This window comes from Thiomonas sp. 13-64-67 (assembly GCF_002282795.1).
GTDB lineage: Bacteria > Pseudomonadota > Gammaproteobacteria > Burkholderiales > Burkholderiaceae_C > Thiomonas > Thiomonas arsenitoxydans.
Genome location: NZ_NCKP01000001.1, coordinates 1 through 55,894 on the forward strand (window position 1 = coordinate 1; position 55,894 = coordinate 55,894).

A 55,894-nucleotide genomic window follows, 5' to 3' on the forward strand; every position below is an offset into this window, starting at 1 on the left:
GATTGGTGCAGATCACTTCTGATATTGGACTGTCAGGAGCTGGCCGCACAACAGCCGCCACACCTAATTAACTGGTGCATTCGTCTTCTGAAAATGACAGCGCCGGTTGCCTTGGCGGGCTTGTCACAAACCTACGTTTTCAAGAAGAAGGAAACCGCATGCCCCGCCGTTCGATCCTCTCCGCCGCCGAGCGCGAAAGCCTGCTGGCGTTGCCGGACACCAAGGATGAGTTGATCCGTCACTACACGTTCAGCGAAAGCGACCTCTCCATCATCCGGCAGCGGCGCGGCCCGGCCAATCGGCTGGGCTTCGCGGTGCAGCTCTGCTACCTGCGCTTTCCCGGCGTCATCCTTGGCGCTGATGAGCCACCGTTCCCGCCATTGCTGAGACTGGTCGCCAACCAGCTCAAGGTCGGCATCGAAAGCTGGGACGAGTACGGGCAGCGTGAGCAGACCCGACGCGAGCACCTGGTCGAGCTGCAAACGGTGTTCGGCTTCCAGCCGTTCACGATTGGCCACTACCGGCAGGCTGTCCAGTTGCTGACCGAGCTGGCCATGCAAACCGACAAGGGCATCGTGCTGGCCAGAGCCTTGATCGAGCACCTGCGGCGGCAGTCGGTCATTGTGCCCGCCCTCAACGCCGTCGAGCGGGCGAGCGCCGAAGCGATTACCCGCGCCAACCGGCGTCTCTACGACGCCTTGGCTGAGCCGCTGACGGACGTGCATCGCCGTCGCCTCGACGATCTGCTCAAGCGCCGCGACAACGGCAAGACGACGTGGCTGGCCTGGCTGCGGCAATCCCCGGTCAAACCGAACTCGCGGCACATGCTGGAACACATCGAACGCCTCAAGGCGTGGCAGGCGCTCGACCTGCCCTCCGGCATCGAGCGGCTGGTTCACCAGAACCGGCTGCTCAAGATCGCCCGCGAGGGCGGCCAGATGACGCCCGCCGACCTGGCGAAGTTCGAGCCGCAGCGGCGTTACGCGACCCTGGTGGCGCTCGCCATCGAGGGCATGGCCACCGTCACCGACGAAATCATCGACCTGCATGACCGCATCCTGGGCAAGCTGTTCAATGCCGCCAAGAACAAGCATCAGCAGCAGTTCCAGGCATCCGGCAAGGCGATCAATGCCAAGGTGCGGCTGTTCGGGCGCATCGGCCAGGCGCTGATCGAGGCCAAGCAAGCGGGCCGCGATCCGTTCGCCGCCATCGAGGCCGTCATGTCCTGGGATGCTTTCGCCGAGAGCGTCACCGAAGCGCAGCGGCTCGCGCAACCCGAGGACTTCGATTTCCTGCACCGCATCGGCGAGAGCTACGCCACGCTGCGCCGCTACGCGCCGGAATTTCTCGACGTGCTCAAGTTGCGGGCCGCGCCCGCCGCCAAGGACGTACTCGACGCCATCGAGGTGCTGCGCAGCATGAACAGCGACAACGCCCGCAAGGTGCCCACCGACGCGCCGACCGAGTTCATCAAGCCGCGCTGGCAGAAGCTGGTGATGACCGACACCGGCATCGACCGGCGCTACTACGAACTGTGCGCGCTGTCGGAGCTGAAGAACGCGCTGCGCTCCGGCGACATCTGGGTGCAAGGCTCGCGCCAGTTCAAGGACTTCGAGGACTACCTGGTGCCGCCCGCGAAATTCGCCAGCCTCAAGCAGGCCAGCGAATTGCCGCTGGCCGTGGCCACCGATTGCGACCAGTACCTGCATGACCGGCTGACGCTGCTGGAAACGCAGCTCGCCACCGTCAACCGCATGGCGCTGGCCAACGAGCTGCCGGACGCCATCATCACGGAGTCGGGCCTGAAGATCACGCCGCTCGATGCGGCGGTGCCCGATACCGCACAGGCCCTGATCGACCAGACGGCGATGATCCTACCGCACGTCAAGATCACCGAATTGCTGCTGGAGGTAGACGAATGGACGGGCTTCACCCGGCACTTCGCCCACCTGAAGTCAGGCGACCTGGCCAAGGACAAAAACCTGTTGCTGACCACGATCCTCGCCGACGCGATCAACCTGGGCCTGACCAAGATGGCGGAATCGTGCCCCGGCACGACCTACGCCAAGCTGGCCTGGCTGCAAGCCTGGCACATCCGCGACGAAACCTACGGGGCGGCACTGGCCGAGCTGGTCAACGCGCAGTTCCGACATCCCTTCGCCGAGCATTGGGGCGACGGCACCACGTCATCGTCGGACGGCCAGAACTTCCGCACCGGCAGCAAGGCCGAGAGCACCGGCCACATCAATCCGAAATACGGCAGCAGCCCAGGGCGGACGTTCTACACCCATATCTCCGACCAGTACGCGCCGTTCCACACCAAGGTCGTGAACGTCGGCGTGCGCGACTCGACCTACGTGCTCGACGGCCTGCTGTATCACGAATCCGACCTGCGGATCGAGGAGCACTACACCGACACGGCAGGGTTCACGGACCACGTCTTCGCGTTGATGCACCTGCTGGGCTTCCGCTTCGCCCCGCGCATTCGTGACCTGGGCGACACCAAGCTCTACATCCCGAAGGGCGATGCCACCTACGAGGCGTTGAAACCGATGATCGGCGGCACGCTCAACATCAAGCACGTCCGCGCCCATTGGGATGAAATCCTGCGGATGGCCACCTCGATCAAGCAGGGCACGGCGACGGCCTCGCTGATGCTCAGGAAGCTTGGCAGCTACCCGCGCCAGAACGGCCTGGCCGTCGCCCTGCGTGAGCTGGGACGCATCGAGCGCACACTGTTCATCCTGGACTGGCTGCAAAGCGTCGAGCTGCGCCGCCGCGTGCATGCCGGGCTGAACAAAGGCGAGGCGCGCAACGCGCTGGCCCGCGCCGTGTTCTTCAACCGCCTGGGGGAAATCCGCGACCGCAGCTTCGAGCAGCAGCGCTACCGGGCCAGCGGCCTCAACCTGGTGACGGCGGCCATCGTGCTATGGAACACGGTCTATCTGGAGCGGGCCGCGAACGCCTTGCGTGGCCACGGTCAAGCCGTCGATGACGGCCTGTTGCAGTACCTGTCGCCGCTCGGCTGGGAGCACATCAACCTGACCGGCGATTACCTCTGGCGCAGCAGCGCCAAGATCGGCGCGGGCAAGTTCAGGCCGCTACGGCCGCTGCAACCGGCTTAGCGTGCTTTATTTTCCGTTTTCTGAGACGACCCCATGAAGATCAACATTCGTCACAGCAACTGGCATCGCCTGCGCTGGCCTGCCGTGGCGGGCATGATTGCGGCGTCCGCGATCGGCACAGCCTGGGCGACCGGCTGGCGGTTCAACACCACACCCAGCGAGCCGCTGGGCCTGTATCGCCTGACGCCCGTTACGGCGCAGACCGTGATTCATCGCGGCGACCTGATCTCCTTTTGCCCCCCGGTGACGCTCTATCCGTTCATGGTTCATGGCGCGTGCCCCAACGGCGGTGCGCCGTTTCTGAAAACCGTTGTCGGCGTGCCGGGCGATGTGGTGGACGTGTCCACAGCGGGGGTCTCTGTCAACGGACGTCTGTTGCCGCAGAGCAAGGTGATCGCGCGACCGAAGGCGTGGCCAGGGCTGACGCTGCCCGCTGATTTCGGTGTACACCGGCTTGCGGATGGCGAGTATTGGACGTTTGGTTCTGGCGATCCGAAGGTGTCGTTCGACAGCCGGAATTGGGGGGTGGTGCAGCGGGATCGGGTGATTGCACGGTCGGCGGGCTGAGTTCGCTACGCTTGCGGTTGCACGATTGATTCGACACCGCCCATGCCTAGCCCTTCCGCCCTCGACATCCGCCGCCGCCTCACCGCCTTCGCCAAGGAATGGGCCAACGCCCAGCGAGAGGCTGCCGATGCCAAGACTTTCTGGCTACGCTTCTACGAGTGTTTTGGCATTCGCGCCGAGTCGGCCACCATCTACGAAAAGGCCGTGGACAAGCTCGGCGGCGCGCGCGGCTTCATCGACAGCTTCATCCCCGGCAAACTCATCGTCGAACACAAAAGCCGGGGCAAAGATCTCGACAAAGCCTTCGATCAGGCCGCCGATTACTTCATCGCCCTGCCCGAGGCCGAGCGCCCGCGCTACATCATCACCTCCGACTTCGCCCGCATCCGCACTGGTTCAGCTTTTTGCTCGAAGACGAAGCCCCGCAGATCGTCGAAGAATCGCCCATCAACCGCAATGCCGCCTACGCCATCAGCAAGCTGCACGAAGGCTTGCTCGACATCGGCTTCAAAGGCCGCGACCTCGAAATCTTCCTCACCCGGCTGCTGTTCTGCCTGTTCGCCGACGACACCGGCATCTTTGGCGACAACGGTATGTTCCGCCGCCTGGTGGAGCGTACCCGCGCCGACGGCAAAGACCTGGGGGCCACGCTCTCCGAACTGTTCGACGTGCTCGACACCGCCGAAGACCAGCGCCAGACCACGCTCGACGACGACCTGCGCGCCTTCGCCTATGTCAACGGCAGCCTGTTTGCCGAGCGCACCCGCATCCCCGCCTTCAACGCCGAATTGCGCGCCGTGCTCATGCGCTGCATCGACCTCGACTGGTCGGGCATTTCCCCGGCCATTTTCGGCGCCATGTTCCAAGGCGTGCTCGAAGCGCATTCCCCTGACGAGCGCCGCCAGGCCAGCCGCCGCGAACTCGGCGCGCACTACACCAGCGAACGCAACATCCTGCGCGTACTCGGCCCCCTGTGCATGGACGACCTGCGCGACGAATTCGCCGCCGCCCGCCACAGCAAACCCCGGCTGCAAGCCCTGTACGACAAGCTCCCCACGCTGACCTTTTTCGATCCCGCCTGCGGCTGCGGCAACTTTCTGGTCATCGCCTACCGCGAACTGCGCCGCCTGGAAAACGAAGTCATTGAACTGCTGTTCAGCAAGGGCGGGCAGACGCGCGGCCTGCTCGACGTATCCACCTTGTCGCGCCTGCGCGTGAGCCAGTTCTATGGCATCGAGATTGACCAATCCGCCGCGCACATCGCCCGCGTGGCGCTGTGGATCACCGACCACCAGATGAACCTGGAAACCGCCGAGCGCTTCGGCACCACTCGGCCTACCGTGCCCTTGGTCGATAGCCCGCACATCCACCACGCCAACGCCCTGCGCACCGACTGGGCCGAAGTGCTGCCGCCCGAGCAGTGCAGCTATGTGCTGGGCAACCCGCCGTTCGTGGGCCACCAGTGGCGCAACGCGGAGCAAATGGTTGATATGGCATCAGTGTGGGGTCATGAGGGCCGATTCGGTCGCCTTGATTATGTGACCTGCTGGCATCGCCGAGCAGTCGAATACTGCGCACCGAATCGTGCCATTGCGGTTGCGTTCGTATCCACCAACAGCATCTGCCAGGGTGAGCAGGTGGGCACCATGTGGCCTTGGATGCTCTCCAAGGGCGTTCAAATCCGTTTCGCTCACCGCACGTTCAAGTGGAGTAACGAGGGCAAGGGCAAGGCCGCCGTGCATTGCGTCATCATCGGGTTCGCATTACATGCCCCGAGGCATTGCACCATATTCGACTATGGCGACGACCCCAAGGGCGAGGGGGTGAGAGTCGAGGCCAATCGGATCAATCCATACTTGGTTGACGCGCCGGACGTAATTCTGCCGTCGAGGACCGATCCGCCACCTGGCATGCCACAACTGCTCAAAGGGAGTCAGCCGACAGACGGCGGGCACTTGATCCTGACTGACCAGCAAAAAGCCGAGCTTCTCGCGATCGAGCCCCGTGCGGAGCAATGGCTTCGCCCTTACGTTGGTGGCGAAGATTTTCTCAACGGCACGTGGCGATGGTGTCTTTGGCTAAAGGGGGTTTCACCATCGGAGTTGCGCTCGGCACCCGCCGTCATGCAACGGGTCCGCGCAGTCGCTGAGACAAGGCTCAAAAGTCCGACCAAGAGCGTGCAGGAGTTCGCGGCCCAGGCGACACTGTTCACGCAAGATCGTCAGCCTGAAACCGACTATCTGGCGCTGCCTGAAGTGTCATCGGAAAACCGACACTTTATTCCGATGGGCTTCTTGCCCAGCAGCGTGATTGCGAGCAACAAGCTGCAAATCATCCCAGGGGCGACGCGCTTCCACTTTGGTGTCATGATGAGCACGATGCACAACGCATGGATGCGTGCGGTGTGCGGTAGGCTGGAAAGTCGTTATAGCTACGCGCCAGCCGTATACAACAATTTTCCTTGGCCGCAGCCAACCGACGCGCAGCAGGAGGCCATCGAGCACAACGCGCAGGGCGTCCTTGATGCACGGGCGCTGTATCCCGGCGCCACCCTGGCCGATCTCTACGACCCGCTGACCATGCCTGCCGAACTGCGCAAAGCCCACCAGGCCAACGACCGGGCCGTGGACGCAGCCTACGGCTACAAGGGCGACAAGGCCGACGCCCCGCGCGTGGCCTTCCTGTTCGGCCTGTATCAGCGGCTTACGAGCTTGCTTCCAGCCCAGAAAACGCGGAGTCGGCGCGAGGTGTCGGCATGATCCGCTCTGAACTGATAGACGGCTTGGCGGCAAGCCACCCGCACCTTTCGCGCAAGGATGCCGAAGACACCGTTGAGGTCATCCTAAACGCCATCGTGCAGGCGGTGGCCGACGGCAAACGGGTGGAGATTCGCAATTTCGGCGTGTTCAGTGCTTCGCTGCGCAAAGCCCATCTGGCGCGCAATCCGAGGACGGGCGAGCCTATGCAGAAGGCAGCGACCCGGTTTCCAAAATTCAAACCGGGCAAGCCATTGCAGGGGCTGGAGCCGTCCGCGTCGTCGGACAAGTAAAAAAAGAGCGGCCTCAGCCGCCCTTCCCTGCGATGCTCTGCTCTCAACTCCCCGAGTACGGCGGCAGAATCATCGTCCGGTTGACCAGCACATTGAACGTGTAGCCAGGCCGGATGTTGAGCGTCGGCTGAATGTTCAGGTTCTTGTTGAGCAGGTTCGTCCCGACGGTATCGATCTGCTGCGACAAGGCTCCTGCAGCCTGCTGGCTGGCACTTGGCGTGGTGAGTGCGCTGCCGGTCTGCGGTTGGCTCAACTGCGCCCCCACCCCCAGCATGCTCATCAGAATGGCGCTGCCGAAGATGCGCGCGTAGTGGTTGTCCACCTGATCGGACAAGCCGCTTTCGCCCTGCCCGTCCGCGCCGATCATGCCCTTGAGGTCGATCATCGATCCGTTGGGGAAAATCAGCCGGTTCCAGGCCACCAGCACGCGGCTCTGGCCATAGGCCACGTCGCTGCTATACGAGCCGATAACTTTGGTGCCTTGCGGAATCAGGACAACGCTCGGGTTCAGGCTGTCGTACACGGTCTGCCGCACCATGCCGGTGATCGTCCCCGGCAAGTCGCTATCAATGCCGGTTTGCAACACGGCAGGAATGACCGAGCCGGCAAATAGTTCATGGTTGGACGCCTTGGGCTGCACAGCGGCTTGCAGATAGCCGTTGCCGTCCTTGTTCTGCTGCACGTCCAGGAAACCTTGATTGCTGGACTGCGCACCAGCGCCGCCCATCCCGCTCGCCCCATTCATCCCACTCAGCGCAGCCATCAATTTGCGCACATTGGGATCGTTCGCGGCCTGCGGGTTTTGCGCCATGGCTTGCGACAGTTGATGCTGCAACGCCAGCAAGTCTTGCGGACTGGCCTGGTTCGTCCCGGCAGTCTGCATCAAGCCCTTTCCGCCGACGCCGGTCTCCGCCAGGTTGGCGCTTTGGTCCGCCAGCACAAGCCCTTCCAGGCGCTTGTAATGCTGGTCAACCAGCCACTGGTGATATTTCTGCGCGGGCGTCAAAGCCGTCGGTTGACCCGGTTGCAGCGTGGCGCCCTGCGGATGTGCCAGTGCAGCCCCTGCACCGCTGGCTGTAGGCGCGGGAGCGGATGCGGCGGTCGCCTGTGTGACAGCGCCGCGCACGGTGAACGCGCTCGTTTGCGCCGCGCTCGGTGCGGGCGGCGTACTCATGCCGACCTGATCCGTGCTGCTGGCTGACAAGGCTTCGGAAGGAGCGGACTTGTTGCCCGATGTGGCGATGCCGATCAGGATCAACGCGCTGAGCACGGTCAACCCACCGAACATCAGCGTCTTGCTTTTCTTGGACAGGCGCTTGCCTTGCTTCGGGTCGGCCTTGAGCTTCATGCCCTTGCCCTTTCCGTCGCCTTTGCCCCCATCTTTTCCGCCCTTGGTCTTTCCCGGCCCGATCACGTCAGCGATCGGGGGAAGTTCTGCGGCGGGCGCGGTGGGGACGGGCAGCGCTGCCCCTTCAATTGCGCCTGCGGGTTGGTTGTCGTCATTCATGTTTCTTGCCTCTGTGTTGGGGGCTCGCTGCCGCAGATGGATCAGCGCGCCCAGCCGAAGAAGCCGGCGCTGCTTTGCCCGCCGTGCTGGCACACCACGGTGTGCGCGTTCTTTCCGACACCCAGCGTCAGGTTGAATTTGCTCGGCAGGCCGTCAAGAACGTAGTAGCCATGCACCAGGCGACTGTTCATCAGTTCGGTGTTGCCATTGCTGGTGTTGAACACAGCGGGCGCATCGGTGAATTTCATCGACTGCGGCATCTGCAGGTAGGTGTGGCCGCCACCGGCAAACACGCGCACCGGCAGCATGTTCGTATCGTCATTGCCGTTATCCGCGGTGCAGGTGAAATCAAAGTCCAGCTTGGCCGGGTCGATGTTGCCCAGCGGGGCAACCACGGCCTGCTTCTTGGCTTCGGCTTTGGCTTGTTCGGCGGCGCGTGCTTGTGCGGCCTGCTGCTGCATGTTGATGACCAGTTGCTGCGGGTCGTAGTAGCCGACCAGTGGCACATAGTCGTGCGCATCACTTTTCAGGGTCATGTAGTAGACCCGTCCGGCATCGGTGGTCACGACCAGATTGGTGACCAGCCCGGCTTGCGTCGGCTTGACGATCACAATGGGTCGCTCCCCGGCATTCGTGGGTTGCACCAGCCAGCGCACCGAGTCGCCGATGCTCAGGCTGGTGATGTGCTCGCCGGTCAGCAGGTTGATGACGCAGACATGCAGCGGGGCGCAGGTGATGGTGGGGCGACTTTGGCCGTAGGCGTACATCACTTGCCCGTTCGTACCGATGATGTCATTGGCGACGCCGGTTTGCAGCCATTGCTGTGCGGCGGCGTCGGTCGCCCGGTACGACAGCGGCACGGGCGGGGTCTGGTTCACCAGTTCATGACTGGTGCGCCCGTTGTCGGGCGTGCCGACCGGGATCGCCCGGTGGACGACGCGAAAACGCTGGAGTTCATGGCTGACGCGCCCGTTGTCAGGCGCCGACCCGCCAGCAAAGGCAGGGGCAAAGAAAGAGGCCGACAGGGCGACGGCAAGAAGAGTGCGTTTCATGGGGGTTTCTCCGGGGGATGGAATCGGGGTGGATCAGGACACGCTCTGCGTCCAGTTCAGGGACTGAATGAAAATGCCCAGCGGGTTGTCGAGCATGACTTGCGGCTTGTCGGCCAGCTTGGCGTCCACGCCGACGGTGATCTGCGCTTTCCAGTGCGTCGTCGTGCTGTTCTGCCCGGGGATGGCTTTGACTTCCGTCCAGTTCACCTGGTAGGTGTTGGCGCCCGTCGGCAACACGCTGTTGACCTGCGGGTTGACGGTGTAGGCCGCACCGAACGGGCTGTTGGCCTTGAACCAGTCGCTGACCGTGCTGGCGGCATTGCTGGACAGCATGGCGTAGCTGCGGTTGAGCAGCGTTTGCTGCGCGGTCTGGTCGGGCAACACCATGCGGGTGTTGACGATCCAGTTGGCAAGTTGCGCTTCGATGATGCGCTGAGTCACGCCAGAGCCGTTGCTGGGTTGGGCCACTGCAATCGGGCTGCCCATCTTGTCGATGGCAACGACAAAGGGCTTGATCTTGCTCTGCGCGCCGATGTAGGCCACACCCGCTACGGCGACGGACGCCACGGCAAGTGCGGCAATGGCGGCGATGCGCCAGGACTTGGCGCGGGCGATCTGGTCGCCGTAGCGCTCGTCCCACTCGCGGCGGGCATTGAGGTAAGGGTTGGCTTGAGCCATGTCGGGTTCTCCTTCAAGGATGGGAACTGCTTGAGTGGATATACGCAGGGGCGGCACGGCGTGAGGACGCGGGGCGGATTCCCCAGGCGCGCTGCAGATCGAGGCCGACAGTCCAGCCGAGTTCTGATGAGCGGCGAAGGCTGCGCACAAAGTGATGCACGGCCTTGTTTTGTGGCGGCGGCACTTTCGTGCGCGCGGTGATGGGCGGGCTGCTGCTGGACATTTCGGCATCTCCGAATGTGTTGGGATGCTGGGATATACGCAGGGGCGGCAGATCGGTGATCAGAACGTCAGCGCGTAGCCGATGCGGTACTCGGCAGTCCGGATGTGCAGACCACTGTCCTGGCTGATCGGCAAATTCATCAGTCGCGCGCCGACGGTCAGCGCGCCAGGGCCAAAGCGCAGGGAGGCGCCGATGTCGGCTGCGGTGTAGAGCCCGCCGATGGTCGGGCGCTGCGTGTATTGGGTCGCGAAGTTGCGGCCAAACTCGAACGCAGCATGTAGCGAGACATCCGAGGTCGGCGCGTACAGATAGCCGATGCGCGCGCCGGCGTAGCCGCTCGCCATGCGCCAGCCGGGGCCGTCATGGAAGTAACTGCCGCTGTAGTCAATGCGGGTGTAACCCGTCACCAGGCCGGGCTGAATGGTTCCGATTGCCAGTGGCAAATTTCCGTTGATGGCAACGTGGGCGTCCGTGTCGCTCGCCGCTTCGCGTTTGCCGTGGGTGACGCTGGCGGTGACGTCGTACCCGTCAGGTAGCTCTGCTTGAGCGGCCAGGTGCAGCGCGGGCACGCTCGACGACAAACCGTTTCCGGTGTTCAGGCTGACGTTGGCGTAGCCCACGGTCAGTGTGGCGGCGTGGGCGGTGGCGAGACTGGCCGCGAGCAGGGTTGCGGCAGCGTAGATTGCGGTGGGTGTGCGCATGACGGCATGTCCAGGAATGGGAGATACCGGGATATGCGCGGGGGCGGCACTTTGCTTTCTTGCCCCCTGGTCTTATCTCGCACGCAACGCGGGTACGTTTGCCGATTGATTTGGCGTTCAAGGCGCAGCCGAGAACGCTGCCTTTCGGGTCTCGGGCGGAGCCTGAGCAGGTGGGGACGGGGCACAAACGCAGAAACCGACAAGCGAAGCGCGGGCGGTTTCGAGGATTGTGGCCACGGCCCCCTACCCTGCACTTGTTTGTTGTCCACTGGCTTGAATTGTTACGCCTGTCAGATCGTTTTTGTTCGCTGTCGATACGCCTGTCAGAACGATTTGCGCCGCTGTCAAATCGCTTTTGAATCCTGTCGATACGCCTGTCGGATTGCTTTTGAATCCTGTCGAGACGATTTGCGCACCTGTCGATGGAATTGTTACGCCTATCAGATCGCTTTTGAAACATGTCAGTACGCCTGTCAAATCGCTTTTGAATCCTGTCGGCGTGTTTTTGAATTCCTGTCGCGCCGGCTGTCAGATCGAATCTGCCGCCTGTCGCCATAACCATGCATCAGCCCACAGCGAATGCTGAGTACGATATGGATACTGCGAACACGGAAGATTTCATTGAAGACCCTGTTGAACGCATCCGCCAGCGAGCGGACGCTACATTGACGCGGCGACTGCAAGACCCGCAACGCCTGTCGCCGAGCTCGCTGGTGCGTGTCCTTTTCCCCGTCATTGAGAAGCACCTGGCAGCTGGACTGACGCTGGAAGACATCGCAGCAGCCTTGCGGGATGACGGCTTCGCCATCAAAAGAACCCATCTGGTTCGGCATCTGGGCATCATTCGCGCTGAAAATGGGCTGCCGCCGCTGCAACGGGGTGTGAAAGCCGCACCCCAACCCCAAGGGGCAAAGAAAAAAGCCGACGGCCCGCACCCCGAGGTGCAGCCTTCCGCGCTCGCACCCGCTCTAGCCCAGCCACAGACCCGACCCGACCCACCCGCATCACCCCGACACAACCCGCCCTCACCCGCCCCGTTCCCGGAAATTCCACACGGTGAGTTGACCCACACGGAACGCTCGGAGCTTGCCAAGAAGTGGATTGCCGAACAATTCGGCGACCGGCATCCGACGCAGGTCAAACCCGATGAGTTGACCCCCGCCGCGCAGGAATGGCTGGAAAAGCTGTGGGACAAGCCCGCGCCAGTCAACCCGAAGACCGACCAGCCGTATGCGTTCAAGCGGTTCACCCCGGACGGGCGGATCACCTACGATGAACCGTGGTGGCCACCGGAAGCGATGCCGATGGAAAACAGCAAAAACGGGTATCACCCGGTACACGACGCGGCAACGCGGGAGACCCTCAAGAAGTATGGGCTGCGCCTCATTGCCACCAGTGAGCGGCTGATGGAAATCAGGGACAAAAACGGCAAGTATTGCGTCGGCGGGTTCGGGCAAGATGACGCGGCTTGCCTGATCAGATCGGTGCGCGAGACGGCGCAAGACATCGAGGAAGAGCGCAGGAACGGCATCCCCTACTGATTTGATTTGCCGCCCCTTCGCATATCTGGTTGTGTACCTACCAACTGGAGATCGTGATGATCAAAACCTATTTCGTTGACGGCGACAAGGGCGGCGTCGGCAAGAGCTTCACCGCGCGTGCCCTCGCCGACATGCTGATGCAGTCCGCGCGTTTCAAATTGCCGCGTCCGGTCAAGCGCCTGTTTGTCGTTGACGCGGATGCGTCGAATCAGGACGTGTGCGGCAAAGGCGGGTTCAGCCCGGAGCGCGTCGGCGATTGTGATGTTTCCATTCTGATGCGCGGCATCGAAACGCCCGAGCAGTGGGTGTCCGTCGGGAATGAAGTCTTCGACCTGATTCAGGACTGGCCCGAAGACGAGGAAAACCGCATCGTGTTTTCCCTGCCTGCAGGGGCGGGCCTGGCGATTGCTCAGGCGGGTGAAGTTACCGAGGTCATGAAGGCGCTGAACGCCGTGCATGTCTGGGTGATCGGAACCGATTATGAGTCGGTGCGGCAGTTGCAGGATCGTTTCAACCAGTTCCCCAAGTTTTATGAACGCGGGTTCGTCGTCCTGAACATGCGTCACGGCACGCGCGACAAGTTTGCGCACTGGGACAAGAGTGGGACGCGCACGCAGGCCCTTGCGAGTGGCTGGCGCGAAATCGAAATGCCGGTGCTCACCCCGTTTGTGTCCGCCGAACTGTCGCGCACGCCACTGCACCATGCCGTCCTGAATGGGGCGGTCAACGGCGGCAAGAAGCTGGGTCTGGGGTCGCTTATCGCGGTCAAGACCTTTCGCGGCGCTGCGGGCGCGCGCCTGGCCGAGATGGAGCGGGAAACCGCCGGCGAGGAAAGCCTGGATGATGAAGCCATGGATGATGAAGTCCCTTCGTCCGGCAGCTTTACCGTCCGCCCCGATACGGCAGACATTTAAGGAGCGCGCCCATGAGCATTTATTCCGATCTGATCGAGCGCTTTGCGCCGGACGGACTGTCCTCGCAGCAGCAGGCCGAAATCGACTCCATCCGTCTGGCGACCCAGTTCGACGACAACGACAGCCAATGGGGCGTGATCCTGCCAATGTATTTCTTGTCCAACCGCAGGGAGCAGGCCCGCGTCGATCATGAGGCCCTGCTGCGGGCCGTCCAGAACGTCACCACGGGCGGCATTGACGCGGAGAAGCTGGGCAAGCTCATTGGCCCGCACATCGACGCCAGCGAGATCAATGTCCCTGTGCCGGAGATCAACGCCAACAAGATTGCGCAGGCCATCGCAAAGGCCGCGATGCCGGCCTTTGAGTCGGCCCTGGCTGACCGGGTGGTCAAGATGGACGCAAAGGAAGCCCATGAGGCGATCCGCGGCGCGGTGTCCGACACCCTGTTTTCCTGGCAGGTGGGCGTAGCGGTCGCCGCTGCATTGCTGGTCGCGATCGCTGGGTACTGGTGGGGCGGCAAGCAAGTGGAGTGGAGGGATCAGCCGGTCATGATCCAGATGCAAAGCCAGATTCATCAGTTGCGGGCCGAGTTGGTTGGCCAGCGGCACTGAGTTTGCCGCCATTTTGTGCCGCCCTTTTGTATATCCCATTGCAACGAACGCCCAGCGGCAGGTGGCAGTTGCTGGGGCGAAAACACCCCCAAAACCTCCGCAGGCGGTGTGAGTTCGCCATCTCGCTCATGAACCGCCCGGACGCCGGAGTCCGTGACTCAATCTCGCCGTGGCCGCGCCCACGGCGTTTTCATTTCATCGCGCGGCGCAGGTCATTCCAGTCTGTGCGCACGCGCAGCAGCCCGCCGCTGAGTCTGGCGCGAAGCATGTGAAAGAGGCTTCCGAAAATAGGCCGCGCCATGCCCCACAACTCGGGAAAGAGAATCACCCACAATCGCCATTGCTTGCGAAACAGCAGCAGCACGGCTCCCGCACCCATGATGCCCATCCAGATGTCGCCGGAACCGTTACCCAGCCCCATCGCCAGATGGAACACCCAGGCGGCGAGGAAGAACGGAAGCAGCAGGATCAGCGTACCCAGCGTGTTGCGAAAGTAGCCCCAATACAGCTTGATGGTTTGCCACATCATGGTTCTCCAGTTCAACGGTGCGCTGTGGCGTCCGCGAGCACCTTCGCCGCCCACTTGTTCATGCTCTGCCCCTCCCGCGCTGCGGCCTTAGCCGCCGCCGCATGAATGCTGGGGTCGATCCGCAGCATCAATTTGCCGGACGCCGGTTTTTCTGGCGGTTGTTTCAGCTTCGCGCAGGCGCCGATGTAGTCGTCGATCGACGTATGGAACGCTGTCTCGAACTCGGCCACGGATTCACCGTGGAAAGCGATGATGTCAGCGATGTCCAGCACGCGCCCGACCAGGATCTTGTCCTCCGGGTCATAGGTCATGCTGGCCGCATAACCCTTGTAAGTCATCACGTTATTCATGGGGTCACTCCAATCTTTTCCAGATACTCCCGCGCCAATTTGACTCGGTACTTCAACGCCTCTTTTTCCGGGTGGGGCCGGTGGAAGTAGGCGCGCAATCCATCTTTCTCGAAGGTCACGGAGGATCCACTTCCCTCGATGACGCGACACCCTGCCGCCACAAGCAAACCTTCAATACGCGCCCGCTCCAGATTGCCGTTGACCGGGTTGGAGAAGATCGCCTCAAGCGTCTTTTTATGCTTGCTGTTCATTATTCGATGATATCACAGTTGATAACTATTTAACCAATACTGCTATCAATATATTTGCCGCTGCACCGCATATCCGTGTGTCCACGCCACACCGGAGATCGTCGTGCATCCCCCTACTTTTCTTGCCACTGCCCTGCCCTCGTTACGGCGAATCACAGCCCGCCGCCTGTTGTCCGTCTTGCTGCCTGCTCTGGCGGGGCTGGCCTGGACACTCTCCAGTCAACCTTATGGGGTTGGTTTGTCGCCGCTGCTCATCGTTGGCGTCCTGCTGGCCGAGAGCCCGCTGGGACGTTTCCTGGCTGCGCTGGCCTACTTCGGCGTCGGCAGCGCGGCGCTGCCGTCTGAAGTGCAGAGTTTCTTCGGTTCTGGCTGCATCGTTGGTATCGGCCTGTGGGTGCTGTCGAGCACGCTGCTGGCTGCACCATGGGCCTGGGCATCGCGCGGCTGGCGTGTCGTTGCGGTGCTGTTGATCGAGGCGCTGCCGCCGCTCGGGTTCTTCGGCTGGCTGTCGCCGTTGGCGGTGGCCGGGGTTCTCTTTCCAGGGATGGGGGTTGTCGGCTTGCTGCTGTGTCTGGCCCTGTTCTGGGCGCGTGCAGAGTCCATGTGGACGGACGATCAACAGATTTCAGCACCTTCCTTTCTTGCCCCTGTCAGCCGGGGTCTGTTTGTCCTGGTGGTAGTGGCGAACGCCCTCTATGCGCCGCCCGCCGCACCCTATGGCTGGATCGGGGTGAACACCCGTGTCGATCATGAAACGGATGACGTGATCGCCGAGGTTGCGCGCAACCAACAGTGGATCAACCAGGCTGCGGCTGCGGTCGCTGCAGCACCGCAAGACCACGGCACACCCGCTGCGCGGGACGCCAAAGCACCCGCCTTCGGCGGCGCACAGGCAGGGGCAAAGAAACAGGGAGGGGTTGTGGTGGTTCTCCCCGAGGACGTCGCGGGAACCTGGGGGCCGGGCACGGCGGCGCAGGCGCGAGCCGCGATGCGTCCAGGCGACGTGTGGCTGGTCGGTGCGTCGGTGCTGGCGGATCGGGTGCGCTGGGACGGACGCTACCTGAATGCCGTGGTCGGCCTTGGCCAGCGCGGCGACGCGCTGCTTTTTGCCTCTCCCGTGCCGGTGCCTGGCGGGATGTGGAAGCCGTGGAATAGGGAGAAGTCCTACACGGCGTCGCACTGGTGGGAGCCGGTGCGGACCATCGCCGGGGTGCGCACCTGGGCCAGCATCTGCTACGACCAAGGCTTGGCGTGGCCGTGGCTCCAGGCGCTTGTGCAGCGCCCTGCGGTGGTGCTCCGTGTGTCGAACTATTGGTATGAGCCTGCTGGGGCTGTGGCGCCCCGTGTCGAGGCAGCCACGACGGCCGCCTGGGCAAGACTCATGGGTGCTGCGGTGGTGACGGCGGTGAACCGGGGTTAGCGCTTGATGCCGGGGTCGCGGTCTGTTCGCCGTGCCCTTTTCGGTGGTCGCTGGATTGACTTCATCCATGCCTTGTCTTCGAGGATGGCTTGTGTTGCGATACGAACCTCGTCGTCATCCATCACAGCGGAGGGAAGCCGATAAGCAATCGTTGGCATGGACAGAATGCCAGATTCGAGTCCGGCCCTGATCCATTCTCGATCACGCGGATCGCTTCGTGCGTATTTCGACACCGCCGCGTCGTTGGGATCGAGAAACCATGCCGTTACGCCTGATTTGAATTCAACAGGAACCAAGCGCTCCTGCCATCCGGTCGGCAACGCAGGCAGGCGGGGAGATACGGCGTCTGCGTAGAAGCCATGCAGTTGCTCGAAATCACTGCCAAGACCCAATTGGCGGGCAATGTCTCCAGCGCGCCCTGGATCGTCTCTGGGGTAGAGGTCAACATCAACAGACATCGTCATCGAAGGCGGCGGTGAATCTATCGCTCCCAAGATCGACAAGCTGCCGATGATGACGTAGTGGCTGTGATGGGTTGCGGACTTGGCCTGCTCCAGCAGCAACTCAATGTCTTGCCGATTCATCGCCTGGCAAGAAAGCCAAAAGGCGTGTTCTGCCGCAGGGCAACGCCCTCGGCATCTGTGCGCAGCACTTCAGCTTGGAAATCTTTAGGATCCAACCCAAGAATTCGCTTCCATGCGGCGATGTAACGGGGGCTGCAAAGATGGCCCCGCTCCCATTGATCGACCTGCGACTGCGCACGATGACGAACAGCTTCGCGTGCATCTGGCAAAGCAAATTGCTCGCAGGCAATGCGATGGATGTCAAACAAGCGCGCATCGATCGCAGCCTTTTCGGCGATTGCTTCTCGCCGAAGAGCTAACGCCGCATCCCTGTCCGATTTCATGGCCGATCCGATCCCCTTTTTCAGATTTTATCTGTGCATTCAGCGCGGCGTCACCACTCCGCATAAAACCCTTCGCTGCTGCCGCCGGTCATTTCTTCCAGCCTCTTGTCTCGCCACTTCTGTTGCATGGCGTGCAGTGCGGCGCCGATGGTGTCGTGCCGCTGAAAAAGGATAGGTTTCTCGCGCCCGCGCTCCCAGCAGGCAACCAGGTAGGTTGGGTCTTTCAGCATGGGTTCGCGCAGGTAGAAGAACAGGCCCATCTCCTGGGCGGTCGGCTCGCGCGCTTGCATCATCTCCGCCCGCATTTCTTTGCAGGCTTTGGCGGTCTCGGGATCGAGCCATTTCCTCTCGCCGATCATGCGCAGGCCCTCGTCGCGCACGTCGGCGTTTCGCGCCTTGCGTGGGGTGGTGGGAAGGACTGCGTTCGCCGCCCCCGTGGTTTCTTGGTCAAGTTCAAACATTTCTGATCTCCTGTGCGCATCCGGCATCAAGCGCCGAGGTTGTCTACCGTTGTTTGCTCATGATGGCGGCGCTCCGTCGCCTGGGTTGTTGTAAGAGATATGCGCAAGGGCGGCACTAGTGCGCTGCGCTGCAGAGGCCGCAGCCGCGATGTCCGGACACCGGTCACACCCATCGCGCCCTCGCGGCTCACGCCGCCCGCCTGACGGTCCCTTCGGGCCGGGTTCGTCTGGGTCGGGGTCGTCGTCTTCGCGCGCCAGGTCGGCCTCGATCTGCGCGGCTACTTCCGCGAGCATGTCAGCAATCTCGTCGTCCGGCTGGAGTCGTGGCGAGTCCAGCGTTGCCGCGCCAGCGGAAAAGTCAAAAGCAAAGTCAAAGTCAAAGGCAGGGGCAAGGAAAATCTTTTCTTGCCCCTGTGTTTGGGGGTTTGGATTGCCGCAGCACTGCGCCGAGTTCCCACTATTAGTTTCTTTATAGGAATTCGGCGCAGTCGCATCCTCTGAGCGGGTGATCTTTTCTTGCCCCTGCTTTTGGGGTTCGGTGTGTGCAGAAGCATCTTCGGCATCAGCCTCTGGCGCGATGGAAGCAACCGACTCTGCATAGTTATCGGAATGGGCGGCACAAACCGATTCCGCCGTATCGGCTGCGTCACTTCGCTTCACCCGCGTTGCCGCCGGAATCGCACCGCTGGCGCGCATGTCGCGAATGCGGGCGCGGATCGATTCAGTTGAAGCGCTGCGCTGTAGACCGACCAGCGCGCCACGCACGCTGCGCTCACTCACCGCGCCGCCGGTGGCCAGTACCATCTCGATAGCCTCATCCACAGCGCCAACGTCCACCTTCGGCCCCGGCGCGCTGTTAGGGTTGCGCATCCGGTCATGCACCACGATGCCGTAGCACCGCATCGCTGCGTCCATTTCAGCGGTCTGCAGCCCACCCCAAAGGTGAACCTGCAGCGGCTTGCAGCCGCGCGGATGGTTAACCGCCCGGTTGCGCCCAACGGCCTGCGCAACCCCCTGGGCATATTCGTCCACCAGCCAGGCGCGCACCTCGGGCATGACAGGCATGGGCGGGCCGTCTGCGTCGGCTTTTTCCTTATCCATGACCTGATCCCATTCGGGCATCGGTATTCCACAGTCGATCATGGCCGCGCGGGTGCAGGCATAAGCCCCTGCGATGGATTCCTTGCTCAGTAGGGGCATGCCCACAAGCGCAATGTTGCGACCGCCCCATGAGTCCAGCCCGCGATCGTGCTTGCCAAACCATCCGATGGGGATGCCAGTCGCGGACTCGAACGCCTGAGCGGCCACCTCCGCCGCATCATCGGCCTGGTGGGCCTCCTGCGAGTATTTGAGGTACGCCTTGTGAGTAATGATTGCTACCGGACTGTCAAGCCGCGGCACAATATTTTGACGAATGTCATCCATCCGTGCGCGCGCCTTGGCCGGGTAGTCGTCCTTCCTCACGTCGCCACGGCTGTACAGTCTGCCGGTGACCCGCGTGACTCGCATGTTCTGGTCTGCCGTGGCATTGTGGATGGTGCCGCCCTTGGCCTCGATGAACCGCCGCATGGACTGGCTCATGGTCGCATCCAGAAACATGACGCTCCCTTTGTCCCTCGCCCACTCGATGACCGGGCTGGTTTCGTAGGCGAACAGCACGCCCTTCTCCTGCCTGGCCGATCCTGCCGCAAGGTTGCGTGCCAACGTTACAAGCGCGCGCAGTGGGATGAAAAAGTCGTCTTCGTCGCGCTGGTATCCAATCTTTTCCCACGTCGCAGTACCCGCGACCGACCCGCCCGCCTTGACGACCGATTTTTGCAGCTTGATGATGCGGCCTGCGTCAACCCCAATGGGAATGTCGCCCGCGATTTTTGACGCCAGAGCGCGGAAAGTCGCGTCAATTTCAGGGGTCAAGGCGCGCATGGCGCGCGCCTGCTCAAGCTCTTCGGTCTCCGCCTGGGTCGGAGCATTTTTGCCTTGCAGAAACTCGATTTGCCGATCCAGTCGTTCGGCCATTCCATCAACGCGGTTTCGCCAGACCTGGATATCGCCAGCGCCGACCTCAACCTCGGCGGCCATTGGAATGTGCTCATCAACGATGACCAGCCGTTGGGTTTCTCTGGTCAAAAAACTGGTTTCTGGGTCGACCTCGCGCCACATTGCCATCGCTTCGCTGAACGCCTGCACTGGCGCAACCAAAATCGGCGCGGCGAGCTGATCCGGCAGCCCCTTGTACAGAAATTGGCACGGTGGCACAGTCGCCGGGTTAATACCAGATGTTTTGAAAAACTGCTCGGCGCGCTGCCGACGCAGTTCGTCGCGTGTGACGTATTGCAAAACGGCGGCCATCCCGTTCGGGCACTTGCTGCAAAGCCCCTGGGCAGGTCGATGGTTCTGGTCGCCAGCCTTGCTGACTTGCACCAGTCGGTAGCAGGCATGTGGTCCTGGATCAACCGGCGGTCCGTTTGGCTCGCCCGCTGCCGGTTCGCGCCGCCCCCGATACACCACGGCGCCCAGGTGGGCCAACCGTTCGGCATGTTCCCAGGCGAGCTTGTGGTTTGGCACAAGGATGACTATGGGCAGGCCTTGCGCATGGGCCGCTTCGGCGATCGGCATGACCCCGTGACTTTTACCCAAGCCCACGGTTGCCACCACGCCGAACGCCTTTTTGTTAGCTTCGCGCACGCCGTCGATTTCCGCGATCTTCCGTGTGTGCTGTTGAAAGTAGCTGGACATCGCCGCAGCCATGGCTGCGCGCGTGGGCTGCAGCTCGGCAATTCGCCGGGCAATTTGCGTTTGGGTTGGGGTGGCCATGTCCTTCACCTGCTGTTGCTGGTGAATGGATATGCGTGGGGGCGGCACGGCGGGCGCGGCGACGGCCACGCCCGCCGCTTGGGCGGCGGCGGGCATGGCGATCACCCCTTGCAGCGAACAGCGCGCTTCGCGCCGCGCCACGCGCGGTCCAGCTCGGCGGCGGGGTCGGCCGCCGGGGCGGCGGGTGGCATGGGCATTGGGAGCGTGCCCTCATCGATGGCAAGCCAGCGGGCGACGCGGGCGGCCGGGACGAGGTGGGATCCCTTCCTGATCGTCGAGCTAAACGCCAGCCACTTCGGGTGTCGCTCTTTAACTCCACGCTCAAGGCTTGCAGCCAGGCTTCGCGCGTTTCCGAGTCCAGCGACCTTGGCGATCTGCCCTCGGTCAAGTCGATCCGGCGCGGTTGGCAGATCCAGCTTTGCAGCGATCTTCCGCAGTTCGCGGTCGATAATCTGAATTTCGATTCCGTCGGCGGGGTTCATTGCACACCTCCTGCTGGGCCTGCGAGCGGCGCGCCTTTGCGCGGCCGCCCGGGTCGGCGTGCGGCGGGTGGGGTCGGCGCCTCGGCGGGATCGGCGGGATCGGCGGGATCGGCGGGATCGGCGGGATCGGCGGGATCGGCGGGATCGGCGGGATCGGCGGGATCGGCGGGATCGGCGGCGGGCGGGTTGATGAGCGCGGCGACATCGGCGGCGCGCACCAGCCAATTTTTGCCGCTCCAGCGGAAAATCGGCAGATCCACATAGCGCAGTCGCACCGCGCCCCGGCTGGGGTCGCGCGAGTCAACGACGACGCTATTTCGCAGCGTCGCGTAGGAAAATTTAATAACAGGAGCAAGCTCCTGAAGCGTAAAAAGTTTTGTCGAATCCATGATTTGCCTCGAAAAATCGGGGTGCTCAAAAATGGATTCAGGGCGTCACTCCAGCGTGCCGGGCGGGGCGAGCGCAAAAAAGCCGCCGGCGCGATGCGCGGGCGGCTGGGGGGGGGATCGTTTGTTTAGATCAGATCGTCAATGCAGCATGCCCGCGCAGACGCGGGCGGCATAGGGGCGTTGCGCGACGAGGCGCGGGGTGAGGCAGACAGTAGCAAGGCCGCTAACAGAGGCCTGTGGGTCTTCGTGGGGGGCGATGCGCAGCACGGCGGCGGCGAGGCGCTGTGCGGTGGCGGCGTAGCGCTGCACCGCGCGCGCAAGCTGCGCGGCATACGTTTGCAGCGCGGCTGCTGCGGCGGAAAGCTCCGCTATGCGGTGCAGGCGGTCGCTGCGCAAGCGCAGAGCAAAAGCGCCGACAAACGCGGTGGAGGCGACGATCGCGAGAGCCTGGGCAATTCCTACTAGATCGAGGTGAATGTGCGCGTGCTGTCCGGCGGTCAGCAGCAGGTCTAGGCCCACGATGCCAAGCAGCAATGCAACGAACGAGTCCGGCGTGCGCGCCAGGCGCGCCAGCCGAGCTAGCGGCTGGCCGACTTGCCTGCGAGCGATGCGGATGTCACGATTGCACATAAGGGTGAATATAGCCTGTCAGTGGCGCAATGTCAAGCGTAGCGCGGTAGCTGCGGGACAAAAAACGCAAAACAGAATAAGAATGAAAACAAAGGCCGGTTGGAAGCGTGTGGGAATCCAGTGGGAAGCCTAAACATGCAAAAACTAGCAAATGGCGGCGAAAAATGGGAATTGAGTGGGAATGCGCTCCCACAAAGCGCAAAAAAAGCCCGACTTTTTAGGTCGGGCTTGTTCTGTAAGTGCTTGATTTACTGCGTTTTATTGGCGGAGTGGACGGGACTCGAACCCGCGACCCCCGGCGTGACAGGCCGGTATTCTAACCAACTGAACTACCACTCCATACAGATTCGGTTTGTTGAATCTGGCGTCCCCTACGAGATTCGAACTCGTGTTATCGCCGTGAAAGGGCGGTGTCCTAGGCCTCTAGACGAAGGGGACTAAACCTTCAAATTATTGCTTGAATTTACTTGGTGGAGGTAAGCGGGATCGAACCGCTGACCTCTTGCATGCCATGCAAGCGCTCTCCCAGCTGAGCTATACCCCCGAAAGCAAACCAGCATTCTATACCGATTTTTTCCGTCGTTGCAAGCGCTATTTCGTTGAGCTTTTGGTGACCCGCTCAGTGACGCGCGGTCTCAGAAACCGGCGTATCCACAGGCGCGACTGACACTTCAACGGCCTTGGCGGGAATTTCGTCTTCCAGTGCCACAGGAACGCGCTCAAGCGCCAGGTCTAAGACCTGATCAATCCATTTCACCGGGATGATGCTCAGGTTGGCTTTCACGTTTTCAGGCATCTCCTGCAGGTCCTTGACGTTTTCTTCGGGAATCAGCACCGTCTTGATCCCTCCTCGCAGCGCCGCGAGGAGTTTCTCCTTCAGGCCGCCGATTCCGAGCACCTCACCTCGCAGGGTGATTTCGCCGGTCATGGCAATTTCAGCCTTGACGGGAATGCCCGTCATCGCGGAGACGATCGCAGTCGTCATGGCAATACCGGCGCTCGGGCCATCCTTGGGCGTCGCGCCTTCGGGGACGTGAATGTGCAGATCGCGTTTCTCGAACAACTCATCTTTGATGCCAAGGCGTCGTGAGCGAACCCGCACCACCGTGCGAGCGGCCTCGACCGATTCTTTCATCACATCGCCCAGAGATCCGGTGCGCAAAATGGCACCCTTTCCGGGCATGGCGGTAGCCTCGATGGTCAACAAATCGCCGCCGACTTCGGTCCAGGCCAAGCCCACCACCTGACCGACTTGATTCTGCTTTTCGGCGATGCCAAAGTTGAAACGCCTCACGCCGATGAAGTCGTGAAGGTTGTCTTCGGTGACCACAACCTGATCGGTGTAGGTTTTCAGCAAGCGTCCTTTGACGGCTTTGCGGCAGATGCGCGAAATCTCACGCTCCAAAGAGCGCACCCCGGCCTCGCGCGTGTAGTAGCGAATCAGGCCTCGAATGGCGCTTTCCGTGACGTCGAGTTCGTCTTTCTCTACCCCGTTGTTCTTCATCTGCTTGGGCAGGAGATAGCGCTGGGCGATGCTGACCTTCTCATCCTCGGTGTAGCCGGCCAGACGAATGACCTCCATCCGGTCGAGCAGGGCCGGGGGAATGTTGAGCGAATTCGAGGTGGCGACAAACATCACATCGGACAGGTCGAAATCAACCTCGACGTAGTGATCGCTGAAGGTATGGTTCTGTTCGGGATCGAGCACTTCCAGCAAGGCAGAGGACGGATCGCCGCGGAAATCCATGCCGAGTTTGTCCACCTCGTCAAGCAGGAACAGAGGGTTGCGAACCGCCACCTTGTTCAGACTCTGCAGGATCTTGCCGGGCATGGCGCCGATGTAGGTGCGGCGATGGCCACGAATCTCGGCCTCGTCTCGCACGCCGCCCAAGGCCATGCGCACGAACTTGCGCCCGGTCGCGCGAGCGATGGATTGACCCAGCGAGGTCTTGCCCACCCCCGGAGGGCCGACCAGACAAAGAATCGGCGCCTTGACCTTGTCTACGCGCTGTTGAACCGCGAGATATTCCAGGATGCGTTCCTTGACCTTTTCAAGGCCGTAGTGATCTTCTTCCAGCACCGCCTCGGCAAATGCCAGATCGTGGCGCACCTTGCTCTTCTTGGACCAGGGCAGGCTGATCAGCACGTCGAGGTAGTTGCGCACCACGGTAGCCTCAGCCGACATCGGGGACATGAGCTTGAGTTTTTTGAGCTCGCCTTCGGCCTTCTTCTTGGCCTCTTTGGGCATGCGCGCAGCCTTGATCTTTTTTTCGATCTCTTCGATGTCCGCGCCGTCTTCGCCCTCGCCCAACTCCTTCTGGATGGCCTTGACCTGTTCGTTCAGGTAGTACTCGCGCTGGCTTTTTTCCATCTGGCGGCGCACCCGACCACGGATGCGCTTTTCGACTTGAAGAATGCCGACTTCACGTTCGAGTTGTTCAAGCAAATTTTCCAGACGCGCATGCACATCATGCAGATCGAGCACAGACTGTTTCTGTTCCAGTTTGAGCGGAAGATGCGCGGCGATGGTGTCGGCTAGACGGCCCGGATCGTCGATGCCGGAAATCGAGGTGAGAATTTCAGGCGGGATTTTTTTGTTCAGCTTCACATACTGGTCGAACTGCGCCACCACCGCGCGCCGCATCGCTTCGGATTCCGCGCTGGTTTCCGAACTGGATTCGATAGGCACAGCTTCGCAGGCGAAATAGTCGCCGTTGTCCCGGATGTTCAGGGCGCTGGCCCGCTGCGCGCCTTCAACCAACACCTTGACCGTGCCGTCGGGCAGCTTGAGCATCTGCAAAATGCTCGATAGACAGCCCACATCGAACAAATCGTCGGGCTTGGGCTCATCTTTGGCCGCGGCCTTCTGCGCGACCAGCATGATCTGCTTGCCGCTTTCCATGGCCGATTCCAGCGCCTTGATCGACTTGGGACGCCCCACAAACAAGGGAATCACCATATGGGGAAAAACGACTACATCGCGCAGAGGCAGCAGCGGCAGCGCAGTGAGGTCGGTGTTTTGCTCAGGGGTATCTGACATGTAGGTCACCCGAAAATAAGTTGGTGTGCAGATGGGGACTCAGGCTGAATTTGCAAGCCAGCGATACTGGCGACCTCCTGCGCTTGCAACCGCCTGCTGCTGTCGTCAGGCTCAGGACGCCTTCGCCGCATCCTGGTAGATGAGCAGCGGCTTGGCGCCTGCCGTGATCACGTTTTCGTCAACGACGACGCTCGCCACGCCTTGCGCATTGGGCAGATCGAACATGAGGTCAAGCAACGCCTGCTCAACGATGGAGCGCAGCCCGCGCGCACCGGTCTTGCGCTCAAGCGCTTTGTGCGCAATCGCATCGAGTGCGGCCGGGCGAAACTCCAGCTTGATGCCATCCATCTCGAACAGCTTCTGGTACTGCTTGACCAGCGAATTCTTGGGCGCCGTGAGAATTTCGACCAGCGCGGGTTCGTCAAGTTCTTCGAGCGCAGCCACCACCGGCAGACGCCCCACCAGTTCGGGAATCAGGCCGAACTTGACGAGATCGTCCGGCTGGGCCTGAAGAAAAGTCTCGGAGACACTGCGCTCAGACTGCGTCTTGACCGTGGCCGAAAATCCGATGCCCGACTTCTCGGAACGATTGCGGATCACCTTTTCCAGACCGTCGAATGCTCCGCCGCAGATGAACAGAATATTGGTCGTATCGACCTGAATGAAATCTTGATTGGGGTGCTTGCGCCCGCCTTGTGGCGGCACCGAAGCCATCGTGCCTTCGATGAGTTTGAGCAAAGCCTGCTGCACGCCCTCGCCCGACACATCCCGCGTGATGCTGGGGTTGTCCGATTTGCGGGAGATCTTGTCGATCTCGTCGATGTAGACAATGCCGCGCTGCGCCCGCTCGATTTCGTAATTGCAGTTCTGCAGCAGCTTTTGAATGATGTTCTCGACGTCTTCGCCGACATAACCGGCTTCGGTCAGTGTGGTGGCGTCGGCGATCACGAAGGGCACGTTGAGCAACCGAGCCAGCGTCTGCGCCAGCAGGGTCTTGCCGGAACCCGTGGGCCCCACCAGAAGAATGTTGCTCTTGGCCAGCTCGACATCGCTGGTCTGGCCGATGTGCTTGAGCCGTTTGTAGTGGTTGTACACCGCGACAGCCAGGATGCGTTTGGCCGCCTCCTGCCCGATCACATACTGATCGAGAATGGCCTTGATTTCAGTCGGCGTTGGCAAATCGGAGTTCACCACCTTGCCATTGGCGTCCGTTGCAGTCACTTCATCGCGAATGATCTCGTTGCACAGGTCGATGCACTCATCGCAGATGAAGACCGAAGGGCCGGCGATGAGTTTCTTGACCTCGTGCTGGCTCTTTCCGCAGAACGAGCAGTACAGGGTCTTTTCACCGGAAGATGATTTTTTCTCAGCCATGGGCGTGTGTCTACTTGGAGGGTGAGGATCAGGAGCGCTTGGAGATGACTTCGTCGATCAGGCCATAGTCCTTGGCCTCGTCGGCCGACATGAAAAAGTCGCGTTCCGTGTCGATGCCAATTTTTTCAAGGGTCTGGCCCGTGCGCTCGGCAAGAATGCCGTTGAGTCTTTCGCGCAGATAGAGAATTTCGCGCGCCTGAATCTCGATGTCCGTCGCCTGGCCCTGCGCCCCGCCAGAGGGTTGATGAATCATGATGCGCGAATTGGGCAGCGAGTAGCGCTTGCCCTTTGCGCCAGCCGCCATCAGGAAAGCGCCCATGCTGGCGGCAATGCCGGTGCACAAGGTGGACACGTCGGGTTTGATGAACTGCATGGTGTCGAAAATCGCCATGCCGGCAGACACCGAGCCGCCGGGCGAATTGATATAGAGCGAAATGTCCTTGTCGGGATTTTCCGACTCGAGAAACAGCAATTGCGCCACGACCAGATTGGCCATCTGATCGTTGATGGGGCCGACCAGAAAAATCACCCGCTCGCGCAGCAGCCGCGAGTAAATGTCATAGGCGCGTTCGCCGCGGCCGCTTTGCTCGATGACCATGGGCACCAGGCCCAGGTTTTGAATGTCAGTAGCGCTCATGGAAGAAAAAAACGTGAAGGTGGACACAGATTAGCACGCACTTTGCCCTGCCGATGCCAGCGTGCGGGATTTCCGCACCGGGTTTGCGGTGGGCGCAACAGCGGCCCTAAAACACAAAAGCCGCTGCACGCCTGGGCGCACAGCGGCTTTCAAGGAAACGCAGGGTCGCTCCAAGTTTCCTTGACCCCTGCCTGCGGGGGCGGGCTGGGCGCAGCCCGGCCATGGGGCGCTCATCAGTATGGCCAACGGGGTCAGTTCTGGCCCATCAGCTCATCGAAACCGAGCGATTTGTCCGTCGTCTGTGCCTGTGCGAACACGAAGTCGGTCACGTTGTTTTCCATGACGATGGCTTCGGCCTGCGCCATGCGCTCCTGATCGGCGTAATACCAGCGCACCAAATCCTGTGGCTGCTCGTAACTGGCGGCGAGTTCTTCAACGTAGGCGCGCACCTGTTCGGGCTTGGCTTGCAGGTCGTGTTGCTTGACCAACTCGGAAACGATCAGGCCCAGACGCACGCGGGTTTCAGCCTGCTCCTTGAACAGCTCGGGCGGCAGCGGGGCTTTGTCGGCATCTTTCATACCGCGCTCGGCCAGATCCTGACGGGCGCTGGCCATCAGCTCATTCACTTCGTTTTGCACCAGCGCGCTGGGCAGATCGACCGCAACGGCTTTTTGCAGCAGATCCATGACGGCCAGCTTGTTGCGCTGTGTCAGACGCGATTTGACCTCGCGGCTCAGGTTACTGCGGATATCGTCGCGCAGACGCTGCACGTCGCCATCTTCAACGCCCAAGGCCCGGGCGAAATCGGCATCGACTTCGGGCAGCAGCGGCCATTCGACCTGGGTGACTTTCAGGGTGAATTGCGCCGTCTTACCGGCAACGGCGCGCCCCTGATAGTCCTCAGGGAAGTGCAGTTCGAAAATCTTGCTTTGCCCGGCCTGCAGCCCTTTGGTGGCGGCTTCGAACTCGGGCAGCATGCGGCCTTCGCCCTGAACGAAAGTGAAACCTTCGGCCTTGCCGCCTTCGAAAGCGGTGCCGTCGATGCGACCTTCAAAATCGACGGTGACGCGATCTCCGTCTTGCACTTCCAGCCCTTCGGACGTTTGACCGTTCGGCGCGGCTTCGCCACGCGTCACAAACTGGGTGCGCTGCTTGCGCAACACTTCGATGGTCTTGTCGATGGCGGCCTCGTCCACCTCGGCGGTCACGCGTTCGATAGCCTGGGTGGAGAGATCCGGGATCTGCACGTCGGGATAGACCTCGAACACAGCATCGAACGCCATCACGTCCGCTTCGATCCCTTCGGTCTTGGGGCTGAATTCCGGCGCCCCCGCCACGCGCAGACGGGCGCTGGTGGCGATGTCGTAAAACGCGTTGCCGATCTTGTCTTGCAGCACTTCCATCTCGACGGACGGCGCGTAGCGCTGCGTCACCATGGACATCGGCACTTTGCCCGGGCGGAAGCCGGGCAGGCGCAGCGTGCGGCTCAGATTCTTCAGGCGGGAATTGATTTCGTTCTGCACAGCGGCCTTGGGCACGGTCACGGTCACACGGCGCTGCAGTTTGTCCAGGGTTTCGACAGTCATGGGGAAAGTCCAGTGTTCAAAAAAGGGATCAAAGACCGCCAAGCCTGCGCTTGCCGGTTGGTGCGAGGGGGGGGACTCGAACCCCCACGCCCGTGAAGGCGTCAGGACCTAAACCTGGTGCGTCTACCAATTTCGCCACCCTCGCGGGGTGATCTGTCGCCAAAAACTTTACGCTCGCGCCTTGTGTTTCAACTCGGTCTCAACTGGGGCTCACCTCGGAAGGCGGCTGTTCAGTGCGGCCTATTCACTGCGGCTTTGATTTTTGGGCAATCGGCTATTCTAGCTGCCTCCAGCCTGCCTGATGCAGTGCTCAACATGCCCCCGCCTCAAATCCCTGATTCCTGCGCCAAACCGCCCCCCGGCTCGTCGACTTATTACGCGCTGCAACGCTGCCCGCCCGCGCGCCGTGCAGCGCTGACGCTGTTGCTAGACGTGCATGTGCAGGTGCGCAGCATCGTCACCACGGTCAGCGACCCGGGTGTCGCACAAGCCAAGCTGGCCTGGTGGCATGCGCAGATGCTGGCGCTCGATCAAGACCAGGCAGAGCACCCTTCCCTGCGTGCTCTCGGGGTGTGCTTGCGGGAGGAATATCTGCGGCCACAGGCGCTGCTCGGCCTGATCGAAAGCGTGGACATCGACCTTCAACAGAACCGGTGGATGGATCGGGCCGCGCTCGTGCACTATTGCCGGGCGGGCAGTGGGCAGACGCTGCGCAATGCGGCAGCGCTGCTGGGGCTGACCGCGCGCCCCGCCCTGGACGCTGCGGAGGAACTGGGCGTGGCGCTGAAATTGACCAGCCACATCCGGCATCTGGGGCGTGATGTCGCGCAGGGCCGGGTGTATCTGCCGCTCGATGCCCTGCAGCGGCACGGAGTCAAGGCGGTGGACTTGCAGCAGCGCGTGGTCAGCCCGCCCATTCGTGCACTGCTGCAGGAACAAACCACGCTGGCCCGCGCGGCTTTGAGCACAGCTCGCGGCGCACTGGTGCCCTACCCTGCCGCGCAGACCGCGCCTCTACTGGCTCTGGGCGCCATGTCGGACGCGCTGCTGATCGAAATCGAGCGGGCCGACTTTGCGGTACTACACCAGCGCATCAGCCTGACGCCATTGCGCAAGCTCTGGATCAGCCGCACCTGCACCTTACGGCGCAGAAATTAGCCGTTCAAGCCCGCTCAAGTTCGGCACGCAAGGCGCGGTATTCGTCGAGCGCTTCGGGATTGGCCAGCGCCGAGACGTTTTTCACCGGGTCGCCGTGAATCAGGTTGCGCACCGCGATTTCCACAATCTTGTTGCTCTTGGTGCGCGGAATATCGTGCACCTGCACGATCCGCGCGGGCACATGGCGCGGCGTGGTGTTGTTGCGAATCTCACGCTTGATCGCGTCGATCAGCGCCTCGTCGAGCACCACGCCGTCGCGCAGACGCACGAACAGCACCACGCGCACATCGCCGTAAGTACCGGGCGGCCAGTTCTGGCCGATCACAATTGATTCGAGCACCGCGTCGATGCGCTCGACCTGGCGGTAAATCTCCGCCGTGCCGATGCGCACGCCGCCGGGATTGAGCGTTGCATCCGAGCGACCAAAAATGATGTAGCCGCCATGCGAGGTGCGTTGAATGTAGTCGCCATGCCACCATACATTCGGGAACTGCGCGAAGTAGGCGTCAAAGTATTTTTGGGCGCCTTTTTCCAGACTGCCGTCCACCAGAAAACCCAGCGGCATGGAGGGAAAGGGCTTGGTGCAGACCAACTCGCCTTTTTGCCCGTCCGGCAAAGGCTTTCCGTCGTCGCCTGCCACGATCACGGCCATGCCCAGAGCGCAGGCCTGAATCTCGCCGCGCCAGACCGGGTTCATGGGCGACCCGGCGATGAAACAGGCCACCAGATCAGTGCCGCCCGACAGGGAACTGAGGCAGATGTCGGCCTTCACCTTGCCGTAGATGTAGTCGAAGCCTTCGGGCGCCAGCGGCGAGCCGGTCGACATGAGGGTGCGAAGATCGGTGAGGCGGTGCGTGTGCATCGGCGCGATACCCGACTTGCCCAGCGCCTCGATGAACTTGGCCGAGGTGCCGAGATGCGTGAAGCCCACCGCATCGGCGTAGTCGAACAAAATGGCGTTGTCGCGCACACCGGGCGAGCCGTCGTAAAGGCAAACCGTCGCCCCCTGGCTAAGCGCAGACATCAGCCAATTCCACATCATCCAGCCGCAAGTGGTGAAAAAGAACACTCGGTCTTCGGGATGAATATCGGCCTGCAACCGCATCTCGGCCAGATGCTTGAGCAGCACGCCGCCCGCGCGATGCACGATGCATTTCGGCGCTCCGGTGGTGCCGCTCGAATACAGGATGTAGACCGGATGATCGAAGGGCTGCGCCGCGTATTGCACCGCCTGCGGGGTGAATGGCGCGAGCGCATCCTCCCACACCTGAGCGCCGGCAATCGCCGCCACGCTCAAGCTTTGCCCGCGCGCCTGTGCCACATAGGGCACGATGACGGTTTTCACCAGCGAGGGCAATTGCGGCACGAGTTCGGCCAGCTTCTCCAGGTTGGAAAAGGTTTTGCCGTTGTAGAAATAGCCGTCGCAGGCAATCAGCACCTTGGGCAGGGTCTGGCCGAAACGATCGAGCACGCCTTGCACCCCGAAGTCGGGCGAAGCGGAGGTGAAGGTGGCGCCGAGGCTGGTGGCCGCGAGCATGGCAATCACCGTCTCGGGCATATTGGGCATATAGGCCGCAACCCGGTCTCCGGGCTGGACGCCCCAATGCTTCAAGGCTTGCTGCAGCCGAGAGACTTCGGCGTGCAATTCGCGCCAGCTCAGGCGGCGTTGCACTTGATCTTCGCCCCAGAAATGCAGCGCTATGGCATCGTCATTGCGGCGCAGCAGGTTCTGGGCGAAGTTGAGGCGGGCGTCCGGGAAGAATCGCGCGCCGGGCATGCGCTCGGCGTCGATCAGCACCCGCTCGCCTTTGTGCTCGGCGATCACGCCGGAGGTTTCCCACACCGCGTCCCAGAAATGGGCCTGCTCGGCGATCGACCAATCGAGCAAGTCTTGGTAAGTCTGCAAATGCAGGCCGTGGCGCTCATTTACCCAATGACGAAATGCCTCGACGTGCGAAGCGGCGATGCGCTGCGGCGAGGGCAACCAAAGCGGCTGGTTGGTTTCGGAATCTGGCATGACGCAATCTCTCGAATAGAGGTCAGTTTGAGTCGGCATGCTGCGTGAGCAATTCGCGCAGCCTATCGGGCAAGGGCGCGCTCTTGCGCCGCGGAAAATCCACCCAGACCACGCGCGAACCGCCACTGGCGTAGATCGTGTCGGGATCGTCGGTGCGGCTGAGCAAGGTGTAGGTGTCAAAGCTGGTACGCCCCACATCGGTGGTGTAGAGCCGCGCCAGCACCTCGCCGGGGTACTTCAATTCGATCTGAAAATTGCAGAACGCGTTGACGATCACTGGCCCCAGGCCTGCGGGGTTGGCGGGTACGCCGGTTTCGCGCAGCCACTCCAGGCGGATGATTTCCATGTAGCGGAAATAGATCGTGTTGTTCACATGGCCCATCACATCCATATCGCCCCAGCGTATGGGCAGGGTCAGGGTGTGAACCAGTTGTTTTTGTTCAGGGATTTCGAATCGCATCGGGCTTTTCCTCAGATGCCAAAGCCATCATCAGCCGTCAGGATGGCGCCGTTGACCAGGCTGCTTTGCCCGCTGGCGAGCATGACCAGCATGGCGTCGAGATCTTCGGGCTTGCCCAGGCGTTTGCGCGGCAGCATCTGCATCAGACGCTGGCCCGCCTCGGTCTGCCAGTGATGGTGGTTCATCTCGGTATCGATATAGCCGGGACAGATGGCGTTGACATTGATGCCGTACTTGCCCCACTCCACCGCCATCGCCCGCGTCATGTGAATCACGGCGGCCTTGCTCATGGCATAGACCCCCAGCTTGGGTATGACTCGCAGCCCGGCCACCGAGGCCACGTTGATGATGCGCCCGCCGGCCCAGGTGCCCGGCGTCACGCCCAGCGAACGCGCCACCATGCGCCGCGCCACTTCCTGCGCCACAAAAAAGGCTCCGCGCACATTGGTGCCGAAAACGTCATCGAAATCTTCGGGCGTGGCGTCGAGCAGTTTTTGCTGCGCAGAAATGCCCGCGTTGTTCACCAAAATGTCGATCGGCCCCATCTCGGTCTCGGCATGCGCCACCGCCGCGCGGATGCTGGCGGTATCGGTGACATCGAGTTCGACCACATGGGCGTCGCCCCCCTGCCCTTCGATGCGGGCCCGCAGCTCCTTGAGCCGCTCCATGCGCCGACCGCTGAGCACCACGGCGGCTCCCGCCTGCGCCAGTACCTCGGCAAATCGCCAGCCGAGGCCGCTAGATGCTCCGGTGACCAGGGCGACGCGGCCCGAAAGTTCGATGGTGTATGCCATGTCTATCCTTGAGAATAAAGCGCAGCAGGCCGTCCGTCGATTCCTGGCTGACTGCCTTGCGCTGATGACACAATGGTAGAGGCAGCCGAGATGCGCGTCGGCTCGACCGTGGCTAAGTCTGCAGTGCAACAATCTTGCCACGCCTCCTCCATCCCGCAACCGCGCCCCAGATCAACCATGCAACAGCGACAGCCCAGCTTGCTTCAGCGTTATCTGCAATGGGAAGAAGGCTTGACCCTTGCGGCCAATCGTTTGAGTCGGCAGGCCTGGGTGCGCCGCTTCTTTTCCGCCATCAGCCGCCTTGGCAACGGCTGGGGCTGGGCGGCCATTTTGTGTTTGCTGCTCTGGCTCGATGGGCGCGAGGCGATCTCGCCGATTCTCTGGATGATCGTGACCACGTTCATCGGCACCGGCCTGTACTGGTCGATCAAGCGTCTGGCGGCCCGTCCGCGCCCGAGTGAACATTGCCATCGCATCGTGCTCAGCGAACCCCCGCTCGATCAGTTCAGCTTTCCCTCCGGCCACACCCTGCATGCGGTGAACTTCACCCTGCAGATCCTGTTTTTCGCCCCGATACTGGGCTGGATTGCTGTGCCGTTTGCCCTGTTGATCGCTGCTTCGCGGCTGATTCTGGGGCTGCATTACCTCTCCGATGTCCTCGTCGGCGCGGTGCTCGGCATGCTGCTCGCCACCTTCGCCCTCGCCTTGCGAATTTCCGTGATGTGAACAGGCCCGGGGGCCGAAACAGCGCGGCGCCCGCCCGCTTTGTCGATAATGGCGATATGTCCGAACGCATCATTCCCATCGTCGACCATCATTACGCGACAAGCGTGCCGTCCGTCCCTGCCGACACCGGCAGTACGCCGCAGCAGCCGACCGACCGTTTTCACCGCCCTCTGCACGATTTGCGGATCTCGGTGACCGACCGCTGCAACTTTCGCTGCACCTACTGCATGCCGAAAGAGATATTCGACAAGCACTATGAATTCCTGTCGCATGCCGACTTGCTGAGTTTCGAGGAAATCACCCGCTCGGCCCGGATTTTCATGTCCCTTGGCGTGCGCAAAATCCGGCTCACTGGCGGTGAACCGCTGCTGCGCAAAAACCTCGAACGACTGGTGAAGATGCTGCACGGCCTGCGCACCCCGGAGGGTCTGGCGCCCGAACTGACGCTGACGACCAACGGCTCCATCCTCGCCCGCAAGGCGACCTTGCTCAAGGAGGCGGGGCTCGATCGCGTTACCGTCAGCCTCGACGCGCTGGATGATGCGGCCTTCCGTCAGATGAACGATGTCGACTTCCCCGTGGCCGAAGTGCTGCGAGGCATCGACGCCGCCCTAGCCGCGGGCCTCGGGCCGGTGAAAGTCAACATGGTGGTCAAGCGCGGTACCAACGACGCGCAGATACTACCGATGGCCGAACATTTCCGCGGCACCGGCGTGGTGCTGCGTTTCATCGAATACATGGATGTGGGCAACACCAACGGCTGGCGCATGGACGAAGTGCTGCCGTCGCAACAGGTCATCGACCGCATTCACGCCGCCCATGCGCTGCACCCGCTGGAGCCGCACAGCGCCGGCGAAACCGCCCAGCGCTGGGCCTATGACGATGGCGCGGGTGAGATCGGCGTGATTTCCAGCGTGACCCGCGCCTTTTGCGGCGACTGCAACCGCGCCCGGCTGTCGATGGAAGGCAAGCTCTACCTCTGCCTGTTCGCCACCCACGGCCACGACGTGCGCGCCCTGCTGCGCGGCGATCCGCGCAGCGGCCTGGCCCCGGTCAGCGACGAGCAGCTGCGCGCCGCGCTGGCGCAGGTCTGGACGGCGCGCGATGACCGATATTCCCTGCTGCGCGGCACGGCGGCAGGCCTGGCCCAGCGCGCCGAGCGCAGGGTTGAGATGTCTTACATCGGCGGCTGAAAGCGGCCATGTGCGGCATCGCCGGACGTCTGAACTGGAACGCGCCCATCGATCCCGCGCAGCTTGCGGCGATGATCGGCCAGCTGCACCACCGCGGGCCTGATCAGCAGGGGTTCTACAACAAAGGGCCGATCGGTCTGGCCCACGCCCGCCTGAGCATCATCGACCTGTCCGGCGGCGATCAGCCGATGTGCAACGAAGACGGCACGGTGTGGGTGGTCTTCAACGGCGAGATTTTCAATTACATCGAGCTGCGCGCCGAGCTGCAGCGGCGCGGCCATCGCTTCGCCACGCAGTCCGATACCGAAGTGCTGGTGCACCTGTATGAAGACCACGGTGATGCGCTGGTCGATCAGCTCAACGGCCAGTTCGCCTTCGCCCTATGGGACGTGCCGCGTCAGCGCCTGCTGCTGGCGCGCGACCGCACCGGCATCCGGCCGCTGTTTCACACTCGCGTGCCGGGCGGCCTGGCCTTTGCCTCCGAGGTCAAGGCCTTGTTCGCCCTGCCCGAAGTGCCGCGCCGTCTGGATGCGAAAGCGCTGGGCGAAGTCTTCACCTACTGGGCGCCCCTGCCGCCGCACGCCGTATTCGAGGGCATCGAGTCTCTGCCGCCCGGCCATGTGATGTCGGTCGACGCACGCGGCACGCAGACGCGCCGCTATTGGGATTGGAGCTTTCCCCCAGCCCCGATCGAAGACGGGCGCTCGGCCGCCGCCTGCGCCGACGAGCTGCGCGACCTGCTGATCGACGCGGTGCGGCTGCAACTGCGCGCCGATGTGCCCGTGGCCGCCTATCTCAGCGGCGGCCTCGATTCATCCATCATCACCACCCTGATCCGCCATTACACCGACACGCCGCTGCGCACTTTTTCCCTCACTTTCGACGACGCCGAATTCGACGAAAGCCCCTGGCAGCAGCAACTCGTGCGCCACCTGGGCACCGATCACACCACGGTGCACTGCACCCGCGCCGACATCGCCGCCGCCTTCCCTCGCACCATCGCCCACACTGAGACACCCATCGTGCGCACGGCCCCCGCGCCCATGATGCTGCTGGCTGCCGGGGTGCGCGCCGCGGGCTACAAGGTGGCGCTTACCGGCGAAGGCGCCGACGAAGTCTTCGGCGGCTACGACCTATTCAAAGAAGCCCGGGTGCGCCGCTTCATGGCCCGGCAGCCCGCGTCGCGCTGGCGCCCTCGCCTGCTCGAACGCCTCTACCCCTATCTCAAACACTCCCCGGCCGCCGGCCGCGCGATGACCGAGCGTTTTTTCCGCGAAGGCGAAGCGCATTTCCGCGAGCCCTGGTTCGCCCACCTGCCGCGCTGGACCACCACGCGACGCATCACCGGTTTTCTGTCGCCGGAATGGCGCGCCGCGGCCACGGCGGCCGACCCCATCGCCACCCTCGCCGCGCAACTCCCCGCCGACATCTCCCGCTGGGAGCCGCTCTGCCAGGATCAGTACATCGAGGCGCATACCCTAATGTCGGGCTATCTGCTGTGTTCGCAGGGCGATCGCATGGCCATGGCGCAGTCCATCGAGACCCGTTTTCCCTTCCTCGATCACCGGCTGATCGCCTTCACCAGCCAGCTTCCTCCGCGCTACAAACTCATGGGACTGGTGGAGAAATACCTGCTCAAACGCAGTATGGACGGCCTGCTGCCCGACGCGCTGCGCCATCGCACCAAGCAACCTTACCGCGCCCCCGACAGCCAGAGTTTTTTTCACAATGGCGAACCCGTCGATTACGTGGCCGACCTGTTCAGCGTGGCGCGCCTCAAAGATGCGGGCTACTTCGACCCGCAGGCGGCGATCCGCCTGTTCGACAAGGCACGCGCTGGAAAAGTCATCGGCTTTGGTGACAATATGGCCTTTGTCGGCATGCTCTCCACCCTGCTTCTGCACGACCAGTTCATCCGGCGCTGACCCTTCGCGAACCCGCGCTCCTCCATGACCGCCGCACCGTCCAGTTACGCCGCGTTGCCCGCCGATCTGCAGACCGATCGCAGCATCATCGTGTCGCTCTGGGTGACCAATCTCGGGCATCCAGAGCGTCGCCAGGACAAATACGACTGGTTCTACCTGCGCAACCCGACCGGTTTACCGCAGGTGTTGCTCGCCCATTCTCCGGCCGAAAACGGAACAGCCGTGGGCGTCATTGGCCTTGCAACCCGGCAGATGCGTTTGGCTGGCCAAGCCTTGAACGCGGGACTTCTGGCTGACTTCGGCGTGACGGCGGAACATCGCACGCTCTATCCGGCGATGCTGCTGCAAACGTCGCTGCGCGACCGGTTTTTGCCGCAGTGCGGGCTGATCTACGGCTTTCCCAACCCGAAGTCGGAACCCGTGGTCAAGCGCCTGGGCTACAAGGTGGCGGGGCGCATGGTGCGCTACGTTCGCGTGCTGCGCAGCGCCAACTATCTGCCCGCGCAAATCCCCCACTTGGTGCGCCGCGCCGTGGGGCGCACCGCAGACTGGTGGCGGCATACCCTGCGCAGAACCCGGTACACCCACGACTTTCGTGGCCGACGGGCTCAATGGATGGACCAGCCCGATACCCGCTTCGATGCGCTGTGGGCCGCGCAGAAAGACCCGGCTTTGCTCATCGGCGTGCGTGATCGCCGTTACCTGGCCTGGCGTTTCGAGCCGAAGCCCTGGAGAAAATTCCGCTTCCTGACCTTGAGCGCCCAAAACGACGGACTTATCGGCTATGCCGTCTGTGAGGTCGTCGGCAAGGTGTTGCATGTGCGCGATCTGCTCTGTCACCCAGAGCATCCGGACAGCCTGAATTTGCTCTTTGACACCCTGTTTCGCGACGCCTATGCCGACGGTCGCAGCAGCGTATCGTTTGAATTCCTCGGCCCTGCCGACATCCAGAGCAAGCTGCATCAGCTCGGCATGTTGGCGCGTGATGCCCGCAGTGTGTTCTGCACCATGACACCCGAACAAGCCCAGGCGCTTGAGCAGGTGCAGTGGTATCTCACCAGCGCCGACGAAGATTATTGAGCCGTATCGCGCAGGCCGCTGCAACCGCCCGCACAGAGAAAACTTTGGTCACACGCACGGCACACTCCACACCCAATCCCACGGAACTGTCTGCTCGTGTTGAGCACTCAATCTTCAAGACTTGTGCGCTTTGGGCGCTCTTGAAGGAGAGAGAAGATGTCTCTGGCTGAACTGGTGCTCTACCTCTTGGCGATAGGTGTGATCGGGCTCGGCGTTGGGCTGCTGGTGCAGTTCTGGCGGGAGGCGCGCTCGACGCCCCGCGATTCATCCCTGTGAACTCACAGATTTAACTCACAAATTTTCCGCACCCAGGGCCTTGGCCCGTTCGCGAGTTTGCGCGAGTTCTTTGGGATCGGCAGGCACGGTTGTATTCCAGCCCTGCAGATGAGAGGTCAGCAGACGGCTGAAACCCTGCGCCCAGTGCGCCTCGGCGTTCAGACAGTCGATGTAATGAAAGACCTTGCCGCCACTGGACAGAAACGCTTCCTTGCCCTCCATGGCGATTTCTTCCAGCGTTTCCAGGCAATCGACACTGAAGCCCGGGCAGGTCACATCGACCCGAGCCACACCTTCTTTCGCGAGTTGGCGCAAGGTGGGTTCGGTGTAGGGCTGCAACCACTCCTGCTTGCCAAAGCGCGACTGAAACGTCACCGCGTAATCAGCAGCAGCCAACCCCAGGCGCTCGGCGAGCAGGCGCCCGGTCTTGTGGCACTCGCAGTGGTACGGATCGCCCAGCTTGAGCGTGCGCGCTGGCATGCCGTGAAAGCTCATGACGAATTTGTCAGGCCGACCCTGCTGCTGCCAGTGCGCCTCGATTTTTCGCGCCAGGGCCTCGATGTAAAGCGGCTCGTCGTGAAAGTGATTGAGCACCCGGAGTTCGGGCATGCGCCGGCTGCGCCGCATCCATGCCGTCACTGCGTCCAGCGTGGAGGCCGTGGTGGCCGCGCAATATTGCGGATAGAGCGGCACCAGCAGGATGCGAGTGACGTTTTGCTTGGCCATCTCGTCGAGCACACTGGCCACAGACGGGTTGCCGTAGCGCATGGCATATCGCACTTGCACATGATGACCCAGCCGAGCCATTTCAGCGGCAACGGCTTGCGTGAGGTCGGCCGTGCCCGTCTGCAGGGGCGAGCCGCGCTCGGTCCAGACCGAGGCGTACTTGGCCGCGGATTTGGAGGAACGAATCGGCAAAATGATGCCGTTGAGGATCAACCACCAAACTGGCTTGGGAATTTCGACCACCCGAGGGTCGCTGAGAAACTCACCGAGGTAGCGACGCAAGGCCGATGCGGTCGGCGCATCGGGCGTGCCCAGATTGACGAGAAGGATGGCAGTTTTCGGTGCGGAACCGTGCGAATACGCCGTAGGGTCGGACAAGGGCATGAGAACCTGAGTTCAGTGAGGATGGATCTGGAACATCACCGTGGGCGCGGTCGGGTCGGACGGCTTGGCGCCCAGGGTGATTTCGCCCTGGCCATGCAGCACGCACTCGTTGCGCCGCAGGGCCAGCGTGGTGTCATTGCCCGTGTAGCGCACCCAGGTGCCGTTGCTGCTGAGGTCAGTCAGCATGAAATAGCTGCCGCGCCAGTCGATGCGCGCGTGCTGGCGCGATACCCGCAGATCGTTGACCGGAAAGTCTGCACCGTTCGTGCGCCCGATCACGATGGGCATCTGATCGGCGGCATAGTCCACGCTGGTATCGAGCCAGGCGAGATTGAGCAACTGGCTGCTGTAGTCGATGCGTGAGGGCACTTGCGGCATGGTCTGGCCCATATCGACCTGCGCCTCCCAATCGACCTGATGCACCGGAACCGGCACGTCGTAGCCGCGCAGAAAAATGGCGCCGAGGCTGCGCAGCCGGGCCAGCAGCTCCAGCGGCAGCGCTTCCATCACGGCGTCGCCGATGAGAATTTGGCCGGTTCCAGCCGAGTCGGACAGGCGCGAAGCCGCATTGACCGGATCGCCAAAACAGTCGCCCGGCGCCAGCACGACCACGCCGCGAGCAATGCCGATTTTCAGAGGTAGTTTTTGTCGGGCGCCCGTGGCATCGACCGCGCCTGAGGTGGAGCATGTGCGCTGAATGTCGATGCAGGCGTTGAGCGCGGGGGTGTTGTGCTCGAAGGTAGCGAGTATGCCGTCCCCCAGCGTTTTCACTACATCGCCACCCGCCGCCTTGAAGCTGCGGGCCATGTTCGACACGACCTGTGTGACCAGCGCCGTGGCTTCGGTATTGCCAAGAGATTGGAACAATGCCGTGCTGCCGACGACATCGGCAAACACGATGGTGCGGACAGCCGTTTTTCGCGCGTTGGTCATGCCCGAAGTCTAGCGCAGTGCTTCACGCTATCTGGAACACAAAAACGCGTCTTTGGCGCCAGGGCGGCGTTGCAAATCCGCGCGATACCTACGGGTATCGCTGTGGTTTGCGCCTTGCCCCATCGCCAAATCCATCGTTTTTGTCTGTTCCATCAAGCATGAACCACTGCGCCCGCGCGTGCACCCGCCCGCCGCGTGGCGGGCAGGAGCGTCCGGATCAAAGCGTATCGAGAAAGCTGCGCAGCTTGTCCGAGCGAGTGGGGTGCTTGAGCTTGCGCAGCGCCTTGGCCTCGATCTGGCGGATGCGCTCGCGGGTGACGTCGAACTGTTTGCCCACTTCTTCTAGCGTGTGGTCGTTGGCCATCTCGATGCCGAAGCGCATGCGCAGCACCTTCGCTTCGCGCGGCGTGAGCGAATCGAGAATTTCCTTGACCACGTCGCGCAAACCCGCCTGCATCGCCGCTTCGGTCGGCGCCAGCGTGCCCGAGTCTTCGATGAAATCGCCCAGGTGTGAATCATCGTCGTCGCCGATGGGCGTTTCCATGGAGATCGGTTCGCGCGCGATCTTCAGGATCTTGCGCACCTTGTCCTCGGGCATTTCCATCTTCTCGGCCAGCACGGCGGCGTCGGGCTCGGTGCCCGTCTCCTGCAGATGTTGACGCGAGATGCGGTTGACCTTGTTGATGGTCTCGATCATGTGCACCGGAATCCGGATGGTGCGCGCCTGATCGGCAATCGAGCGGGTAATGGCCTGACGGATCCACCAAGTGGCGTAGGTCGAGAATTTGTAGCCGCGGCGGTATTCGAATTTGTCCACCGCCTTCATCAGGCCGACGTTGCCCTCCTGAATCAGGTCGAGGAACTGCAGGCCGCGATTGGTGTACTTTTTCGCGATGGAGATGACCAGACGAAGGTTGGCCTCGATCATTTCGCGCTTGGCTTCACGCGCGGCCTGCTCGCCCAGGCTCATCTGGGTGTTGATTTCCTTGAGGTCGTCGAGCGGCACCACGACCCGGGTCTGGATGTCGATGAGCTTTTGCTGCAGCTCCTTGATGGCCGGCACATTGCGGCTGAGGATGACGGAATACGGCTTGCCAGAAGCCACATGCTTGTCCACCCACTTCAGATCGAGCTGATGACCGGGGAAGGACTTGATGAACTCCTCCTGCGGCATACCGCAGCGATCCACCGCATAGCGCCGAATCTCACGCTCGTAGCGCCGCACTTCGTCCACCTGGGCACGCAGCAGATTGCAGAGCTTCTCGACGGTCCGCGCGGTGAAGCGCACTTCCATCAGCGCAGCGGAAATCGCCTCCTGCGCCTTCAAATAGCTGGCAGAACGGTAGCCGTCCTTGTCGTAGGCGCGGCGCATTTTCATGAAGGCGTCGTGCACGTCGGCAAAGGCTTCCAAGGCTTTGCCCTTGAGTTCTTCGAGCTTCATGGAGGTGGCGCCGGCACCGCCGTCTTCGTCTTCTTCGCCGCTCTCGTCGAGCGAGTAGTCGACGTCTTCTTCGGCCACGTAGTCGTCGGATTCGTCGTCCGACACCATGCCGTCCACCACTTCATCGACCGGCAATTCGCCGTGATGAATACGCGCGGCCATGGCCAGAATCTCGGCCACAGTCGAGGGCGAAGCCGAAATGGCCAGCATCATCTGGCGCAGGCCGTCTTCGATGCGCTTGGCGATGACGATTTCGCCTTCGCGCGTGAGCAGCTCCACGGTGCCCATTTCGCGCATATACATGCGCACCGGGTCGGTGGTGCGGCCGAATTCAGAGTCGACGTTGGACAGCGCCGCTTCGGCTTCTTCCTCCGCTTCCTCTTCGCTCGACGCGGTCGGGCCGTGCTGGTTGAGCAGCAGGGTTTGCGCATCAGGCGTGGTTTCGTACACCGCGATGCCCACGTCGTTGAGCATGGAAACAATGGTTTCCATCAACTCGGGATCGGCCAGATTGTCCGGAATGTGATCGTTGATTTCCCCGTAGGTCAGGAACCCGCGGGTCTTGCCCATTTTGATCAGGCTCTTGAGTCGAGCGCGCCGACGGCCCAACTCTTCGTCGGTGATGTTGGAGTCGTCATAGCCGAACTCCTTGAGCAGTTGCTTCTCACGGGCGCGCGAGGCCTTGCGTGTTTTGGGCGCGGGCGCGGCGGCTACTTCTTCCACCACCTCGACTTCAGCGACTTCGGCATCGACCTCGACCGCTTCGACCTCTTCACTCAGGTCATCCGACAAATCATCGGTCGGCTCTTCCAACTTGCTCTTGCGGCCGCGGCGCGCGGCAGACGTATCGGCCTCGGCCGTCACAACGCCCGCCTTGGGCGGACGACCCCGCTTGGGCGCTGGGCTGGTAACCGATGCCGTCGACTTGGTCGCTGCCTTGACCGCATTGACCTCCACAGCGCCCCCTTCTTTTGCCGCCACACGATGGACCTTACCACGCGGCGCGTCCACAACGGGACGCACCTCGGCGGGACTCACCTCGACGACTGAGGTCTCTTTGCGGGATGCGCCCCGCGGAGTGGGAGTCTGCGTTTTGGATGATGCTTTTGTCATGGTGGACCTCAACCGAACGTTGGTTCGGAAGGAAATATAGAAGGGGGATTGCTAACAGTATGTAGGGTGAATCGCCAAAATTCAAAGAGCCCGAGCGAAACGGCCATTTCGCACCAAGCCCGCACGGCAAGGGCACTATCGAGCCGGATCAGCAAACGTCTTGGCAGCTCCAAGAAGGTTTAATCGCTTTGACCCGCATCGCTTCGACCCCAATTCGTGGCCTCGGTTCGATTGGGTTTTCCTTGATGACCGCGCCCCCACGGCGCTTATGCCTTGCTGCCGAACCCATGCCCTTGAATCTGCGCCCCTGAATCTACGCCCGGTAGTCTGTTTTGGCAGATATTCACCCCTAAGCGGTGGATTTTACAAAAAACCGAACATTGTCTGCCTGAGCGCCAAAACCGTCAACCTCGCTGCGCTTGGTCGATCTCTTTGAGTCGTAGCGCCAGACTGCGGTATTCCGTCCGGTCGGCGTCTGCCACCAGGCCACCGGCAACCAGTTCGTCCTGCCGTCTTTTCAGCGCGGCGCGCTCCAGGCGCGACAGAATGGCCAGCAAATCCTGTTTGGCCGCGGCTTCGTTCAGTTCCAGCGGGTCTGGCGACTCGGCCAGCACCTCCTCAGGCGCGTGCCCGGCCGCGCGCAAGGCTTCCCACAGCGCCGCGGCAGACAGTTCGGGCTGATCTTCCAGAATGGATTCGAGTGTCAGCACCAGCCCCTGCAGCGGCCCGGGCTCCAGCGAGAGCAGCGCATGCTGCGCCGGGTTGATGCTCCACCACAACTCGGGTTGCGACAGCAGCAAAGGGAGCAATTGCCGCAGGGGATCTTTCGGTACTGCAGCAAAGGCCCGCAGCGCCTCGCGACCGCCGCGCACGCGCGGCGCCGTCTTCATGCCACGCGTGCCGAATGACTCCGCCGGAGCGGATGGCTTGCGCGAGGGCGAAGACAGGCGAAGCACCTCACGCAACTCGGTGGCGGGCATCTCCAAGCGGCGTGCCAGATCGGCCACCAGCTGACCGAGCAAAGCAGGCGCCGTGATTTGCGACAACAACGGCCCGGCCTCGTGGATGGCCTGCGCGCGCCCCTCGGCGGTGGTCATCGCCACGCCATCGAACAGGCTGGAAAACAGAAATTCCGACAAGGGCTGCGCCCGGCCGATCTCGCGCTCGAAGGCTTCGGCGCCTTTTTCGCGCACATAAGAATCCGGATCGTGCTCGGCGGGCAGGAACAGGAACTTCACCACCCGCGTATCGCTGAGCAGAGGCAGGGCCTGCTCCATCGCCCGGCGCGCGGCGCGGCGGCCCGCGGTATCGCCGTCGAAGCTGAACACCACCTGGCCGGTATGCCGAAACAGCTTTTGCAGTTGCTGTGCCGTACAGGCGGTACCCAGCGTGGCCACGGCCTGTTCCACCCCGAATTGGGCGAGCGCCACGACGTCCATATAGCCTTCGACCACCAGCGCATAACCCGCGCGCGAAATGGCGCTGCGGGCTTCGAACAGGCCGTACAGCTCCTCGCCCTTGTGGAACACCGCGGTTTCCGGCGAGTTGAGGTATTTCGGTTCACCCTGGTCGATGATGCGTCCGCCAAAGCCGATGACTTCGCCGCGCAGATTGCGAATCGGAAAGGTGATGCGGTCGCGCAGCCGGTCATATCGACGCTGCGCCGAGGCAAACGACTCGGCTTGCGGATCGAGGGTGTCGCCGGCCGCGTCACGGGCCACCACCAGGCCGGATTGCACCAGGGCATCGGCGTTGTAATTCGCGAACGCGCCGGCCAAGGGCTGCCAGTCGTCCGGGGCGTAGCCCAGGCCAAATTTTTTGGCGACCTGGCCTTGCAAGCCACGGGCGATGAGGTAGTTCTTCGCCCGCTCGCTATGCCGCAGGCGGTGCTGATAAAAGCTGTCAGCCGTCTGCAGGGCGTCGACGAGCGTGGCCTGCAGACTGCGCTGCTGTTGGAGCTGGCGGAGTTGCTGCGGGTCGAGATCGGGCTCGGGCACGGTCATGCCGTAGCGCCCGGCCAACTCTTTGACCGCATCGACGAAGCCCATGCCCGCGTGCTCCATCAGGAAGCCGATAGCCGTGCCATGCGCGCCGCAACCGAAGCAGTGATAGAACTGCTTGCTCGCACTCACGGTGAACGAGGGCGTTTTCTCGCCGTGGAAGGGGCACAGGCCCTTGTAGTTGGTACCGGTCTTTTTCAGCTCGACATACTGGCCCACGACTTCGACGATGTCGGCGCGGGCGAGCAGATCCTGAATGAAACCGGGCGGAATGCGTTGCTGCATGGATCGGTCGCCGTCATCGTGGCGGCTGGGGCGGTGGCCACGAAACGGCTGGATCGGGCGAGACTACTTGGGCTGCATGCGAATGGCGCCATCGAGCCGGATGACTTCGCCATTGAGCATGCGGTTGGTGAGGATGGATTCGACCAGGGCCGCATATTCCTCGGGCCGTCCCAGACGCTGCGGAAACGGCACCATCTGTCCCAGCGCAGTCTGCACCTCGGCAGGCATGCCCATGAGCATCGGCGTCTCGAAAATACCGGGCGCGATGGTCATGACGCGGATACCGTCCCGCGAGAGATCGCGCGCCAGCGGCAGGGTCATGCCGACGATGCCGGCCTTGGACGCGGCGTAGGCCACTTGCCCGATCTGCCCGTCGAACGCCGCCACCGAAGCGGTGTTGACGATCACGCCGCGTTCGCCATCTTCCAGCGGCGGCTGCTGCGCCATCGCGGCGGCGGCAAGGCGGGCGAGGTTGAAGCTGCCAACCAGATTGATGTTGATCACCCGCTGGAAAAGCTCCAGGGCATGGGGGCCTTGCTTGCCCAGCGTGCGCGCAGCCGGGGCGATGCCGGCACAACTCACCGCCACCCGCAGCGGGGCCAGCGCGTTGGCCGCTTGCACCGCCGCTTCCACGTCGCCTGCCTGCGTCACATCGCAGCGCATGAACTGGCAGCCGATGTCTGCTGCGGTTGCTCGCCCGGCCTCTTCTTGCAGATCGGCGATGAGCACCCGCATGCCTCGAGAGGCGAGCAAGGCGGCGGTAGCGCGGCCCAGACCCGATGCGCCGCCGCTGATGATCGCGCTGTGTCCAGAGAGTTGCATAGGGTGCTCCGACCGTTCAGCGCTGCAATGCGGCGAAGATGCGCTGCTGCACTTCGGCCACCGGCCCGACCCCGGAGATGGTGACCAGACGCGGCGCGCCGGGCTGGGCCATGCGCTCGGCGTAGAACTTCACCAGCGGCAGGGTCTGGGCGTGATAGACGTCCAGGCGTTTGCGCACGGTGTCTTCCTGATCGTCAGCGCGCTGCACCAGCGGCTCGCCGGTGAGGTCGTCCACACCGGCCGTCTTGGGGGGATTGAAGGTCAGGTGATAGGTACGGCCAGAGGCCGGGTGAACCCGGCGGCCGCTCAGCCGCTCGATGATGTCGGCGTCGGGCACGTCGAATTCAAGCACTACGTCGATGCCGATTCCCGCCTGCTCCAGACCTTCGGCCTGGGCGATGGTGCGCGGAAAGCCGTCGAGCAGAAAACCCTTGGCGCAGTCGGGCGCCGACAGGCGCTCACGCACCACGCCCAGCATGATTTCGTCGGGTACCAAGGCGCCCGCCTCCATGATTTTCTGCGCCTGCTGGCCCAGCGGCGTACCGGCCTTCACCGCAGCGCGCAGCATGTCTCCGGTGGAAATCTGGGGGATGCCGAAGCGCTCGGTGATGAAGGCGGCTTGCGTGCCCTTGCCCGCGCCCGGTGCACCCAAAAGTATCAATCGCATGAAGGTCTCTCAATCGTAAAAACGCACATTTCAGAATAGCAGACCGCTCTGCCACGACGCTGACTCGGCGTCCTGTTCAGCGCTCAAGCCACATCACCCGCACGCGCTCCAGATCGGCCAGCGTGTCGACACCGGGGCCGGGCGCCTGTTCGGTCACATGCACCGCAATGGAGTGCCCGTGCCAGAGTACGCGCAATTGCTCCAGCGCTTCGGCCTGTTCCAGCGGCGCCGGGGCCAACTTGGCGTAATCGCGCAGAAAACGGTGGCGATAGGCGTACAGCCCGATGTGACGATAGACCGGATGCGGGGGCTGCCCCTGCATCGTCCATCCGCCTGAACCCGCCGCGTAGGCGTCGCGCTGCCACGGAATCGGCGCGCGCGAAAAATACAGGGCCCTGCCCTGCGCATCGAGCACGACTTTCACCACATTCGGGTTGAAAATCTCGGCCGATTCGGTGATGGCATGCGCGCAGGTCGCCATCGGGATTTGCGGAGTGCGCTGCAGCAAGGCCGCGCAGGCCGCGGGCAACTTGGGGTCGATCAGCGGCTCGTCGCCCTGCACATTGACCAAGATGGCGTCTTCGGGCAAACCCAGCGAATCGGCGGCCTCGGCCAGCCGGTCGGTGCCGCTGGCGTGATCTTCGCGGGTGAGAACGGCGCGAACGCCGTGCGCCGCACAGGCCTGCGCAATCAACGGGCTGTCACAGGCCACCACCACTTCCTGCGCGCCGCTATGCGCCACGCGCTGCGCCACGCGCACCACCATCGGCGCCCCGGCAATGTCCGCCAGGGGCTTGTTGGGCAGGCGCGTGGAAGCCAGCCGGGCCGGTATGAGCACCCAGAACGCAGCCGCCATGCTCAGGCCGCCGGTTCGGCAGTGGCGGCGTGGGACGGACTCGGCGTTGCGTCGGCGGGCAGGGTCATGTCGCGGGCGAGATCGACCAGCATCAGCGGAATGTCGTCGCGCACCGGGTAAGCCAGCTTGTCGCGCGGGCAGATCAGCTCCTGCGCGGCGGCGTCGAATTGCAGCGACCCTTTGCAGATGGGGCAGACGAGCAGGTCAAGAAGTCGGGAGTCCACGGGCTTTCTCCAATTGTTGGTGCAACCAGGGCAGCAAGTCGGCGGGCAGTTGCAGCCGCAGGCCGACAACCCAGAAACGCTCGCGCAAAACAGGCGGCAGATGGGCCGATTTTATGGCGTCCTTTTCCGTCAGCAGAATGGGGCCGTCTGGCGGCAGACCGGCCAGTGCATCGGTGCTCAGAGGCTGATGGTCGCCCAGCGCCCGGGTCTGCACCGTCAGCCCGAGAGCTTGCAGCATGGCAAAAAACTGCCCCGGGTGGCCGATTCCGGCCACCGCGCCCAGCGGTTTTGCACCAAAACGCTGCACGAACTGCGCAGCACTGAGCGTTTGCCCACTAACCAGATGCGTGATGTCGCCCAGACTGCGCACCAGCGCGAAGTGCCGCCCCCCGCCGGACACCTGCCGCAGCGCCGCCTCGGGGCCGAGCGTAGCGTCGCGCCGTCTGCCGGGCGATTCGCGCAGCGGCCCGGCGGGCAACAGCCAGCCATTGCCCCAAAGTCGCTGATCGACCACCACCAGTTCGACATCGCGAGCCAGCGCCAGATGCTGCAGGCCATCGTCGCTCAGAATCACATCCACATCGGGCCAGGCGGCCCGCAGGGCGAGCGCGGCCTGAGCGCGCCGCCGTCCGACCATCACCGGGCAGCCCGTCAACCGGGCCAGCAGCACGGGCTCGTCGCCACACTCTGCCGGATCGCTCTGCGCGTCCACCCGCAATGGAGCGTCGTCGGCTGAGCGGCGACCATACCCGCGAGAAACGATGCCCGGCCGCCAGCCCGCCTGCTGCAAGCCGCGCGCCAGCTCGGCGATCAGCGGCGTCTTGCCCGCGCCGCCCACGGTGAGGTTGCCCACCACGACCACCGGCACGCCCACGCGTTCAGCACGCAGCACACCCGCGCGATACAGGCTGCGGCGCCCGGCGCTCAGCAGCGCGAACAACCGGGAGAGCGGCCACAGCGCCCAACTCAGCAGGCTGCGGCGCAGCCACCAGTCCGGCCAGCCGCTCGGCCCAGCGGGTTGCGCCATCAGGAACCGGGAGACTTCTGCGTGGCGAAGGTCAGGCGGCTCAAGCCTGCGGCGCGCGCGGCCTCCATCACATTCACCACCGATTGCTGCGTGGCCTGGGCGTCGGCGCTGATCACCACCATGGTGTCGGCCTTGCCTTTGGAGGCGTCGAGCAGCGACTGGGTCAGCGCACTCACGGTGCGGCTGGGGAGCAACTGCTTGTTCACCGCGTACTCGCCGCCGCTGCTCACGGCCACGATGATTTCCTGAGGATGGTTCTGCAACTTCTCGGCGTCGGCCGTGGGCAGGGTGATCTTCAGCTCGGTGAACTTGGAATAGGTGGTGCTGATCATCAGAAAAATCAGGATGACCAGCAACACATCGATCAGCGGAATGAGGTTGACCTCGGGGTCTTCCGTGGTCTGGCGTTTGAAATTCATGGCAAGCGGCGCAGGTCGGAGGCGCGGTTCATTTCAGCGGCGCGGCAGATAGCTTTGCAGATGCGTGGCCAGACGCCGCGCGGCCTGCTCGAGTTCGACCGTGTAGTCGTCCACGCGGCTGCGGAAGTAACGGTAGAAAATCAGCGAGGGCACCGCCACGATCAGCCCAAGCGCCGTGTTGTAGAGCGCCACCGAAATGCCATGCGCCAGCACCGTCGGATCGGTTCCGGCGGTGGACTGCGAGCCGAAAATCTCGATCATGCCCACCACCGTACCCAGCAGACCGAGCAAAGGCGCCGCAGAGGCCACGGTGGCCAGCGCGTTGAGATACTTCTGCAGCCGATAGACCTGATTCCTCCCGGCGTTTTCCAAGTCTTCCTGCAGCCCCGCCGCGCTGGCATGCGGCCGCGCCACCGAGCGGAACCCGCTGGCCAGCACGGCGCCCAGCGGCGAGTTCTGTTCGAGCTTGTCGATCACATCGGCCGCCGGCAGTTGCTTGGCCGACACATTCAGCGCCTCGTCCAGCAATTTGGTCGGCAGAATGCGGGCGCGACGCAGCGAGGCCAGCCGTTCGAAAATCACCGCGAGGGCCACAATCGAGCACAGAATCAACGGCCAGATCGGCCAGCCTGCGGCTTCCACCATCTGCAACATGGGTCTTTTTCCTTTGCGTCTTTGCGCTGCACAATCAGTCTCCGTGCGTGTCCAACCCGTCACGCCCAGCCTTCAGCGCCGCATTATGCCGGGTCAGAGAAGTCGCGGACAATGAAACAGCGGGCGCCGGTCAAGAGTCAAGATCGCGGGCTTCGAAAGTTATCCCGCCTTTCTGTGGACAACTCTGTGGGAAAGCGCTGAACGGCGGCGCCAAATCGCGCAAAATCAAGCGCCCGGCTTAATGTGACGCTTTTTTAATCAATAACTTCTCATTGTTTTTCAATAACTTGGCATGCAAGCACGTTACCTTCGGGCGCATTCTGGCGGCGAAAGCATCTGCAGGCAAAGTGTGCACATCCTCTTGACGTTTCGCACCTGGCGACTCGATATCCACCTTGAAAACTTCAACTAACGGCGTCCTGGTGTGGACAGTTTCTGCTCTGGTTCAGGCCTTCTCGGATGCCCTCAACGCCCGCTTCAACAGCCTGAGCGTGCGTGGCGAAATCTCGGGCCTGGTTCGGGCCGCGAGCGGCCACCAGTACTTCAACCTCAAGGACGGCACGGCGCAACTGCGCTGCGTCTGGTTCCGCCAGCGCGCAGGCTCTGCCGCCACCGCGCTGCGCGACGGCATGAGCGTGCGGCTGCGCGCCACCGTGGCGATTTACGAACCCCGCGGCGACCTGCAGCTCATTGTTGAGAGCGTGCAGCACGACGGCGAAGGCGCGCTGCTCGAAGCGTTTTTGCGCCTCAAGGCCAAACTGCAGATCGAGGGCCTGTTCGACCCCGAGCGCAAACGCCCGCTGCCGGCCCTGCCGCAAGCCGTGGGCGTGATCACCTCGCTACAGGCCGCAGCCCTGCGCGACGTGCTCACCACCCTGCGGCGGCGCAGCCCCCATGTGCGCGTCGTGGTCTATCCCGCCAGCGTGCAGGGGGCCGCGGCGCCCGGCGAGCTGCTCGCCGCCCTGCAGCGCGCACAGGCGCGGCGCGAAGTCGATCTCATTCTGCTGGTACGCGGCGGCGGCAGTCTCGACGATCTCTGGGCCTTCAACGACGAGGCGCTGACCCGGGCGATTGCCGCCAGCACCCTGCCGGTGATCAGCGGCGTGGGCCACGAAACCGACTTCACCCTGGCCGATTTCGTCGCCGATCTGCGTGCGCCCACCCCCACCGCCGCCGCCGAACTCGGCGTGCCCGCCCAGGCCGCGTTGCTCGACGCGCTCACCCATACCGCGCACCGCGCCAGCAGTGCACTCAGCCGCCATCTGCAGCGCGAACAGCAGCGCTGCGACCGCCTCGCCCTGCGCTGGCCGCAACCTGCCGCGCTGCTGGCCGCACCGCAGCGCCACCTCGCGCAGTTGCAGTGGCGACTGCGGCAGGCCTTGAACGACCAGCCGAGGCTGCATGCGCAACGGCTGCAACTCTTACAGCACCGCTTGGCCCATGCGCTGCGCCAGCGCGCGCCCCGGGAACGCGAGCGCCTGAACCGATGCGAGCGCAGCCTGCCAGAAGCGCTGTCGCGCCAGATTTCCAACAGCCAGCTCCGCCTTGACCGGGCCGCGCAGCACCTGCAACTCCTCAGCCCGCGCGCCACCCTCGCGCGCGGCTACCTGCTGGGCATGAACGCGAACGGCCAAGTGCTGCGCGACCTCACGCAACTCGCGCCACAGCAGCCCTTGCTGCTGGCCGACGCGCAACGCGCGGTGCGGATCGACATCGGCCACATCGACGCGCAGCCCCATCCTCTCGAAGCGGACATCCCACCCGTTTGAGCAAAGTCAAACGGCTGTTCCTAGAATGCCCTTGGTTTGATTTATGCAACCGCCACTCACTCAAGGAGAAGCCCATGCAACACGAACTCCCCCCCCTGCCCTTTGCCCCCGACGCGCTCGCCCCGCATATGTCGCGTGAAACGCTGGAATACCACCACGGCAAGCACCATCAGGCCTATGTCAATAACACCAACAACCTGATCAAGGGCACCGAGTTCGAGAACATGTCGCTGGAAGACATCATCAAAAAATCCAGCGGCGGCCTGTTCAACAACAGCGCCCAGGTGTGGAACCACACCTTCTTCTGGAACTGTCTGAAAGCGGGCGGCGGCGGTGAACCCAAGGGCGCGCTGGCTGCGGCCATCAACGCCAAATGGGGCAGCTACGCCGCGTTCAAGGAAGCCTTTCACAAATCCGCCGTCGGCAACTTCGGCTCGGGCTGGACCTGGCTGGTGAAAAAGGCCGACGGCAGCGTGGACATTGTCAACACCGCCAACGGTCAGACCCCGCTGACCACCGCCGACAAGGCCCTGCTGACCATCGACGTGTGGGAACATGCCTACTACATCGACTTCCGCAACCGTCGCCCCGACTTTGTCACCACCTTCCTCGACCACCTGGCCAACTGGGACTTCGCCGAAAAGAACTTCGGCTGATCGCGCCCAAATACGTGTCGCAGAAAAGCCCGCAGTGCGGGCTTTTCTTTTTGCCCGCTGCCGCGCGCCTCACACCAGCCGCAGATCGACTGGCCGTGCCCCCGGAAAAATGGTCTGAATTTGCGATGGCCTGAGCCCCCACTGCCGCTGGAACAGGCCGCCGAGCAAGTCGCGGTAGTCGGTCAGCACCGGGTCGTCGCGGTTCTGGTTGAGGGTAGAGGGCGATTGCACGATCTGCTCACCCGCGATGCGCCCGCCCCGCACTGCGCCGCCCAACACCCAGTACACCGTGCCGTGGCCGTGATCGGTGCCGCGATTGCCGTTTTCGCGGAAGGTGCGGCCAAACTCGCTGAGTACGACCACAGTGGTCTGCTGCCAGGCCGGGCCCAGCGCCTGCGCCATGCCGGCCAGCCCCTGGCCGAGCGCGGCGAGTTTGTCGGCAAGCTGGCCTTTGGCGCCGTTGTCGGTGGCTTCGTTGACATGCGTGTCCCAGCCGCCCACGTCGATGAAGCCGACGTTGAAGCTGTCGCGCATCAATCCGCCGATGCGCACGGCTTCCGCGACGAAGCCCTTGGGCGCGACCGCGCCGCGGCTGGCGGCCACCATCTCGGCCTGCCAGCCGGAGGCCTGCATATCGTCGGCGACGGTCTGGTGCACGGCGAAGCCTTCACGCACCGCCGCGCCCTGCGACGAGCCGTTCCACATGCTTTCGATCAGCGCGCGCTGGCGGTCGTCTATGCCGGTGTGCCCGGCTTGGGCGATGGCGAGATTGGGCACGCGCTGGGCGCCGCGCAGCGAAAGCGGCAGCTGCGCGGTAAAGGCCATGGGCTGGGCGCGCGCGCCGAGCTGCTGCACCAGACGATTGAGAAAGCCGTCGTTGAAATTGCGCGTCTGCGAGCCCTGGCCGAGTTCGATGTGATCTTGCGTTTCGAAGTGGCTGCGGGTCAGGTCGCGCGTGCCGGCAAAGGGCACGAAAGCCAGTTGCCCGGCCTGCCACAGCGGCAGCAGGGATTCGCGCAGCGCCGGATGCAGCGCCCAGTCGGCATTCAGCGCGATGGACGCGTCGGCGCCCTCGCCCGGCCGGGGAACGGCGATATGCGGGCGCGACTCGTAATAGAAGCCGTTGGCATGGGGCACGAGCAGATTGGTGGCGTCATACGCGCCGCGCAGGAACACCAGCACGAACTTGGGCTGCCCCTGTGCTGCGGGCGCGGCCCACAGGCGGGTCATCGGCGTGGCCAGCGCGGCGGCGGTGGCGGTTTGCAAGAAATGGCGGCGTTGCATGGCAATTTTCTCCTGAGCAATTCACCGGGCCGCACCAAGAATTTCTCGCCCCTGGGGGGAGAGCCGAGTGCGGCGAGGCTTCGGGGGGCATTCACGCGTTCATGAATTCGGGCGATGAGAGCCACAGCGTGTTCCAGCGCAGGCGGTTGTCGGCCTGCGCCAGCGCGCGCAAGGTGGGGATGCTGAGCTGGTTTTGCTGGGCGAGATAGACCGGGCTGCGCGCGAGATCGGGCGGGGGACGGAGGGGCGGCTTGGCCGCGGTTTGGGGAGCCGTCATCGCGGCCATTGCTTCGTCAGGTTCTGCGGTCACCAGCGGCGCGCTCTGCCGCAGGAAGGCAGGCGGCGGCTCGAACATCGCCGGCGCGCCACTGCCGATCTGCCGCGCCACTTCGAAGCGCGCGGTGAGCTGGCCCGAGCCGTCCCAGGCGCTGGCGTTCAGCGGGTAGCCGTCGGGCGTCTGGCGCCCGAACAGCGGCTCGCCCAGGCGGGCCAGCATGCCGAGCACCGGCTGCGGGTTGCGGATCGGTTCGTCGCCCAAGCTGGCGCGCAGCGCCGACAGCACATAGCGCATCGGGTCTTTGAACTGCGGCTGGCCCAGACTGGCGGCGAATGCCGCGCTGGTGAACATCGCGCGCAGCACTTCGGCGATCTGCCCGCCGCTGGTCTGCCAGCGCCGCACCATGACATCGACCAGAGCGGGCGGAGCGGGATCGGCGACGAAGTACTGCGCCAGTTGCGTGCTGACGTGCCGCGCGGTGGCGGGGTGGTCGGCCAGCAGGGTGATGACCTCGTCGATCTCTTCCAGGCCGTGGCCTTGCAGGGTGTAGCCCAGCACCGTCTTGGGGTCGGGGTCGTGCCGCGCGGGGTTGAACACCACCAACCCCTGCCGCCACACATCAGCGCGCAGGGCCGGGCGCACCCGCACGGGCTGATCCATCAGGTCGACGCCCAGGCCGGTGAGTGCGCGGGCGAGGTTGGTCACATCGGTCTGGGTGTAGCCGCTGCCCACGCCCAGGGTGTGCAACTCCATGACTTCGCGCGCATAGTTTTCGTTCACATGGCCGCGGGCGTTTTGCGCGTTGTTCAAGTAAAGGAGCATCTGCGGCGAAAACATCGTGGCGCGCAGCAAATCGCGAAAGCGCCCCAGCGCGTGCGGAGCGATGATGCGCTGGGTGTAATCGCCCATCATCGGGCCGATATTGCCCCCACGGAACACATTGAAATGATTCAGCCAGAACCAGCTCAGCCGCTGCTGCAGGGCATTGGGGGCGTACAGACCGAGCCACACCTGTTGCGCCGCGGCCTGTTGCGCCAGCGCATACTTGAAGCGGTTGAGCGCCTTCAGCCGGGCCTCGGTATCGGCAGCGGCCTGCGGGTCATTCTTGCGGGCCTGGAACAAAGCGCGTTGTTCACGCACGATGGGCGGAATGAGCGCTTGAAGCGGCTGATTCACCGGCAAGGCGGCAAGCCGCGCCGCCAGCTCGGATGGCAGCGCGGCACCGGGCTGAACGCGCAGTTGCAGGTCCAGATAGGCCGTGGCGCCCAGGCGGGACAACGCCTGCAGTTGCTCCGCGCTGGCGCCCCAGCTCACCCGGTCGAGAAAGGTCACCGGATCGGCCTGCGCAGCGGCGTCCAGCGCAGCAGGGCCAGCCTCGCTTGCGGTCTGCAAGGTTTGTGAAAGCGCAGCCGGCGACAAACCCCACAAGCCCAGCCCCGCAACGCCAACCCCCCCGATGAAACGGCGGCGCGAAAGCCGCCCGGCAGCGTGCAAACAATGTTCCATGATCAGCGCTCCGTTCAGCCGCACACGCCCCAATGGCCCGGATGCCAAGCGCCATAAGGGCCGCGCCAGCCGGGGTGCCAACAGCCGCCGCCTTCCGGCCGCACGATCACCGCCCCCGAAACCCGCGCCGGGGCAAGCGGCGCCACATAACACCCGCCGAGCAGCAGACTCCCTGCGACCGCCACTGAAACCAGTTGCAGGCGGCGCGAGCGTGCGACGCGCCCCAAGACTTTCATGGCGCGCGTCATGGTGTGATCTCCCGGCTGATGGCGTCTTCCTGACGGTTCAGCGCCCAATACTGGGAACGCACCAGCGCGCCGCCCTGGGCTCGCGCCAGCACGTCCTGCCGCCAGCGCACCTGCGCCACCTGATGTTGCAGCGTGG

General features: G+C 63.1%; 52 protein-coding genes, 4 tRNA genes and 1 pseudogene (1 of these 57 cut by a window edge). 16 read left to right on the top strand and 41 right to left on the bottom strand.

Going from position 1 to position 55,894, the window contains the following annotated elements; genetic code table 11:
* Positions 1-158 precede the first annotated feature (158 nt).
* The 5 genes and pseudogenes from B7X30_RS00005 (at position 159) to B7X30_RS00020 (ending at position 6,741) form a co-directional block, all read left to right on the top strand.
* A complete protein-coding gene (locus B7X30_RS00005; protein ID WP_003100881.1) occupies positions 159-3,125 on the top strand; it encodes a Tn3-like element ISPa38 family transposase in 2,967 nt (988 codons plus the stop codon).
* Between the two features lie 33 nt (positions 3,126-3,158).
* Positions 3,159-3,692 (top strand): S26 family signal peptidase, encoded by a 534-nt coding sequence (locus B7X30_RS00010; protein ID WP_064971528.1) that lies wholly within the window; start codon positions 3,159-3,161, stop codon positions 3,690-3,692.
* Between the two features lie 42 nt (positions 3,693-3,734).
* Positions 3,735-4,022 (top strand): annotated as a pseudogene (locus B7X30_RS15700) (type IIL restriction-modification enzyme MmeI); the annotation flags it as partial.
* A gap of 74 nt (positions 4,023-4,096) precedes the next feature.
* On the top strand, positions 4,097-6,451 hold the full coding sequence (locus B7X30_RS00015; RefSeq protein WP_286728477.1) for a class I SAM-dependent DNA methyltransferase: 2,355 nt from the start codon (positions 4,097-4,099) through the stop codon (positions 6,449-6,451).
* Positions 6,448-6,741, top strand: a complete 294-nt coding sequence (locus tag B7X30_RS00020; protein ID WP_064971526.1) for an HU family DNA-binding protein — start codon at positions 6,448-6,450, stop codon at positions 6,739-6,741. The genes B7X30_RS00015 and B7X30_RS00020 overlap by 4 nt, the downstream gene beginning before the upstream one ends.
* 43 nt (positions 6,742-6,784) lie before the next feature.
* Here B7X30_RS00020 and B7X30_RS00025 read toward each other — a convergent pair whose 3' ends face one another.
* The 5 genes from B7X30_RS00025 to B7X30_RS00045 are packed head-to-tail and all read right to left on the bottom strand — an operon-like array spanning position 6,785 to position 10,902.
* Positions 6,785-8,248: a TraB/TrbI/VirB10 family type IV secretion system protein gene (locus B7X30_RS00025; protein WP_064971525.1), complete on the bottom strand. Its 1,464-nt coding sequence runs from the start codon at positions 8,246-8,248 to the stop codon at positions 6,785-6,787.
* A gap of 41 nt (positions 8,249-8,289) precedes the next feature.
* A complete protein-coding gene (locus B7X30_RS00030) occupies positions 8,290-9,300 on the bottom strand; it encodes a TrbG/VirB9 family P-type conjugative transfer protein (protein WP_084440236.1) in 1,011 nt (336 codons plus the stop codon).
* Between the two features lie 33 nt (positions 9,301-9,333).
* Positions 9,334-9,978: a VirB8/TrbF family protein gene (locus B7X30_RS00035; RefSeq protein ID WP_064971524.1), complete on the bottom strand. Its 645-nt coding sequence runs from the start codon at positions 9,976-9,978 to the stop codon at positions 9,334-9,336.
* Positions 9,979-9,991: 13 nt separating this feature from the next.
* Positions 9,992-10,201, bottom strand: a complete 210-nt coding sequence (locus tag B7X30_RS00040; RefSeq protein ID WP_156055190.1) for a hypothetical protein — start codon at positions 10,199-10,201, stop codon at positions 9,992-9,994.
* A 59-nt stretch (positions 10,202-10,260) separates the two neighbouring features.
* Positions 10,261-10,902, bottom strand: a complete 642-nt coding sequence (locus B7X30_RS00045; RefSeq protein WP_064971523.1) for a hypothetical protein — start codon at positions 10,900-10,902, stop codon at positions 10,261-10,263.
* Between the two features lie 593 nt (positions 10,903-11,495).
* Between B7X30_RS00045 and B7X30_RS00050 the strand changes: the two genes are divergently transcribed.
* From B7X30_RS00050 to B7X30_RS00060, 3 genes are read left to right on the top strand one after another with little or no spacing between them, the layout of a single operon-like run.
* On the top strand, positions 11,496-12,443 hold the full coding sequence (locus B7X30_RS00050; protein WP_286728478.1) for a hypothetical protein: 948 nt from the start codon (positions 11,496-11,498) through the stop codon (positions 12,441-12,443).
* A gap of 56 nt (positions 12,444-12,499) precedes the next feature.
* On the top strand, positions 12,500-13,357 hold the full coding sequence (locus B7X30_RS00055; protein WP_156055187.1) for a P-loop NTPase family protein: 858 nt from the start codon (positions 12,500-12,502) through the stop codon (positions 13,355-13,357).
* A gap of 11 nt (positions 13,358-13,368) precedes the next feature.
* On the top strand, positions 13,369-13,968 hold the full coding sequence (locus tag B7X30_RS00060) for a hypothetical protein (RefSeq protein ID WP_064971520.1): 600 nt from the start codon (positions 13,369-13,371) through the stop codon (positions 13,966-13,968).
* A gap of 190 nt (positions 13,969-14,158) precedes the next feature.
* Here the strand turns inward: B7X30_RS00060 and B7X30_RS00065 are convergent, their stop codons facing one another.
* From B7X30_RS00065 to B7X30_RS00075, 3 genes are read right to left on the bottom strand one after another with little or no spacing between them, the layout of a single operon-like run.
* A complete protein-coding gene (locus B7X30_RS00065) occupies positions 14,159-14,494 on the bottom strand; it encodes a hypothetical protein (protein ID WP_156055186.1) in 336 nt (111 codons plus the stop codon).
* A gap of 14 nt (positions 14,495-14,508) precedes the next feature.
* Complete coding sequence (locus B7X30_RS00070; protein ID WP_064971518.1) at positions 14,509-14,847, bottom strand: type II toxin-antitoxin system HicB family antitoxin; 339 nt, start codon at positions 14,845-14,847, stop codon at positions 14,509-14,511.
* Complete coding sequence (locus tag B7X30_RS00075; RefSeq protein WP_064971517.1) at positions 14,844-15,098, bottom strand: type II toxin-antitoxin system HicA family toxin; 255 nt, start codon at positions 15,096-15,098, stop codon at positions 14,844-14,846. Before B7X30_RS00075 ends, B7X30_RS00070 begins: the two co-directional genes overlap by 4 nt.
* Before the next feature lie 103 nt (positions 15,099-15,201).
* Here B7X30_RS00075 and B7X30_RS00080 point away from each other — a divergent pair, with 103 nt between their 5' ends.
* Positions 15,202-16,518 (top strand): carbon-nitrogen hydrolase family protein, encoded by a 1,317-nt coding sequence (locus tag B7X30_RS00080; protein WP_156055185.1) that lies wholly within the window; start codon positions 15,202-15,204, stop codon positions 16,516-16,518.
* Here B7X30_RS00080 and B7X30_RS00085 read toward each other — a convergent pair.
* The 15 genes from B7X30_RS00085 to B7X30_RS00155 all read right to left on the bottom strand — a co-directional run bounded on the left by B7X30_RS00085 (position 16,515) and on the right by B7X30_RS00155 (position 28,983).
* Positions 16,515-17,102: a DUF6036 family nucleotidyltransferase gene (locus B7X30_RS00085; RefSeq protein WP_064971515.1), complete on the bottom strand. Its 588-nt coding sequence runs from the start codon at positions 17,100-17,102 to the stop codon at positions 16,515-16,517. The two genes, B7X30_RS00080 and B7X30_RS00085, sit on opposite strands and share 4 nt — an antisense overlap.
* Positions 17,099-17,425, bottom strand: a complete 327-nt coding sequence (locus B7X30_RS00090; protein ID WP_156055183.1) for a hypothetical protein — start codon at positions 17,423-17,425, stop codon at positions 17,099-17,101. The genes B7X30_RS00085 and B7X30_RS00090 overlap by 4 nt, the downstream gene beginning before the upstream one ends.
* Before the next feature lie 50 nt (positions 17,426-17,475).
* Positions 17,476-17,886: a hypothetical protein gene (locus B7X30_RS00095; RefSeq protein ID WP_064971514.1), complete on the bottom strand. Its 411-nt coding sequence runs from the start codon at positions 17,884-17,886 to the stop codon at positions 17,476-17,478.
* 57 nt (positions 17,887-17,943) lie between these two features.
* Entirely contained in the window at positions 17,944-20,841 is a 2,898-nt protein-coding gene (locus B7X30_RS00100) for a hypothetical protein (protein ID WP_286728480.1), read from the bottom strand.
* Positions 20,802-21,182 carry a hypothetical protein gene (locus tag B7X30_RS00105; RefSeq protein WP_064971512.1) on the bottom strand — a complete coding sequence of 127 codons (381 nt, stop codon included), beginning with the start codon at positions 21,180-21,182 and terminating at the stop codon, positions 20,802-20,804. The genes B7X30_RS00100 and B7X30_RS00105 overlap by 40 nt, the downstream gene beginning before the upstream one ends.
* Positions 21,179-21,571, bottom strand: coding sequence for a hypothetical protein (locus B7X30_RS00110; protein ID WP_286728481.1), 393 nt, complete (start codon positions 21,569-21,571; stop codon positions 21,179-21,181). Before B7X30_RS00110 ends, B7X30_RS00105 begins: the two co-directional genes overlap by 4 nt.
* A 138-nt stretch (positions 21,572-21,709) precedes the next feature.
* Entirely contained in the window at positions 21,710-22,201 is a 492-nt protein-coding gene (locus B7X30_RS00115; RefSeq protein WP_064135055.1) for a hypothetical protein, read from the bottom strand.
* A 262-nt stretch (positions 22,202-22,463) separates the two neighbouring features.
* Positions 22,464-22,540 (bottom strand) — tRNA-Asp (locus tag B7X30_RS00120).
* Positions 22,541-22,563: 23 nt separating this feature from the next.
* Positions 22,564-22,639 (bottom strand) — tRNA-Glu (locus tag B7X30_RS00125).
* A gap of 30 nt (positions 22,640-22,669) precedes the next feature.
* A tRNA-Ala gene (locus B7X30_RS00130) sits at positions 22,670-22,745 on the bottom strand.
* 75 nt (positions 22,746-22,820) lie between these two features.
* A complete protein-coding gene (lon, locus tag B7X30_RS00135; RefSeq protein ID WP_013123279.1) occupies positions 22,821-25,241 on the bottom strand; it encodes an endopeptidase La in 2,421 nt (806 codons plus the stop codon).
* 111 nt (positions 25,242-25,352) lie between these two features.
* A complete protein-coding gene (clpX, locus tag B7X30_RS00140; protein WP_013123280.1) occupies positions 25,353-26,615 on the bottom strand; it encodes an ATP-dependent Clp protease ATP-binding subunit ClpX in 1,263 nt (420 codons plus the stop codon).
* 28 nt (positions 26,616-26,643) lie between these two features.
* The gene (gene clpP / locus B7X30_RS00145) at positions 26,644-27,252 is read right to left on the bottom strand and encodes an ATP-dependent Clp endopeptidase proteolytic subunit ClpP (RefSeq protein ID WP_013106041.1); all 609 of its coding nucleotides are present in this window, start codon (positions 27,250-27,252) and stop codon (positions 26,644-26,646) included.
* A gap of 251 nt (positions 27,253-27,503) precedes the next feature.
* Complete coding sequence (gene tig / locus B7X30_RS00150; RefSeq protein WP_286728484.1) at positions 27,504-28,838, bottom strand: trigger factor; 1,335 nt, start codon at positions 28,836-28,838, stop codon at positions 27,504-27,506.
* Positions 28,839-28,896: 58 nt separating this feature from the next.
* A tRNA-Leu gene (locus B7X30_RS00155) sits at positions 28,897-28,983 on the bottom strand.
* 170 nt (positions 28,984-29,153) lie between these two features.
* Here B7X30_RS00155 and B7X30_RS00160 point away from each other — a divergent pair.
* Positions 29,154-29,996 (top strand): squalene/phytoene synthase family protein, encoded by an 843-nt coding sequence (locus tag B7X30_RS00160; RefSeq protein WP_286728485.1) that lies wholly within the window; start codon positions 29,154-29,156, stop codon positions 29,994-29,996.
* 4 nt (positions 29,997-30,000) lie between these two features.
* Here B7X30_RS00160 and B7X30_RS00165 read toward each other — a convergent pair whose 3' ends face one another.
* The 3 genes from B7X30_RS00165 to B7X30_RS00175 are packed head-to-tail and all read right to left on the bottom strand — an operon-like array spanning position 30,001 to position 33,267.
* Positions 30,001-32,013, bottom strand: a complete 2,013-nt coding sequence (locus B7X30_RS00165) for an acetoacetate--CoA ligase (RefSeq protein WP_286728486.1) — start codon at positions 32,011-32,013, stop codon at positions 30,001-30,003.
* Between the two features lie 22 nt (positions 32,014-32,035).
* On the bottom strand, positions 32,036-32,473 hold the full coding sequence (locus tag B7X30_RS00170; RefSeq protein WP_013106045.1) for an acyl-CoA thioesterase: 438 nt from the start codon (positions 32,471-32,473) through the stop codon (positions 32,036-32,038).
* A gap of 11 nt (positions 32,474-32,484) precedes the next feature.
* Positions 32,485-33,267: an SDR family oxidoreductase gene (locus B7X30_RS00175; RefSeq protein WP_286728487.1), complete on the bottom strand. Its 783-nt coding sequence runs from the start codon at positions 33,265-33,267 to the stop codon at positions 32,485-32,487.
* Positions 33,268-33,444: 177 nt separating this feature from the next.
* Here B7X30_RS00175 and B7X30_RS00180 point away from each other — a divergent pair, with 177 nt between their 5' ends.
* From B7X30_RS00180 to B7X30_RS00195, 4 genes are read left to right on the top strand one after another with little or no spacing between them, the layout of a single operon-like run.
* Entirely contained in the window at positions 33,445-33,993 is a 549-nt protein-coding gene (locus tag B7X30_RS00180; RefSeq protein ID WP_276707819.1) for a phosphatase PAP2 family protein, read from the top strand.
* A 56-nt stretch (positions 33,994-34,049) separates the two neighbouring features.
* On the top strand, positions 34,050-35,186 hold the full coding sequence (gene moaA / locus B7X30_RS00185) for a GTP 3',8-cyclase MoaA (RefSeq protein ID WP_286728488.1): 1,137 nt from the start codon (positions 34,050-34,052) through the stop codon (positions 35,184-35,186).
* Between the two features lie 8 nt (positions 35,187-35,194).
* Positions 35,195-37,111: an asparagine synthase (glutamine-hydrolyzing) gene (gene asnB, locus B7X30_RS00190; protein ID WP_286728489.1), complete on the top strand. Its 1,917-nt coding sequence runs from the start codon at positions 35,195-35,197 to the stop codon at positions 37,109-37,111.
* A 24-nt stretch (positions 37,112-37,135) separates the two neighbouring features.
* Complete coding sequence (locus B7X30_RS00195) at positions 37,136-38,191, top strand: GNAT family protein (protein ID WP_286728490.1); 1,056 nt, start codon at positions 37,136-37,138, stop codon at positions 38,189-38,191.
* Between the two features lie 291 nt (positions 38,192-38,482).
* Here B7X30_RS00195 and hemH read toward each other — a convergent pair whose 3' ends face one another.
* The 11 genes from hemH to B7X30_RS00250 all read right to left on the bottom strand — a co-directional run bounded on the left by hemH (position 38,483) and on the right by B7X30_RS00250 (position 50,018).
* Entirely contained in the window at positions 38,483-39,577 is a 1,095-nt protein-coding gene (gene hemH, locus B7X30_RS00200; protein WP_156055161.1) for a ferrochelatase, read from the bottom strand.
* Positions 39,578-39,589: 12 nt separating this feature from the next.
* Positions 39,590-40,510, bottom strand: coding sequence for an adenylate/guanylate cyclase domain-containing protein (locus tag B7X30_RS00205; RefSeq protein ID WP_013106052.1), 921 nt, complete (start codon positions 40,508-40,510; stop codon positions 39,590-39,592).
* Positions 40,511-40,727: 217 nt separating this feature from the next.
* Positions 40,728-43,064, bottom strand: coding sequence for an RNA polymerase sigma factor RpoD (gene rpoD, locus B7X30_RS00210; RefSeq protein WP_286728491.1), 2,337 nt, complete (start codon positions 43,062-43,064; stop codon positions 40,728-40,730).
* A 404-nt stretch (positions 43,065-43,468) separates the two neighbouring features.
* Positions 43,469-45,349 carry a DNA primase gene (gene dnaG / locus B7X30_RS00215; protein ID WP_286728492.1) on the bottom strand — a complete coding sequence of 627 codons (1,881 nt, stop codon included), beginning with the start codon at positions 45,347-45,349 and terminating at the stop codon, positions 43,469-43,471.
* Positions 45,350-45,412: 63 nt separating this feature from the next.
* Positions 45,413-46,171, bottom strand: coding sequence for an SDR family NAD(P)-dependent oxidoreductase (locus tag B7X30_RS00220; RefSeq protein ID WP_286728493.1), 759 nt, complete (start codon positions 46,169-46,171; stop codon positions 45,413-45,415).
* 16 nt (positions 46,172-46,187) lie between these two features.
* Entirely contained in the window at positions 46,188-46,838 is a 651-nt protein-coding gene (gene adk, locus B7X30_RS00225) for an adenylate kinase (RefSeq protein ID WP_286728494.1), read from the bottom strand.
* A 76-nt stretch (positions 46,839-46,914) separates the two neighbouring features.
* Positions 46,915-47,694, bottom strand: coding sequence for a 3-deoxy-manno-octulosonate cytidylyltransferase (kdsB, locus tag B7X30_RS00230; RefSeq protein ID WP_286728495.1), 780 nt, complete (start codon positions 47,692-47,694; stop codon positions 46,915-46,917).
* Between the two features lie 2 nt (positions 47,695-47,696).
* Positions 47,697-47,918 carry a Trm112 family protein gene (locus B7X30_RS00235; RefSeq protein WP_013106058.1) on the bottom strand — a complete coding sequence of 74 codons (222 nt, stop codon included), beginning with the start codon at positions 47,916-47,918 and terminating at the stop codon, positions 47,697-47,699.
* Positions 47,899-48,945: a tetraacyldisaccharide 4'-kinase gene (gene lpxK, locus B7X30_RS00240; protein WP_286728496.1), complete on the bottom strand. Its 1,047-nt coding sequence runs from the start codon at positions 48,943-48,945 to the stop codon at positions 47,899-47,901. Before lpxK ends, B7X30_RS00235 begins: the two co-directional genes overlap by 20 nt.
* Positions 48,945-49,364, bottom strand: coding sequence for an ExbD/TolR family protein (locus B7X30_RS00245; RefSeq protein ID WP_013106060.1), 420 nt, complete (start codon positions 49,362-49,364; stop codon positions 48,945-48,947). Before B7X30_RS00245 ends, lpxK begins: the two co-directional genes overlap by 1 nt.
* 33 nt (positions 49,365-49,397) lie before the next feature.
* The gene (locus B7X30_RS00250) at positions 49,398-50,018 is read right to left on the bottom strand and encodes a MotA/TolQ/ExbB proton channel family protein (protein ID WP_013106061.1); all 621 of its coding nucleotides are present in this window, start codon (positions 50,016-50,018) and stop codon (positions 49,398-49,400) included.
* Between the two features lie 395 nt (positions 50,019-50,413).
* Here B7X30_RS00250 and xseA point away from each other — a divergent pair, with 395 nt between their 5' ends.
* Both xseA and B7X30_RS00260 read left to right on the top strand, forming a co-directional pair.
* Positions 50,414-51,787, top strand: a complete 1,374-nt coding sequence (gene xseA, locus B7X30_RS00255) for an exodeoxyribonuclease VII large subunit (RefSeq protein WP_286728497.1) — start codon at positions 50,414-50,416, stop codon at positions 51,785-51,787.
* 74 nt (positions 51,788-51,861) lie between these two features.
* A complete protein-coding gene (locus B7X30_RS00260; RefSeq protein WP_156055143.1) occupies positions 51,862-52,443 on the top strand; it encodes a superoxide dismutase in 582 nt (193 codons plus the stop codon).
* Positions 52,444-52,512: 69 nt separating this feature from the next.
* On the opposite strand, the gene B7X30_RS00265 is transcribed toward B7X30_RS00260, so the two are convergent.
* From B7X30_RS00265 to B7X30_RS00280, 4 genes are all read right to left on the bottom strand, one after another.
* Positions 52,513-53,727, bottom strand: coding sequence for a DUF1501 domain-containing protein (locus B7X30_RS00265; protein WP_286728498.1), 1,215 nt, complete (start codon positions 53,725-53,727; stop codon positions 52,513-52,515).
* A gap of 91 nt (positions 53,728-53,818) precedes the next feature.
* Positions 53,819-55,510, bottom strand: coding sequence for a DUF1800 domain-containing protein (locus B7X30_RS00270; RefSeq protein WP_286728499.1), 1,692 nt, complete (start codon positions 55,508-55,510; stop codon positions 53,819-53,821).
* Between the two features lie 14 nt (positions 55,511-55,524).
* Positions 55,525-55,758: a hypothetical protein gene (locus B7X30_RS00275; protein ID WP_141130569.1), complete on the bottom strand. Its 234-nt coding sequence runs from the start codon at positions 55,756-55,758 to the stop codon at positions 55,525-55,527.
* Positions 55,755-55,894 carry the final stretch of a hypothetical protein gene (locus tag B7X30_RS00280; RefSeq protein WP_286728501.1) on the bottom strand. Its footprint extends 226 nt past the window's final position, so the window shows 140 of its 366 coding nt (coding positions 227-366); its start codon lies off the right edge, out of view; the stop codon is at positions 55,755-55,757. The genes B7X30_RS00275 and B7X30_RS00280 overlap by 4 nt, the downstream gene beginning before the upstream one ends.

Excerpts from the sequence above, each read along its gene's own strand:
- B7X30_RS00265 (WP_286728498.1), bottom strand. The coding sequence starts at position 53,727 with ATGCAACGCCGCCATTTCTTGCAAACCGCCACCGCCGCCGCGCTGGCC.
- B7X30_RS00180 (WP_276707819.1), top strand. The coding sequence starts at position 33,445 with ATGCAACAGCGACAGCCCAGCTTGCTTCAGCGTTATCTGCAATGGGAA.
- asnB (WP_286728489.1), top strand. The coding sequence starts at position 35,195 with ATGTGCGGCATCGCCGGACGTCTGAACTGGAACGCGCCCATCGATCCC.
- B7X30_RS00195 (WP_286728490.1), top strand. The coding sequence starts at position 37,136 with ATGACCGCCGCACCGTCCAGTTACGCCGCGTTGCCCGCCGATCTGCAG.
- B7X30_RS00205 (WP_013106052.1), bottom strand. The coding sequence starts at position 40,510 with ATGACCAACGCGCGAAAAACGGCTGTCCGCACCATCGTGTTTGCCGAT.
- B7X30_RS00050 (WP_286728478.1), top strand. The coding sequence starts at position 11,496 with ATGGATACTGCGAACACGGAAGATTTCATTGAAGACCCTGTTGAACGC.
- B7X30_RS00020 (WP_064971526.1), top strand. The coding sequence starts at position 6,448 with ATGATCCGCTCTGAACTGATAGACGGCTTGGCGGCAAGCCACCCGCAC.
- B7X30_RS00260 (WP_156055143.1), top strand. The coding sequence starts at position 51,862 with ATGCAACACGAACTCCCCCCCCTGCCCTTTGCCCCCGACGCGCTCGCC.
- B7X30_RS00040 (WP_156055190.1), bottom strand. The coding sequence starts at position 10,201 with ATGTCCAGCAGCAGCCCGCCCATCACCGCGCGCACGAAAGTGCCGCCG.
- B7X30_RS00095 (WP_064971514.1), bottom strand. The coding sequence starts at position 17,886 with ATGTTTGAACTTGACCAAGAAACCACGGGGGCGGCGAACGCAGTCCTT.
- clpP (WP_013106041.1), bottom strand. The coding sequence starts at position 27,252 with ATGAGCGCTACTGACATTCAAAACCTGGGCCTGGTGCCCATGGTCATC.
- B7X30_RS00115 (WP_064135055.1), bottom strand. The coding sequence starts at position 22,201 with ATGTGCAATCGTGACATCCGCATCGCTCGCAGGCAAGTCGGCCAGCCG.
- B7X30_RS00220 (WP_286728493.1), bottom strand. The coding sequence starts at position 46,171 with ATGCAACTCTCTGGACACAGCGCGATCATCAGCGGCGGCGCATCGGGT.
- B7X30_RS00035 (WP_064971524.1), bottom strand. The coding sequence starts at position 9,978 with ATGGCTCAAGCCAACCCTTACCTCAATGCCCGCCGCGAGTGGGACGAG.
- dnaG (WP_286728492.1), bottom strand. The coding sequence starts at position 45,349 with ATGCAGCAACGCATTCCGCCCGGTTTCATTCAGGATCTGCTCGCCCGC.
- B7X30_RS00075 (WP_064971517.1), bottom strand. The coding sequence starts at position 15,098 with ATGAACAGCAAGCATAAAAAGACGCTTGAGGCGATCTTCTCCAACCCG.
- B7X30_RS00065 (WP_156055186.1), bottom strand. The coding sequence starts at position 14,494 with ATGTGGCAAACCATCAAGCTGTATTGGGGCTACTTTCGCAACACGCTG.
- B7X30_RS00160 (WP_286728485.1), top strand. The coding sequence starts at position 29,154 with ATGCCCCCGCCTCAAATCCCTGATTCCTGCGCCAAACCGCCCCCCGGC.
- rpoD (WP_286728491.1), bottom strand. The coding sequence starts at position 43,064 with ATGACAAAAGCATCATCCAAAACGCAGACTCCCACTCCGCGGGGCGCA.
- B7X30_RS00085 (WP_064971515.1), bottom strand. The coding sequence starts at position 17,102 with ATGAATCGGCAAGACATTGAGTTGCTGCTGGAGCAGGCCAAGTCCGCA.
- B7X30_RS00060 (WP_064971520.1), top strand. The coding sequence starts at position 13,369 with ATGAGCATTTATTCCGATCTGATCGAGCGCTTTGCGCCGGACGGACTG.
- tig (WP_286728484.1), bottom strand. The coding sequence starts at position 28,838 with ATGACTGTCGAAACCCTGGACAAACTGCAGCGCCGTGTGACCGTGACC.
- lpxK (WP_286728496.1), bottom strand. The coding sequence starts at position 48,945 with ATGGCGCAACCCGCTGGGCCGAGCGGCTGGCCGGACTGGTGGCTGCGC.
- B7X30_RS00270 (WP_286728499.1), bottom strand. The coding sequence starts at position 55,510 with ATGGAACATTGTTTGCACGCTGCCGGGCGGCTTTCGCGCCGCCGTTTC.
- B7X30_RS00245 (WP_013106060.1), bottom strand. The coding sequence starts at position 49,364 with ATGAATTTCAAACGCCAGACCACGGAAGACCCCGAGGTCAACCTCATT.
- kdsB (WP_286728495.1), bottom strand. The coding sequence starts at position 47,694 with ATGGCGGCTGCGTTCTGGGTGCTCATACCGGCCCGGCTGGCTTCCACG.
- moaA (WP_286728488.1), top strand. The coding sequence starts at position 34,050 with ATGTCCGAACGCATCATTCCCATCGTCGACCATCATTACGCGACAAGC.
- B7X30_RS00105 (WP_064971512.1), bottom strand. The coding sequence starts at position 21,182 with ATGAACCCCGCCGACGGAATCGAAATTCAGATTATCGACCGCGAACTG.
- B7X30_RS00090 (WP_156055183.1), bottom strand. The coding sequence starts at position 17,425 with ATGAAATCGGACAGGGATGCGGCGTTAGCTCTTCGGCGAGAAGCAATC.
- adk (WP_286728494.1), bottom strand. The coding sequence starts at position 46,838 with ATGCGATTGATACTTTTGGGTGCACCGGGCGCGGGCAAGGGCACGCAA.
- B7X30_RS00250 (WP_013106061.1), bottom strand. The coding sequence starts at position 50,018 with ATGTTGCAGATGGTGGAAGCCGCAGGCTGGCCGATCTGGCCGTTGATT.
- B7X30_RS00165 (WP_286728486.1), bottom strand. The coding sequence starts at position 32,013 with ATGCCAGATTCCGAAACCAACCAGCCGCTTTGGTTGCCCTCGCCGCAG.
- B7X30_RS00110 (WP_286728481.1), bottom strand. The coding sequence starts at position 21,571 with ATGGATTCGACAAAACTTTTTACGCTTCAGGAGCTTGCTCCTGTTATT.
- hemH (WP_156055161.1), bottom strand. The coding sequence starts at position 39,577 with ATGCCCTTGTCCGACCCTACGGCGTATTCGCACGGTTCCGCACCGAAA.
- B7X30_RS00170 (WP_013106045.1), bottom strand. The coding sequence starts at position 32,473 with ATGCGATTCGAAATCCCTGAACAAAAACAACTGGTTCACACCCTGACC.
- B7X30_RS00070 (WP_064971518.1), bottom strand. The coding sequence starts at position 14,847 with ATGAATAACGTGATGACTTACAAGGGTTATGCGGCCAGCATGACCTAT.
- clpX (WP_013123280.1), bottom strand. The coding sequence starts at position 26,615 with ATGGCTGAGAAAAAATCATCTTCCGGTGAAAAGACCCTGTACTGCTCG.
- lon (WP_013123279.1), bottom strand. The coding sequence starts at position 25,241 with ATGTCAGATACCCCTGAGCAAAACACCGACCTCACTGCGCTGCCGCTG.
- B7X30_RS00175 (WP_286728487.1), bottom strand. The coding sequence starts at position 33,267 with ATGGCATACACCATCGAACTTTCGGGCCGCGTCGCCCTGGTCACCGGA.
- B7X30_RS00030 (WP_084440236.1), bottom strand. The coding sequence starts at position 9,300 with ATGAAACGCACTCTTCTTGCCGTCGCCCTGTCGGCCTCTTTCTTTGCC.
- B7X30_RS00055 (WP_156055187.1), top strand. The coding sequence starts at position 12,500 with ATGATCAAAACCTATTTCGTTGACGGCGACAAGGGCGGCGTCGGCAAG.
- B7X30_RS00005 (WP_003100881.1), top strand. The coding sequence starts at position 159 with ATGCCCCGCCGTTCGATCCTCTCCGCCGCCGAGCGCGAAAGCCTGCTG.
- B7X30_RS00275 (WP_141130569.1), bottom strand. The coding sequence starts at position 55,758 with ATGACGCGCGCCATGAAAGTCTTGGGGCGCGTCGCACGCTCGCGCCGC.
- B7X30_RS00025 (WP_064971525.1), bottom strand. The coding sequence starts at position 8,248 with ATGAATGACGACAACCAACCCGCAGGCGCAATTGAAGGGGCAGCGCTG.
- B7X30_RS00045 (WP_064971523.1), bottom strand. The coding sequence starts at position 10,902 with ATGCGCACACCCACCGCAATCTACGCTGCCGCAACCCTGCTCGCGGCC.
- B7X30_RS00010 (WP_064971528.1), top strand. The coding sequence starts at position 3,159 with ATGAAGATCAACATTCGTCACAGCAACTGGCATCGCCTGCGCTGGCCT.